45 protein-coding genes (1 of these 45 cut by a window edge) are annotated in these 57,671 nt (G+C 32.5%); 15 read left to right on the plus strand and 30 right to left on the minus strand.

Annotation, left to right across the window (positions count from 1 at the left end; all coding sequences use genetic code 11):
- Position 1: 1 nt before the first annotated feature.
- Both AWE51_RS00490 and AWE51_RS00495 read right to left on the minus strand, forming a co-directional pair.
- Entirely contained in the window at positions 2–217 is a 216-nt protein-coding gene (locus AWE51_RS00490; protein WP_066307968.1) for a hypothetical protein, read from the minus strand.
- Positions 218–497: 280 nt separating this feature from the next.
- Complete coding sequence (locus tag AWE51_RS00495; protein ID WP_066307969.1) at positions 498–785, minus strand: hypothetical protein; 288 nt, start codon at positions 783–785, stop codon at positions 498–500.
- 412 nt (positions 786–1,197) lie between these two features.
- Between AWE51_RS00495 and AWE51_RS00500 the strand changes: the two genes are divergently transcribed.
- Positions 1,198–2,130, plus strand: a complete 933-nt coding sequence (locus AWE51_RS00500) for a pepsin/retropepsin-like aspartic protease family protein (protein ID WP_066307970.1) — start codon at positions 1,198–1,200, stop codon at positions 2,128–2,130.
- A gap of 31 nt (positions 2,131–2,161) precedes the next feature.
- Here AWE51_RS00500 and der read toward each other — a convergent pair whose 3' ends face one another.
- The 4 genes from der to era form a co-directional block, all read right to left on the minus strand.
- On the minus strand, positions 2,162–3,469 hold the full coding sequence (gene der / locus AWE51_RS00505; RefSeq protein ID WP_066307971.1) for a ribosome biogenesis GTPase Der: 1,308 nt from the start codon (positions 3,467–3,469) through the stop codon (positions 2,162–2,164).
- Positions 3,470–3,716: 247 nt separating this feature from the next.
- Positions 3,717–5,240, minus strand: a complete 1,524-nt coding sequence (locus AWE51_RS00510) for a choice-of-anchor I family protein (RefSeq protein WP_066307974.1) — start codon at positions 5,238–5,240, stop codon at positions 3,717–3,719.
- Positions 5,241–5,430: 190 nt separating this feature from the next.
- Positions 5,431–8,457, minus strand: a complete 3,027-nt coding sequence (locus tag AWE51_RS00515) for a collagen-binding domain-containing protein (protein WP_066307978.1) — start codon at positions 8,455–8,457, stop codon at positions 5,431–5,433.
- A 327-nt stretch (positions 8,458–8,784) separates the two neighbouring features.
- Positions 8,785–9,666 carry a GTPase Era gene (gene era, locus AWE51_RS00520; protein WP_066307980.1) on the minus strand — a complete coding sequence of 294 codons (882 nt, stop codon included), beginning with the start codon at positions 9,664–9,666 and terminating at the stop codon, positions 8,785–8,787.
- Positions 9,667–9,889: 223 nt separating this feature from the next.
- On the opposite strand from era, the gene AWE51_RS00525 reads away from it, so the two are divergent.
- Positions 9,890–11,893 carry an OmpA family protein gene (locus AWE51_RS00525; RefSeq protein WP_066307981.1) on the plus strand — a complete coding sequence of 668 codons (2,004 nt, stop codon included), beginning with the start codon at positions 9,890–9,892 and terminating at the stop codon, positions 11,891–11,893.
- A 41-nt stretch (positions 11,894–11,934) separates the two neighbouring features.
- Here AWE51_RS00525 and AWE51_RS00530 read toward each other — a convergent pair whose 3' ends face one another.
- The 3 genes from AWE51_RS00530 to AWE51_RS00540 form a co-directional block, all read right to left on the minus strand.
- Positions 11,935–13,272 (minus strand): alanine/glycine:cation symporter family protein, encoded by a 1,338-nt coding sequence (locus AWE51_RS00530; RefSeq protein ID WP_066307982.1) that lies wholly within the window; start codon positions 13,270–13,272, stop codon positions 11,935–11,937.
- 33 nt (positions 13,273–13,305) lie between these two features.
- Positions 13,306–13,782 carry an RNA methyltransferase gene (locus tag AWE51_RS00535; RefSeq protein WP_066307985.1) on the minus strand — a complete coding sequence of 159 codons (477 nt, stop codon included), beginning with the start codon at positions 13,780–13,782 and terminating at the stop codon, positions 13,306–13,308.
- 76 nt (positions 13,783–13,858) lie between these two features.
- Positions 13,859–14,695 carry an N-acetylmuramidase domain-containing protein gene (locus tag AWE51_RS00540; RefSeq protein WP_066307986.1) on the minus strand — a complete coding sequence of 279 codons (837 nt, stop codon included), beginning with the start codon at positions 14,693–14,695 and terminating at the stop codon, positions 13,859–13,861.
- A 285-nt stretch (positions 14,696–14,980) separates the two neighbouring features.
- Here AWE51_RS00540 and AWE51_RS00545 point away from each other — a divergent pair, with 285 nt between their 5' ends.
- The 3 genes from AWE51_RS00545 to AWE51_RS00555 all read left to right on the plus strand — a co-directional run bounded on the left by AWE51_RS00545 (position 14,981) and on the right by AWE51_RS00555 (position 19,543).
- On the plus strand, positions 14,981–15,553 hold the full coding sequence (locus AWE51_RS00545; protein WP_066307989.1) for a hypothetical protein: 573 nt from the start codon (positions 14,981–14,983) through the stop codon (positions 15,551–15,553).
- Between the two features lie 175 nt (positions 15,554–15,728).
- Entirely contained in the window at positions 15,729–18,785 is a 3,057-nt protein-coding gene (locus tag AWE51_RS00550) for a ligand-binding sensor domain-containing protein (RefSeq protein ID WP_066307991.1), read from the plus strand.
- An 8-nt stretch (positions 18,786–18,793) separates the two neighbouring features.
- On the plus strand, positions 18,794–19,543 hold the full coding sequence (locus tag AWE51_RS00555) for a LytR/AlgR family response regulator transcription factor (RefSeq protein WP_066307993.1): 750 nt from the start codon (positions 18,794–18,796) through the stop codon (positions 19,541–19,543).
- Positions 19,544–19,710: 167 nt separating this feature from the next.
- Here AWE51_RS00555 and AWE51_RS00560 read toward each other — a convergent pair whose 3' ends face one another.
- The 6 genes from AWE51_RS00560 to AWE51_RS00585 form a co-directional block, all read right to left on the minus strand.
- The gene (locus tag AWE51_RS00560; RefSeq protein ID WP_066307996.1) at positions 19,711–20,619 is read right to left on the minus strand and encodes a GyrI-like domain-containing protein; all 909 of its coding nucleotides are present in this window, start codon (positions 20,617–20,619) and stop codon (positions 19,711–19,713) included.
- Positions 20,620–20,728: 109 nt separating this feature from the next.
- A complete protein-coding gene (locus tag AWE51_RS00565; RefSeq protein ID WP_066307999.1) occupies positions 20,729–21,100 on the minus strand; it encodes an FG-GAP repeat domain-containing protein in 372 nt (123 codons plus the stop codon).
- Positions 21,093–24,473: a VCBS repeat-containing protein gene (locus AWE51_RS00570; RefSeq protein WP_066308005.1), complete on the minus strand. Its 3,381-nt coding sequence runs from the start codon at positions 24,471–24,473 to the stop codon at positions 21,093–21,095. The genes AWE51_RS00565 and AWE51_RS00570 overlap by 8 nt, the downstream gene beginning before the upstream one ends.
- 47 nt (positions 24,474–24,520) lie before the next feature.
- On the minus strand, positions 24,521–26,077 hold the full coding sequence (locus AWE51_RS00575; protein ID WP_066308007.1) for a RagB/SusD family nutrient uptake outer membrane protein: 1,557 nt from the start codon (positions 26,075–26,077) through the stop codon (positions 24,521–24,523).
- Between the two features lie 63 nt (positions 26,078–26,140).
- A complete protein-coding gene (locus tag AWE51_RS00580; protein ID WP_066308008.1) occupies positions 26,141–29,428 on the minus strand; it encodes a SusC/RagA family TonB-linked outer membrane protein in 3,288 nt (1,095 codons plus the stop codon).
- Between the two features lie 136 nt (positions 29,429–29,564).
- Positions 29,565–30,731, minus strand: a complete 1,167-nt coding sequence (locus AWE51_RS00585) for a FecR family protein (RefSeq protein WP_066308011.1) — start codon at positions 30,729–30,731, stop codon at positions 29,565–29,567.
- A 99-nt stretch (positions 30,732–30,830) separates the two neighbouring features.
- Between AWE51_RS00585 and AWE51_RS00590 the strand changes: the two genes are divergently transcribed.
- The gene (locus tag AWE51_RS00590) at positions 30,831–31,427 is read left to right on the plus strand and encodes an RNA polymerase sigma factor (protein ID WP_066308013.1); all 597 of its coding nucleotides are present in this window, start codon (positions 30,831–30,833) and stop codon (positions 31,425–31,427) included.
- 123 nt (positions 31,428–31,550) lie between these two features.
- Here AWE51_RS00590 and AWE51_RS00595 read toward each other — a convergent pair whose 3' ends face one another.
- The 13 genes from AWE51_RS00595 to AWE51_RS00650 all read right to left on the minus strand — a co-directional run bounded on the left by AWE51_RS00595 (position 31,551) and on the right by AWE51_RS00650 (position 45,124).
- The gene (locus AWE51_RS00595) at positions 31,551–32,735 is read right to left on the minus strand and encodes a cytochrome-c peroxidase (protein ID WP_066308015.1); all 1,185 of its coding nucleotides are present in this window, start codon (positions 32,733–32,735) and stop codon (positions 31,551–31,553) included.
- A gap of 490 nt (positions 32,736–33,225) precedes the next feature.
- Positions 33,226–33,624 (minus strand): DUF2452 domain-containing protein, encoded by a 399-nt coding sequence (locus AWE51_RS00600; RefSeq protein ID WP_066308018.1) that lies wholly within the window; start codon positions 33,622–33,624, stop codon positions 33,226–33,228.
- The gene (locus tag AWE51_RS00605) at positions 33,621–33,899 is read right to left on the minus strand and encodes a TIGR03643 family protein (protein ID WP_066308021.1); all 279 of its coding nucleotides are present in this window, start codon (positions 33,897–33,899) and stop codon (positions 33,621–33,623) included. The genes AWE51_RS00600 and AWE51_RS00605 overlap by 4 nt, the downstream gene beginning before the upstream one ends.
- A gap of 1 nt (position 33,900) precedes the next feature.
- Positions 33,901–35,391, minus strand: coding sequence for a cryptochrome/deoxyribodipyrimidine photo-lyase family protein (locus AWE51_RS00610; protein WP_066308023.1), 1,491 nt, complete (start codon positions 35,389–35,391; stop codon positions 33,901–33,903).
- Positions 35,381–36,913, minus strand: coding sequence for a cryptochrome/photolyase family protein (locus tag AWE51_RS00615; protein ID WP_066308025.1), 1,533 nt, complete (start codon positions 36,911–36,913; stop codon positions 35,381–35,383). The genes AWE51_RS00610 and AWE51_RS00615 overlap by 11 nt, the downstream gene beginning before the upstream one ends.
- A 3-nt stretch (positions 36,914–36,916) precedes the next feature.
- The gene (locus AWE51_RS00620) at positions 36,917–38,218 is read right to left on the minus strand and encodes a DASH family cryptochrome (protein ID WP_066308032.1); all 1,302 of its coding nucleotides are present in this window, start codon (positions 38,216–38,218) and stop codon (positions 36,917–36,919) included.
- A complete protein-coding gene (locus AWE51_RS25985; RefSeq protein WP_082832258.1) occupies positions 38,219–38,353 on the minus strand; it encodes a DUF2256 domain-containing protein in 135 nt (44 codons plus the stop codon).
- 93 nt (positions 38,354–38,446) lie between these two features.
- Positions 38,447–39,091 (minus strand): ligase-associated DNA damage response endonuclease PdeM, encoded by a 645-nt coding sequence (gene pdeM / locus AWE51_RS00625; RefSeq protein ID WP_066308033.1) that lies wholly within the window; start codon positions 39,089–39,091, stop codon positions 38,447–38,449.
- Between the two features lie 19 nt (positions 39,092–39,110).
- Entirely contained in the window at positions 39,111–41,576 is a 2,466-nt protein-coding gene (locus AWE51_RS00630; protein ID WP_066308036.1) for a ligase-associated DNA damage response DEXH box helicase, read from the minus strand.
- 4 nt (positions 41,577–41,580) lie between these two features.
- Complete coding sequence (locus AWE51_RS00635) at positions 41,581–43,197, minus strand: ATP-dependent DNA ligase (RefSeq protein ID WP_066308038.1); 1,617 nt, start codon at positions 43,195–43,197, stop codon at positions 41,581–41,583.
- Positions 43,194–44,219 (minus strand): ligase-associated DNA damage response exonuclease, encoded by a 1,026-nt coding sequence (locus AWE51_RS00640; protein WP_066308039.1) that lies wholly within the window; start codon positions 44,217–44,219, stop codon positions 43,194–43,196. The genes AWE51_RS00635 and AWE51_RS00640 overlap by 4 nt, the downstream gene beginning before the upstream one ends.
- 506 nt (positions 44,220–44,725) lie before the next feature.
- On the minus strand, positions 44,726–44,890 hold the full coding sequence (locus tag AWE51_RS26310; RefSeq protein ID WP_118505497.1) for a Lacal_2735 family protein: 165 nt from the start codon (positions 44,888–44,890) through the stop codon (positions 44,726–44,728).
- A 12-nt stretch (positions 44,891–44,902) separates the two neighbouring features.
- A complete protein-coding gene (locus AWE51_RS00650; protein WP_066308046.1) occupies positions 44,903–45,124 on the minus strand; it encodes a hypothetical protein in 222 nt (73 codons plus the stop codon).
- Between the two features lie 297 nt (positions 45,125–45,421).
- On the opposite strand from AWE51_RS00650, the gene AWE51_RS00655 reads away from it, so the two are divergent.
- From AWE51_RS00655 to AWE51_RS00695, 9 genes are all read left to right on the plus strand, one after another.
- The gene (locus AWE51_RS00655; protein WP_066308048.1) at positions 45,422–45,829 is read left to right on the plus strand and encodes a response regulator; all 408 of its coding nucleotides are present in this window, start codon (positions 45,422–45,424) and stop codon (positions 45,827–45,829) included.
- Positions 45,830–45,839: 10 nt separating this feature from the next.
- Complete coding sequence (locus tag AWE51_RS00660; RefSeq protein WP_066308050.1) at positions 45,840–46,379, plus strand: heme NO-binding domain-containing protein; 540 nt, start codon at positions 45,840–45,842, stop codon at positions 46,377–46,379.
- Complete coding sequence (locus tag AWE51_RS00665; RefSeq protein WP_066308055.1) at positions 46,379–47,971, plus strand: PAS domain-containing sensor histidine kinase; 1,593 nt, start codon at positions 46,379–46,381, stop codon at positions 47,969–47,971. The genes AWE51_RS00660 and AWE51_RS00665 overlap by 1 nt, the downstream gene beginning before the upstream one ends.
- A 5-nt stretch (positions 47,972–47,976) precedes the next feature.
- Positions 47,977–49,110 (plus strand): FIST signal transduction protein, encoded by a 1,134-nt coding sequence (locus tag AWE51_RS00670; protein WP_066308059.1) that lies wholly within the window; start codon positions 47,977–47,979, stop codon positions 49,108–49,110.
- Positions 49,111–49,177: 67 nt separating this feature from the next.
- Positions 49,178–50,170: a sensor histidine kinase gene (locus tag AWE51_RS00675; RefSeq protein ID WP_232517315.1), complete on the plus strand. Its 993-nt coding sequence runs from the start codon at positions 49,178–49,180 to the stop codon at positions 50,168–50,170.
- 2 nt (positions 50,171–50,172) lie between these two features.
- The gene (locus tag AWE51_RS00680) at positions 50,173–50,493 is read left to right on the plus strand and encodes an Hpt domain-containing protein (protein WP_066308065.1); all 321 of its coding nucleotides are present in this window, start codon (positions 50,173–50,175) and stop codon (positions 50,491–50,493) included.
- Between the two features lie 24 nt (positions 50,494–50,517).
- Positions 50,518–51,234 (plus strand): LytR/AlgR family response regulator transcription factor, encoded by a 717-nt coding sequence (locus AWE51_RS00685; protein WP_066308069.1) that lies wholly within the window; start codon positions 50,518–50,520, stop codon positions 51,232–51,234.
- A gap of 295 nt (positions 51,235–51,529) precedes the next feature.
- Entirely contained in the window at positions 51,530–52,147 is a 618-nt protein-coding gene (locus AWE51_RS00690) for a matrixin family metalloprotease (RefSeq protein ID WP_066308071.1), read from the plus strand.
- 226 nt (positions 52,148–52,373) lie between these two features.
- Positions 52,374–56,387 carry a DUF6923 family protein gene (locus tag AWE51_RS00695; RefSeq protein ID WP_066308073.1) on the plus strand — a complete coding sequence of 1,338 codons (4,014 nt, stop codon included), beginning with the start codon at positions 52,374–52,376 and terminating at the stop codon, positions 56,385–56,387.
- A gap of 141 nt (positions 56,388–56,528) precedes the next feature.
- On the opposite strand, the gene AWE51_RS00700 is transcribed toward AWE51_RS00695, so the two are convergent.
- Positions 56,529–56,771, minus strand: a complete 243-nt coding sequence (locus AWE51_RS00700) for a VF530 family protein (protein WP_066308077.1) — start codon at positions 56,769–56,771, stop codon at positions 56,529–56,531.
- Positions 56,772–56,808: 37 nt separating this feature from the next.
- A protein-coding gene (locus AWE51_RS00705; RefSeq protein WP_066308079.1) for a tetratricopeptide repeat protein crosses the window boundary here: on the minus strand, positions 56,809–57,671 show its end. 1,225 nt of this gene lie beyond the right edge of the window; the window shows 863 of its 2,088 coding nt (coding positions 1,226–2,088); its start codon lies off the right edge, out of view; the stop codon is at positions 56,809–56,811.

A 57,671-nucleotide genomic window follows, 5' to 3' on the forward strand; every position in this document is an offset into this window, starting at 1 on the left:
CTTAAAAAGATGCCGCTTGCAAAAACGTATCAATTTTGTCATAAGCAGATGATCTTAAGCTGTTTTTACTTACTGCTACTACAGAACAAGAAGAGCTTATTCTACCTCCAAAAATTGCTTTGTAAAGGTCTAACTGGTCTTCATCAGAAGTATTAAATGCTTTGTTTAATACTTCTTTTTCTTTTGAGTTTGAAGCGATTTTAGATTTTTTGTTCATTGTTGAAAAAATTTAATTAATTATTAAAATGTCATCAGTCAGGACATGACAATTGCCCTTCATTTTATAGTTAAATGAAAAACTTAAATTTTCATATACTCTCAACTAACAAAGATGTTCCTGGGCATACTTATCCGCTATATTTTTAAGAAATGACTTCTCCAAAATATCGCGTACTATAAACAATGAACCTTGGTATTGTAATAATTACAATACTAGTGTCATCCTCCTGAACGATCTTTAGTATTCCAAAAACAAATTTCTTTCAGATAATTATGAACTAAATTTTCAAATAGTATTCATTAAAAAAATTAGTTCCTGACCTATTACCTATTTTGGAATTGGTCAGTATAGAGGGGTAGGTAATTTTAGCAAATTTGGTTAAAGAAAATTGAAATTCTTTATATAAGATAAAACCCAAATTTGCAGAGAATCTTAATAACAACTTAATATTCCTAATAGTTGCTATATCTTTTTTAATAGGTAGAATTTTTTGAATAGCCCATTTATAATAAGTAAGCCTGTAGTCACTTATTACTAAAATCAATGCTATAATTATTTTTCTCATGAAGCCTAGGTTTTAAGCAAGTAAAACAATCAATAACGAGATTATCTGATTTCCAGTAATTTAAACACTATTTTTCTAGTTGGAAAAAAAGTAGTATCTAAAATCACCACTACTAACTTACAATAAAAATATTATTTCACCTAAAGAGATTAGATTAATTAAAAGTTAAGTCCCCTCGAATAAAGCACTATTAATCACCATGATTTGTTTCATCTAATAAACACCGATAAGGAAGCACTAATTCAACATTATTTGAAGAAAATCCTACTTAGCTACCCATAACTTTAAGAATTAAATAATTATACATTATTAAATAATAACAGCTTAATTATATAATTAAGTAGGTTAATTAATATATTTAGACCCCATCTTTGTTTGTAAATTTTTAACCACTCGTACCTTAAAAAGAATTATGGGATTCCAAAATAAAACTGTAGTATTTTTATGTCTTCCACTATTTATTTTCACTCTTTACAGTTGTAAAAAATCGGAAAAAAAAATTGTAGAGAAGATAAGTTCAAAAGAAATAGTAATTCCTTTTGAATTGACCGAGTATAATAACATCAAAATAAAAACAGTTCTTAACGGTGCGGATACATTATACCTAAAATTTGATTCAGGAACCACTGGACTTTTACTTACACATGACGCTATAAAGGAAAAAACCAATTTATTAAATGACAAGAAAGAAAACGTACCTACTAAAAACTATGTAAAGCTTAAGTCTCTTGCGTCTTTAGAAGTAGGGAAATTAAAATGGAATGATTTAGAGATATATCCTGTGCGACATTCTGGACAAGGGACAGATGGCAGGTTTGGATGGGATTTATTTAAAGACAAAATAGTCTCGTTAAACTATGATAAAAAACTATTGATTGTACATGAAAAATTACCTGATCTTACAAATTACACTACATCTGAACTAGAACAGGTTAAAACCGTTTTATGTCTTAACGGAACTATTGAAATCCAAAATCAGAATTTTAAAGGTCGTTTTTTATTCGATACAGGTTATCAGAAATCTTTGCTATTAGATAGTATCACAGTAAAAGAACAACTGTTCAAGGCAGATCTCCGTGTCATTAAAACAAATCAATTAAGAAATGGTGCTGGCGATATATTTATAACCAAAGTAGTTGAAATACCTACACTAAATTTTGCAGGACAAACCATAAACAAACTACCGACACAGCTTTTAAATAGAGAAAATCCTGCGGGTTTTAAAACTCATATCTTAGGAAATGAATTACTTAAAAGATTCAATACCGTTTTTGATTTTAAGAACAAAACCATTTACCTTAAAAGAAATAGCCTATTTAACACTCCTTACAGTGACGCTTACTAAAAAACAATAGTATCTCTCAAGAGCTGAAAAACTACTTCTTCCTAAAATACACAGAAACTGGCACCCCGTTAAAGTCAAATTCTTTTCGAAGTTGATTTTCTATATACCTTTTATAAGGATCTCTTATATACTGTGGCAAGTTACAAAAAAATGCAAATTGAGGTTGTGGTGTAGGTAATTGCGTAATGTATTTTATTTTTACATACTTGCCTTTATACGCAGGAGGCGGATTTCTTTCAATTATTGGTAATAAAATCTCATTAAGCTCACTGGTTTTGATTTTTTTGGATCTGTTTTTATAAACTTCTACAGCAGTCTCCATTGCTTTAAACAAACGTTGCTTGGTTAGCGCAGAAATAAATACAATTGGCACATCTGTAAAAGGCTCTATTTGCTTACGAATATATTTTTCAAAATCTTTTAATGTGTTACTCTCCTTATTTTCTATAAGATCCCACTTATTAACTAAGATTACTATTCCTTTTCTGTTTCGTTCTGCTAACCAAAAGATGTTTTGCACCTGTCCATCAAACCCTCGAGTTGCATCTAATACTAACAAACAAACATCAGAGTGCTCTATTGCTCGAACGGATCGCATTACTGAATAAAATTCTAAATCTTCTTTTACTTTGGATTTTCTTCGTATCCCAGCAGTATCTACCAAATTAAATTCAAAACCAAAACGATTATATTTTGTATCGATCGAATCTCTGGTTGTTCCAGCAATATCAGTTACTATATATCTATCTTCACCAATTAATGCGTTTATAAAAGACGATTTTCCTGCATTTGGTCTTCCTACCACTGCAAATCGTGGCAACTCATCATCATCTTCTTCTTCTTGCTCTGGTAATGCTTTTACTAGTGCATCTAAAAGTTCACCTGTACCGCTTCCGTTTATACTGGCAATGGTGTAGTACTCGCCAAGTCCCAAATTATAAAACTCGACTGCATCAGCTTCTCTTTTTCCGTTATCTACTTTATTGATTGCTAAAAAAACAGGTTTATCCACTTTACGTAGTAGATTAGCAACATCTTCATCCATTCCTGTTACACCTGACTCTACATCTACCATAAAAATAATAGCATCTGCTTCATCAATTGCCAATTCTACTTGTTTATCAATCTCTGCTTCAAAAATATCGTCACTACCTACAACATAACCTCCGGTATCTATTAAAGAAAATTCTACGCCATTCCAATCACTTTTACCGTAATGTCTATCACGAGTAACACCGCTAACCGCATCAACGATAGCTTCTCTTCTCTGAATTAAACGATTAAAGAAAGTTGATTTCCCTACATTAGGTCTCCCTACAATTGCCACAATACTGCTCATTGAACTCTATTCTTAATTTTGTGCAAAATTAGACTTTTTATTTTAGAACTCATCTTGTGTTCTAAATATCTTTACATGATTAAAATAGAAGGAAAAAAACTGACATAAAAAACAAAAAGTCCAAAGGCCCTAAACAAGGCCTATGGAACTTTTCATAATTGATAGTCAGTCAGTGAAATAATTACTTACTTCAAATATAGCAAGTATTATAGCTAACTAGGTTACTGTAAAACAACAAAGTTTTTGATCATTTTACCTCGTAAATAGCTACTGTATTAGAGACTTCATGAGTTACTATAATTAAATCATTACCTGTTGGGCTATCTGATGCTTTTACTGATATCATACCTTCTGGACTAATATCATTAGCGTCTCTAAGCCACTCTATAAATACAGGGCTTGAAGGGTTAGAAATATCATATACCAAAATACCTCCTGTTCTTTCAAGACCAACAAATAACAATGTTTTATTTCCTATTCTTAACGTTTCTACTGCTTCTGGTTCTGCTCCTTTATCATCTGATCTTTTATCTGCTGCTCCACCTTCGTTTGTATTAAAAGCACCAGAATCAATTCCGAAAATAGTTTTCCCTATCTCATCACCACTATCATAAACCAAAGTACCCGAAGTAGACCATATACTAAAAGATCTTGCCCCATAAGAATATATAACATCATGATCTCCATCGCCATCAATATCCCCATTAGCAGTTGTAGTTTTTAATCTTCCAAGATTCTCGTCCAATTGCAAAGTAGTTGCGTTTGGAAACGCGGTTGGATCCAAAGTAAGATCTTTAACTCTAACTTCTTCAGAAAAACCATCGTAATCACGTGCATCGCCTTCATTAGCAGTTATTAAATATCCTTCTCCTCTAATTTTAGTATATGTTATTGCGTCTGGTTGGTAAAAACCTAAAACAGGCCAGTTTTGAAAATTCCCAACAATACCATCTTTATCACTAGCATCGAATTGATTGCTAAGTAATGTGTGATCTTTTACGCCAAGCCCAACAATATTACTGATTGATTTAGTCTTAAGATCAACGATAGCAATACCATTATTTTCTTGTAAAACTACATATGCCGTTTTTGAATCTTTTGAAACGGCAATATATTCGGGCTCTACATCCTGCGCAAATGAAGCTCCTTGCCCAAATACTCTAAAATCGTTTCCAATGTTTTGACCATTAAATGCTGTAAAACTAACATTTGAAACTTCACCCGTCCCGACCTGAATGATAGTTATCGAACCTTCTGGGTCATTGGTGTAGGCATCATTTGGTTCTCCTTCATTAGCAGCAATAATATATTTCCCATTTGGGCTAAAAGTCACCATATCTGGTAAAGCTCCCGATTCGTATACGCTTAATAATGTTTGAGAATCTGAATCAAACGTAGTAATTGTACCATTAGCTTGCTTATCGATACTGTTTTCAAGGGCTACAGCTACAACCCCATTGCTAACAGCAACACTATTTGGAATACCTGATAAAGCAATATCTACTCCTTGGACAGGAGTATTAGGGTTAGATAAGTCCCAAACAGAGAGTTCTGAATCATTTGGATTTACAACAAATAGTTTATTAGTTTCAGGATCAAATGCAGAAATTTCTGCAAACCCTTCATCTCCGCTTCCATTTATGAATCCTCCTATTTTAGTAAATGTAAGCGTATCATTTCCACCTCCACCGGTATAGTCATCAAGTTCGCAAGAACTAAAAATCCCCAAAAGAGCTGTTGCACAAAAAATTGTTTTGTTAAAAATTTTCATTAGTTGTTTTATTTGTGTGATTAAACACACAAATTTGAGTATCTAATATATCCTCAATGTTATCCTAAGGATAAATAATTTATCTATCCCCTAGAAGTTTCAAAAGTATACTATAAAGAAATTCCCTCTAGTTTTTACAATTAATTGTAAAAACTAGAGGGAATTTTACGTATTAAAAAAAATAAATTTCTTAGTTCTTTTTATTATCGACTACGATTTTTTCTACTTTAGACCAACCATCTCCAACTATTCTCATCATATATATACCTTCTGACAATTGTGGTAATGTTGAAAAATTTATATCAACGGTTTCATCTCCTTGATCAACAAATCTATTAATCACAGTACTCTTATTTCCTCCTGTAAGGTCATGTAAAGAAATAGTAACCTTCTGTTTTTTCTCTAGTTTAAGGTCTAACGACATTTTAGTTCTTGAATTAACAAGAGTAGGATATACCGCTGCTATTCTATTTGTACCATCTCCTCCTCCATCACAAGTTTCAACTAGTATCATCACACTATCTGTATCAAAATTATCACAACCATCTTTAAAAACTTTTACAGTATATTCTACGTTTCTACGAGTAGAAACTCTTATAGTTTGATCTCTTATCACACCATCTATTGTTGGTGCACTCCATACATATGAATCTCCACCGTTAGCCGTTAATTCTACAAATTCGCCTATACATACAGTAACATCGTCACCTGCATTTGCTACTATAGAACAATTCATATCTACATCAACAGTTACTACTACTGTATCCATATCCTCACATCCATTCTTTTGAACCGTAACTGCATACTCAGTCGTTACTTCTGGGGTAACTTCGATTGACATTGTTGTTTCTCCTGTAGACCAAAGATATGTATCTCCTCCACTAGCCGTTAGAGTAGTTGTTTCTCCTTTAGTAATTGTAATATCTGAACCAGCATCTGAAGTTACAGAATTTACATTTACGAGTATTGTATCTGCAGCTTCACAGTCTCCTTGCTTTACAACAACAGTATATTCTGAAGTTTCTTTTGGGTTTACTATGATAGATTGAGTAGTCTCTCCTGTAGACCAAGAGTACTCATCAGCCTCGGTAGCTACTAAAACTACTTCTTCTCCTTCACAAACAGAGATATCGTCACCCAAACTAACTGTTGCAGACTTAACAGTTACTATAGCTTCATCTGTTGCTGTACACCCTCCCTTGGTAATTGTAACAGAATAGGTTGTAGTTTCTATAGGGCTCACCGTAATACTTGCCGTAGTTTCTCCTGTAGACCATAGAACTGATCCTTCTCCAACTGCTGTTAGAGTAGCGCTCCCACCCAAACAAACTTCTTGATCCTCTACGGTAACTTCTGGGGATGTTACAAACACATCAACCATATCGGTTGCTACACATCCATCAATAGTAACTTCAATTTTATACCATGCAATACTTTCGGTAGGGCTTACTGTAATACTTTGTGTAGTTTCTCCCGTAGACCATAAATAAGTATCTGCTTTAGTAGAGGTTAATGTAACCTCATCTCCTAGGCAAATAATAATGTTTTCTCCTATACTAACCTCTGGGGATTTAACAGTCACTACAGCTTCATCTATTGCTGTGCAACCACCTTTGGTAATAGTTACAGAATAAGTTGTAGTTTCTGTAGGGCTCACCGTAATACTTGGCGTAGTTTCTCCTGTAGACCATAGCATTGACCCTTCTCCAACTGCCGTTAAAGTTGCGCTATCTCCTAAACAAATTTCTTGATCCTCTACAGTAACTTCTGGTGATGTAACAAATACATCAACCATATCGGTTGCTACACATCCATCGATAGTAACTTCAATTTTATACCATGCTATGCTTTCTGTAGGGCTTACTGTGATACTTTGTGTAGTTTCTCCCGTAGACCATAAATAAGCATCTGCTTCTGTAGAAGTTAATGTAACTTCATCTCCTAGGCAAATAATAATGTTTTCTCCTATACTAACCTCTGGGGATTTTACGGTTACTACCGCTTCATCTGTTGCTGAACAACCATCTTTAGTAATAGTAACAGAATAGGTTGTAGTTTCTGTTGGGTCAACTGTTATACTCGGTGTAGTTTCTCCTGTAGACCACACTACTGTTCCTTCTCCAACTGCTACTAGAGTTGTACTATCACCTAAACAAATTTCTTGATCACTTACTACTACATTACAATTATCTGTAGGGTTATCTATACAAGGCTCAAAAACATGATGATGTAACTCTCCACCATTATGGTAATAGTTCAAAGCAATAACCTGCCCATTAACATTACCTGAAGAATTTTTAGTTACACTTGATTGCGGAGCAAATAATGTACCTACAAGTGTACCTCCTCCTTTAAGAGTAATTGACGGTGCATTATAAAAGTTCCATAAAATGAAACGACCTTGTTGATCTCCTATACCTGCTATATTAAATATATTCCATTCAAAATCGACAGAAACATCAACATTAATAATAAGTGGTGTATCTATATTTGGTGCATTTTCAAATGTTAAATAAGGTAATGACAAAAGCTCATTTCCTGTAATATTAATTACATTAACTTGATTTTCTGCAAGTCGAATCTTATTATCAGCATCAATTTCTAAATTCGCATCGAATTCGCTAAATTGTTTAGATCTAGCTAGAAACCCTGTAAATGCCGCTTCAAAATCAATTAAATTATTATGATTTACACTATTTGCAGGTTGTTTATTATGAACCTGAACTCTAGGAATCATATCATATGTGCCTGGAGTTACTCTCGTATTTGTAGTAACTCTATTATTATCTAGGTCATATACAAACGATCCTTGTAGATCTCCTACTTTTGCAAACCCTTGATTAAGCTGAATCCCTTGACCATGATCATAAATTATTTTTCCATTAACTACTAATGAAGATGCTTCGCTATCTCCATTAAAGTAATTAGTTCCGGCTGTTTGACCGGCAACAGTTATAATTCCATCTAAAGTCAAATCCCCTCCTATTGCAACGGGACCATCGGTATCTCCCGAGCCCAGGTGTGCTTCATTTCGAACAAAGGCATTGTAACCTAATGCATTTGCTGTTGGATTAGAACAAGTGTTAGATGGGTTTGCTTCTGAAATATTGGTTTTATCATTTGATCTAGCAAAACCAGTATTGACCAGAAAAATTATCATCGCGGTAGCAAAAAGCGCAGATGAAAGGTTAGTTTTGAGTGTTGTGTTTTTCGACATAATGTCATTTGTTTTAAAGAGATTAAAAAAAATATTTAAGGTGAGTATACTTTAGGTGTTAAGCATAAAAAATAAAATGAATACGACATGAGTTAAATTAAGCCCTCATATCAGATCATGTAATTTTATTTTAAAAATCCTTTTAAAAATTAAGAATGTGTGAAGAAGTATAGGTGTTTCATATTTTGGGTTTATGTTGATTTGGAATGCTAAAGTATGGAATAGCCGTAAAAATCAATTAAAAAAAAACACAAAAACGTTTAAGTGTATTTTTTAACCCGTGTTATACCGTGTTTTTAAAATTCCTACATTTAAAACCCTACAAAATTAGCTGTTATAACCAAAACGTTTTAATTGCCGTTGATTACTACGCCAATTTTTATTAATCTTTACAAAAAGTTCAATATGAATTTTCTTACCGAAAAATTTCTCTAATTCTTTACGCGCTTCGACACCTACTTTTTTTAACGCAGCCCCTTTGTGCCCTATTATTATTCCTTTTTGAGAATCTCTCTCCACCATAATTACCGAACGAATCCTTATAATATCTTCGTCTTCGATAAACTCTTCAGTCTCTACCTCTACTGCATAAGGGATCTCTTTCTTATAATTAAGTAATATTTTCTCTCTAATGGCTTCATTAACAAAAAACCGTTCTGGCTTATCAGTCAACTGGTCTTTTGGGTAAAATGCCGGAGAGTCTGGTAACAGTTCTACTAATCGATCAAAAACTTCTCTAACATTAAATTTCTCTAGAGCTGATATTGGATAGATTTCTGCATTTGGTACTTTTTGTGCCCAAAATTGAACTTGCTCTTCTAGTTTTGTCTGATCAGATAAATCAATTTTATTTATTAATAAAAGTACAGGGATTTTAGCACTTGTTATTTTAGCAAAAAAAGCTTCGTCTTTTAAGTCTTTCTCTCCTATTTCTATAATATATACCAGAACATCTGCATCTTCAAAAGCTGACTTCACAAAATCCATCATTGATTCTTGAAGGTCATAAGCCGGTTTGATAATCCCTGGCGTATCTGATAAAACAACCTGAAAATCGTCTCCATTTACTATCCCTAATATACGATGTCTAGTAGTTTGCGCTTTAGAAGTAATAATCGATAGTTTCTCGCCAATAAAGGCATTCATCAAAGTAGACTTACCTACATTTGGATTTCCAATGATATTTACAAAACCTGCTTTATGGTTCATATACTTAATTTTGCCACAAAGGTATATCAATATTAAACAACAAAATAATTCTATTTAGGATATCTTATTTACCCCCGTATCTTATTAACATTTACAAGCAAAAAACAGTTAGTAAGTAATTCTTAGTATTTTAACTATTTATTTAGATTTTTCATAAATTTAATTCCAGTATGTGTTCAAAACCCCTGTGAAGACAATATTTTTAAAAAAATACTGGGCCCTTTTGAAAAATTGTAACTTATTTTTTTTATTCAATAACTTACTATTATTATGTCTTTTACTTTTTTCACCTAAAGATGTTAATGGTCAGGATTATAGTAAGCAGTTAACCAAAGCAAACGAAAACTTTGAAGCATTTGCATATATTGATGCAAGAGCTATTTATCTGGATGTTGCTCAAAGGGGATTTTCTGCCCCCGATTTATATCAAAAATTAGCCGATTCGTTTTATTTTACGGGAGACTTAGAGGCTTCTGTGGAGTGGTATGAAAAACTAATACAAACTTATCCTGAGAATTTAAACCCTGAATATTTGTTTAAGTATGCCCAAAGTCTTAAAAGTGTCGAAAGATATGCCGAATCAGATAAAGTAATGGATCAGTTTTATTTACTTACCGGAACAGATAAAAGAGCCAAATCATTTATTAACAAGAGAGATTATTTAGACTTTATAGAATTACAGTCGGGTAAATTTGATATTTTTCCTTTAAGTATAAACTCTGAAAATTCTGAGTATGCACCTAGTTTTAATAATCAAAATCAAATCGTATTTGCTTCTTCTAGAACCAAAAAAACAAATAACTCCAAAATTCATGGATGGAACAGAATGCCTTTTTTAGATCTGTTTTCTTCTAACATTAAGAAAGATACAATTAGCCTTGATGAACCTATCAAATTAAAAGGTAAGATCAATACAAAATTTCATGAATCGTCAACTAGTTTTAGCAAAGATGGCAAAACTGTATATTTTTCAAGAAACAACTTTACCAATAATAAAATAGGAACTAGTAAAAAAGGGGTTGTTTTATTAAAACTTTATAGTGCTAATTTTATTGATGGAAAATGGACCAATATCCAAGAGCTGCCTTTTTGCAGTGATAATTATTCTGTATCCCACCCTTCTTTAAGTTTAGATGGCAAAAAGCTTTATTTTGCAAGTGATATGCCAGGCACCATAGGTAAATCAGACCTCTTTGTTGTTGATGTTTTAGGTAATGGAAAATTTGGGAAACCAAAAAATCTTGGAGAAAATATCAATACCGAAGGAAGAGAAACATTTCCATATATAAGCAATACAGGAAATTTATACTTCTCAAGTGATGGACATGTTGGACTAGGAGGTTTAGACGTTTTTGTAACTGTACCTGAAGAGGTTGGTTTTTCTGAAGCATTTAATGTTGGTAAACCTATAAATAGTCCTAAAGACGATTTTACATTTGTACTTAATGAGGACACTAGAATTGGCTACTTTGCGAGTAATCGAAAAGGAGGAAAAGGAAATGATGATATTTATAGCTTTAAACAGACCAAAGAGCTGATCACTTCGTGCAAACAATACATAGAAGGCACAGTATACAACAAAATTACAAATCAAAGTCTACCCAATGCACGCTTGGAATTACTAGATGTTAATCAAAATTTGATTACAGAAATCATTTCTAACAGCTTAGGTAACTATAGATTCGAGGTAGAATGTAATACTGAATATACAGTAAAAGTCACTTTAGATCAATTCATCCCAGAAGAATTAACAATCGCTGCCAATGACACTTTTGAATTTACACATGATGTATCGTTCCCATTAGCTGCATTAGGCAGTGTCAAAAGTTTATTGACATTAGTTCCTGTAAACATTGGTGATGATTTATCCAAAACATTACAACTCAACCCTATTCATTTTGGTTTAGATGATTCATCCATTACTAAAAATGCAGAGGTAGAATTACAAAAGATTATTTCGGCTATGAACTTATATCCAGAATTAAAAATTGAGGTAAGATCACATACAGATAGCAGGTCAAGTTATTGGTATAATAAAAGGTTAAGTGTAAAACGAATGCGTGCAACCGTTAAATACATCATACAAGAAGGAAATATTAATTGGCGAAGAATCCGCGGTAAAGCATATGGTGAAAGACGACTAATTAATCATTGCGTTGATGATGTTCCCTGTACTGAGGAAGAACACCAAGAAAATAGAAGGAGTGAATTTATTGTACGTAAATAAACAAAATGGCATTCATTTCACAATACATCTACCAACTGTAGTTATACTTTTTTGAAATACTCTTTGGCAAACGCATTTACTTTTGGAGCTAAAATTAACCCTGAAACTACGGTGGGAATTGCCATTAGTGCAAAAGCACTATCAATAAGGTTAATTGCAAAATCAATTTTGACTACAGCAGCTATTACAATAAAAATTATATAAACATAATTGTAATACTTCCCATATTTAGGTTTTGTTAAAAACCCTAAGCAAACTGTTCCGTAATAGGAATGAGAAAATAGTGTAGAAAAAGCAAACACCAAAACCATGATAACCACAACAATATCTCCTAAACCATAAGGCAAAACACTATTAAAAGCTTCTAGGGTTAATGAAATCCCATTTCCATCAGTATATTGCCAAACACCTGTCGACAAAATGGCTAAAGCTGTTAATGTACATACCAATAACGTATCAATTGCCGGACCTATCATCGCTACTAACCCTTCACGAATAGGTTCATTAGTTTTTGCGGTTCCATGCATCATTGGAGCCGTTCCTATACCTGCTTCATTAGAAAAAGCTGCTCTCTTTATTCCTGTTTTTACCAAATATCCTAATGCTCCCCCCTCAGCAGCTTCGCCAGAAAAGGCATCTGAGAAAATCAACATAAACATTTGCGGCACTACATCAATTTGTATAATCAAAATTGTAAATACTGTTATAAAATAAAGAATTACCATAGAAGGCACCAATTTACTTGCTACCAATCCTATTCTTTTAATGCCACCTAAAATTACCATAGATGCAATTACAGCTAGTACAAGACCAATATATAATTTACTACCATCTCCCCAATTCATAACATCTACCAACGTTTGTGTTAGTTGATTAGCAGTAAATGCCGGTAAAGTCCCTACTAAGCCAGCAAGAGCAAAAAAAACTGCAAGAGGTTTCCATTTTTCACCCAAACCATTCATTATAACATACATTGGACCGCTAAGCAATTTTCCATCTTCATCTTTTGATCGATACATTACTGATAAGGAACAGGTATAAAACTTAGTAGCCATACCTATTAAAGCGCTTATCCACATCCAAAAGATAGCTCCTGGCCCTCCTGTAACAATGGCTATAGCTACTCCGCTAATATTACCCATTCCGACTGTAGCTGCGATCGCAGAAGACAAAGCCTGAAAATGGCTAAGTTGCCCTGGCGCTTCTTCATTATCATATTTACCTCCAAGTACTTGAATAGCATGTCTGAAATAAAAAAACGGAGTAAACCTAGAATAAATCAGAAAAAAAAGTCCACCTCCAATAAGCAGTATTAACAGTGGCCAATCCCAAATCCAAGGACTAAAAAAAGCTATAAAACCTTCTATTTTTTCAAACATATATCGATGTAATACTTTATTCTAAATATTAAACTATGAATTTAAGCCCTTGATAAATCTTGGTTTATCAATACCTCTATCATACATAATTATACTTCCTGCAACAGCAACATTTAAACTTAACTCTGATTTAAATTTTACGACAAATTGAGATTTCTCTATAGCCATTTTAGATAGACCATGATCTTCAGCTCCTAAAAGATACACGCAACGTTTTGGATGATTAAATGTTTCTAATGAGACAGCCCTATCTGTAAGTTCTACCCCTACAAGCATTGCTCCTTTTGGTAAGTGATGATAAAAATCTTCAAAAGTATCATAATGAAAGTAAGGCATTGCTTTTACCGCATTATGTGTATCGCTTGCTTGTTTAGCATATCTATTACCAATAGTAAAAATAAAACTTGCCCCCATATTCTGGGCAGAACGCCATAAAACACCAAGGTTTTCCGGAGTTTTCCCATTTTGAATACCAATACCAAAAAATTCGTTTTCAAAGTTATTTATCATGGATATAAAAATAACTCTTATTACATTATCGATGGAGTTTCCTTTTAAAAATTATCCAACTATATTCAAACTAAAATCAACTATACTTTTGGTACGCTTTTTCTAATTTAGTATCATATTTATTTTTTTTGTATCCTGGCCCATTATATCCTTCAGCAAATTTGGCCCAATTTTTCTCTTTAATCCAATCCAGTAACTTTTTACCCTTAAAGGAGGTGTTTTCTACAAATTTCCCAAAAGCTTTAAGGTGTTCACGTTCGTGTTCATACATTTCTGAAACAAAATGATCAATCGATGCATATCCAAGGTTTTTATAATGAAAGCCCATAATCTGAAATGCTCCCCAGGAAGCAGCGTTATATGCGGCTTCATGAAATGCCGGTAAATCTGATATTCCCGCAGCTTTTTCTAAACGATCATACTCACCTGCTCCACCTCTATAATGTGATCTGGTCCATTTCTTATACAAAACATCTTTGGTTCGGTTAGAAACATATTTCTCTGGATTTATACCTTTAGACTTAAGTTCTCTCCAAAATATATGGCCTTCAAACAATATGACAGGACGACCGTATACCAAAAAACCTTTACCTCGACTTTCTATTTCATTAACAGCCTTTACCATAGCTATTTCCAATCCAAATTGATTTGCAAAATCTTTCACATCTTTTTCGGATAAAAACTTATCATTAAAAGCTACTAAGTTTTTTTCAGCTTCTATGAGTTTCATCCAAGATTTTAAACCAACGATACCATCTACCACTAAGTTGTTTTTACTTTGAAAATCTTTGACTGCAGCATCGGTATCTCGTCCAAAAAAATTAGATACATAAACCGTATACCCTAGTTTAGTCAAAATTTCTTCTAAATAATGAACTTCTTCTCCTCTTGATCGATATCTTATTGTTTTCATTTTTGTGTGTTTTTAAGGGTTTTTAATTTAAACATAAAAACTCATCCTTTAGTATTGTTTACTGTTTTTTTTACACCACCCTGAATTGGTGATAATTCCCCCACTCTATAGAATGTTCTTTGAGCATTCAAAGGGGGTTACATACTATAAATCAAGGTTATTCTAAAAATTTAAATACTCTTTTACGAATTCTAATTAGATCATAACGAATTCTAAAACCACCACCTTTAGGAAGTATTAGGGTCTTACATTTACATTAAATAGCTAACCTCAAAATACGCTGTTATGAAAAATGTAGCCATAATCATTATTCTATTTCAAAGTTTTCAGTATCTGTATGCCCAAAATACATTTACGAAAAGCGACAAGTATTTAGTTACCACTGAAATCACAGATCAGGAGGGACAAGAATACCCTTCTTACATTGTTAATTTGGTAAGTGCAAAAGATAGCTCCGAAAAAATATCTACACTTACTATTGACGACACAGAACTTTTTGAGGACATCTTTATCACTACCTTAGAGAATCCTGGTTTAGAAGGAATCTCTGAGGTAATTAAGATGGAAATTGAGTATTTAGCATGTTGCGCACATGTAGAATCCTATTATTTTATGATTGGAGAAGATAACAACATAATCGAATTACCAGAAATCAATAATGTGTATTGTGAAAATTCAGATACCGATTCCCAGTATATATTTCCTACTCAGGAATATGGAATCATCGGAAATATTTTACAAACACAGACTTTTTATAAAAACACATCAGATGTAAGGTATGTAAACCTTAAACAAAGTTATGCATGGAATGATGGGATCGTTGACGATCCTACCACAACTGCTATAACAGGGTATTAAAACACCTTAACAACAAACTCAATCTGATAAACAAAAAGGGGGAAACTTTTGTTTATTATACCGACAATCCTATTTAAGGTATTGTCGGTTTTGTTTGTTATTAAGGTTAAGGGTTTAGTTATCTACAACTAAAAATCAGTTTGATTATATTTGTTCTTAACCTCATTAATCTTTTATGAATTTAAACCGCCAAATTTATATTTTCTCTTTCTTGCTATGTTGCACCATTTACTCAATAAATGCGCAAAACAATAGACTTTGGGCTTTTACTCTTGAAGATGGTTTACCACAATCTCAGGTATACGATATGGTTCAAGATGAAATGGGTTACTTATGGTTAGGAACACAAGGAGGAGGCTTGTGTCGATTTAATGGTGAAGAATTCAAAATCTGGAATGAAAGTGATGGATTACAGTCAAATTATATTCATGCTCTTAATTTTGTAAACGATAGTTTGTTTATCGGAACAAAAAGAGGGCTTTCTATAAAAACAAAAAATAAATTCATAAACCTTGAAGGTCCTCGGATTAATAAAATATATCGTTTTGAAAATAAAACTTACTTAGCCACTAATGTCGGTATATATCAATACACAAAAGAACTTGGTTTAAGTAAGGTTAAATTAAATCCTAAAATCAATACCAGTATTATTAATGACATTGCTTTTGATGGCAAATTGTTTTGGGTAGCCACAAGTAAAGGGTTATGGAAATTAAATGCAATTAAGAAAAGTGCCAGTATCAAAGAAAGACATAGTGCTCATCATTTTACCGCAGCCGTTTTTTATAGAAATAAAATTTTTGCAGCTGCCCGTGAAGAAGGTATTCTTGTTTTAAATACCAATGCAAGATCTTATGGGAACAAGTGGCTTTCGCAACCTTTGAGAGTAAATAATATTTCTATTCACAATTTAAATGAACTTTGGTTTTCAACAGATAATGAAGGTATAACAATTATCGATGGGGACACTCGGTTACATAAGAAAAAAATTAATCGAAAGAATGGTTTAACGGTTTCGCACGTAAGAAAAAGTATCGTAGATCAGCAATCAAATATTTGGATCGCTACTTCTGGAGGTGGTTTTTATAAATATTTTCAGAATAACTTTATGCACTATGACCAGAATACTGGGCTAAAAGGTAATCGAGTATATGCAATACACACTGCTAGAGATGGCATATGGGCTTCAAATTCTGAAACTGGACTTATTAAAATAGATTCGACAGGAATACATCATATCCCTCAGGATGATCGTTTAGCCGAAGTAAAAATAAGAACAATAACCAGTGATAATTCTGGAAATATCTGGGCAGGTACTGAAGGTAAAGGCATACTTTTTAAACAACGTAAGCAAATTGATACCATTATTGTTGACAGTACTATTATAAAAAGACAAAAAAAAGATTCTATTATTCTAAAATTTGATACTATTCCTAAAACAGTATATACAAATCATATTTTAGATAGTGATGATGGACTTCCTTCAGACTGGATTAGAACAATATTAGTTGACAAAAGTCTTATTTGGGCTGCGTCGTATTCTAGCGGTATTATTCGTTTTAAATATGATCCAGCACGAAAGCGACTCTTATCATCAAAAAAATTTAATCGCAAAAGCGGAATAAAAGATTTGCAAATTAGACATATGACTAAAGGTCCCAAAGGTAAAATTTGGTACGCAACTCAAAATGGTCATTTGGGATATATAAAAAATAATAGAGTAAAACATCTTGGAAATATTTTAAATCAAAAAACTGCTATAAGTACAATACTGTTTCATGACGATAAAATCTTTATTGGAACCGCAGGAAGAGGAATTTGGTGGTCTGACCTGGATAAAATAGTAATAAAAAAACTAAAAGGAAGAAAAAAACCATATTCGGATAATATTTACCAAATGATCTTTGACGACCAGGGTAATTTATGGGCAGGTAGCGAACGAGGTGTCGATAAAATTGAGCTTAATCAATTTAATGATATTGTTGACATATATCATTACGGAAGAAATGATGGCTTTCTAGGCATTGAAACCCACCTTAATGCAGTTACCAAAGATCAGGAGGGGAATTTATGGTTTGGTGCTATTTACGGGTTAACAGAATATAAACCCACTGTCACTACTAAAACGACCATAAAACCTAAACTATTCTTTGAAGATGTAGAAGTTGCTTACAGAAGCGTTGATTCTATCAATCTTAATTCATGGGCAAATAGCGACCATGTTTTGCGATTAAAACCAAATCAAACAGAACTATCCTTTAGTTATAAAACTATAGATTTAGATCACCCTAATGATATCCAATATCGTTTTAGACTTAATAACTCCGAATGGAGTCCTTGGTCATCAGAAAGCAAACAAAATCTTGCTGGTTTAGCCTATGGATCGCATTATTTTTCTGCGCAATCTAGAAATTATAGATGGGAAGAAAGTGATCTAACTACATTTCGTTTCTTTATAGATAGCCCTATATACGAAAAAGCATGGTTTCAATTAGCCGTACTTGCAGCTATACTATTACTTGTAGGTGGTTATGCTTTATCTTATATTCGTAGGGTAAAACAAAAAAATAAAGTAGAGCAAGAACGCTTACAAATGCAAAATCATTTGTTGTCACTAGAACAGAAAGCTTTAAGACTACAAATGAATCCTCACTTTATTTTTAATGTTTTAAACGGAATAAAAGCTATGGGGACTAGCAATCCTCTTAAGATGAATAATACCATTAATACCTTTGCTACTTTATTAAGAGAAACTTTATATAATTCAAGAAAAGATTATATTACTTTGGATCAAGAAATACAAACACTTAAACATTATATAGAAATCGAAAAGCTAATGGCTAGCAAACCCTTTACCTATGAGATTTCTATTGACACAGATTTTGATCCAGAAGAAATTCTGATTCCTCCAATGTTAATTCAGCCTTTTGTAGAAAATGCTGTAAGACATGGTATTTTAAAAGGAAGTAGAGATGGCGAATTAAAAGTCCTCTTTCACACTACAGAAGATTTCTTACATTGTACTGTAAAAGATAACGGACAAGGGATTTTTCAATCACAAAAGGCCAAAACGAATACAGATCATCAATCAATGGCATTGACAGTTACTCGTGAAAGACTAGAATCTATTTCAGGAGAAGATTCTTTACAAATAGAAGAGATTATGAATAATGGCAAAACTGTTGCCGGCACCCAAATTGCATTTAAAATTCCTTTAGAAACCGACTATTAGAAAAAACTATGCTTACAGCAATCATTGTAGAAGACATGCCCGATGCACTTCAACTTTTAAAAAGTGACTTACAGGCTAACCATCCAGAAATAAAAATTGTTGATACTGCGCAGAGCGTTGTTGAAGCAGCAAAATCTTTACGTAATACAGAACCTGATATTCTTTTTTTAGATATTATGTTAGGTGATGGAACTGGTTTTGATGTATTAGAAATATTTCCAGAACTAAAATCAAAAATTATTTTTGTTACCGCTAGTGATGAGTATGCAATCCGAGCTTTTAAATTTGCCGCTATAGACTATGTTTTAAAACCATATTCTAATGAAGAATTAGCGCAAGCTATTGCTAAAGCAAAAAAACAAATACAACCAAACAAAGAACGCTTAAACATTTTAAAAGATACTTTATCTGCTCCAGAGCAAAAACCTGATAAAATATCACTTCATACACTAGATAAAATTATTATTGTGAGTCTTGATGATATCATTAGGTGTGAATCAGATAGTAATAATACTATCTTTTATCTTCAGGATGGACAAAAAATATTTGTAACAAAAACATTAAAGTACTTTGCAGATATGCTCAAAAACTATCAGTTTTTAAGAGTTCATCAAAGTCATTTAGTCAATTTACAATGCATTAGTGCTTTTATCAAAACCGATGGAGGGTATCTTATGTTAAAAAACGGAGAAAACATACCTGTATCTGTAAGAAAGAAAAATGAAGTAATGGAGATTTTAGACCAACTTCATAGGTAATACAATAAGACAATTAGAAAAAGAGGAACAGAGAAATCAATACCGCTTTAGTTTAAACTTAACACTAAGTATTTGGTTTTATAGTTCCAAAATAACAATAAACTTTTTCTAAATTTAACATTGTATGACTCTATTTTGCCTTTATTTCATAACTCCATAAAAAACCATCATTCAATTTCCATATAAACTTCTGCCGTCCATTTAACATCCTTTACATCAGTATGAGGATTATTGTGATAAACCTCTACAATAGTTTTCAGAGGTTTAATTTGTTTATCTAAAGTATATTGACATAAAGCATACCATGCCCTATCTATATAACTATAGTTACCTTGAAAGGTAGCTTTCAAAGATTTTTTAGCGACTACTTTTTTATATTTTATCTCACTATGTACAGGAAAATCATCAAGTTTTTCAATAGGGAAACAGAAATTAAAATTCAATTTTCCTGTATTTTTATTCCAGTCTAATATTTCGATAAATGGATTTGATTTTAATGTTAAATTATGGTTTTTCAAAAAAGTATTAATATAAGTGCTGTTATTAATCATATTGACTGCCTTTGCATTTTGGTTACAAGAAATATTCACGTATGCCACAAAGGATTCTGGACTTTTTTGTTCGCCATCTATTACAACTTTAAACTGATCCAAATGCGATAATAAGGTCGCATTAAAACCTGTAAATTCCTGATGGATTAATGTTTGGATGGGTGAAATACCAAGTAATTTTTTAATACGAGTTCGTATAGGTTTGTCCAAATCATTTACTCCTATAAAGACTTTGGTGATGGAATCATTGATTTTGTGCATTTTCCAATCAAATTCTAATTTATAAGATTCAAAATCATAGGTATGGATTAAATTTTCGAATGGTTTCTTTTTACTAAATACAGTTTTCGTATTCCCTTTATTAAGACTAGCGTTCCATCCCAGAACATTATGATAAACAGTACCTGGCGATGTTTCTGCCTGTATAACAACCTCAAAGTCATATGTTTTTATGAATAAGTACCAAGCAAAAAATACTAGTAACGAAATAAGGCATCCAAATGCTATTCTTTTTATATGCATCATAATGTTATTTTGTTTTTAGGGATTCATTTTTCATTGCCATATTCAATTCATAAATTTCTACAGGAGCATTATGTACCATGATCAAAATATATATATTTTTGCACCCATCTCAATTGACATCAATCATAGTGACTCCTGTATTCCAATGAGAGTTTCCTCCTATACCTGCATTATCCGTTATGTCTTCAAACTGGAAACCTTCTTTATTTAAATATAGTTTATTCTGAACTTGATTACCTGTAAAAAAAAGATCGGGTAGGTCATCATTATTAATATCGCCAATAGCTATTCCGCCGCCATTATAATAGTAAAGGTAATCGAGAATAGTAAGTTTTTGAGTTGGTTGTAAGGTATTCTGGAACGTTATATTACTTTTTTTACTAGGCACTAAATGAAATAATTTGTTCTGCTTTTGTTGACACCCTATACTAAGTATCACAATGACCACTACATACAACCATTTGGATAACATATTATTCATGTTGTTGTACCTCATATATTAATGGAATCTCATCGTTAATACCTATTATAAGGCGTGTATCTTTCTTTGGAGAATTGAATGTTTTTATGGAATTGATGACTCCATCGATAAAAAAACCAGAATCTGCATAGTTGACCCAATTAAAATTAGCTTTACCATCTCCTAACAAAACACCGCCAAAACTGGCGTCTAATTGCGAAAATTGAGGTTTTAACGAATAATTATTACCTCCAAAAATGATATCAAGGTTTCCATCATTATTAAGGTCTAATAATGCAATATCATTTATACATGAAAATTGTGCTTGCGGTGGTAACTTCTTTATCACAAAACTACTGTCTCCATTATTAATAGCAACCACACTCTCAGAAATGCCAACAGATTTTTTGATAGTTCTCTCTATCTTTTTTGCAGGAAACAGTTCGTGTATTGTCTTTTTTGCGTAAGCTGCAAATCTTAGATTTTTCTTTTTTAAAATGGGTACTTGATTTGTCAGTTCTCTTTTTAAATGTACAGGTACATCTTTTCCGTTCACTGATGTTGTAAAAATCTGTTCAATAGCTCCATTGTTATCAAAATCATTAATATACATTTTTAGGACATTGGTACTATCTGGTTTATATATAGAATTTGTACCACTATTTCCTAAAACGATATCGATATCCCCATCATTATCAATATCTTTGGTTGTACAAGTTTTCCACCATCCCGTCAATGCAGTTAGATTAGTGCGTAATCGTGTTAATTTTGCATCTTTTGTTAGATAGATATGGACTCCACCCCAATCCTCTGTTACGACAAGGTCTTTTATACCATCTGTATTCATATCGGCCCAAGTAGCATCGGTAATCATCCCTAATTGTTTTAGATCAACGGCCTTCTCTTTTAATTGGTTTGTGAAATTTCCTTTTCCATCATTTTCCAATAAAAAATGAGAAGGATTCATTCCATAAACTCCAGGAACACTTCTGCTTCCTACAAAAACATCTATATCACCGTCTGAATCATAATCATAAGGCGCTATTATCGAAGTATTATAAAAATTACTGGGAATTTTAAGGGTACTTTTTGTAAAATCTCCTTTACCATTATTAAGGTATAATCTCAAATCAAAATTACTTTTCATACCATCGATTTGATTGCCTCCAGAACCAACAAGAAGATCTACATGACCATCTCCATTGGCATCCAGAAAAGCAGCAGCAGTATCTTCAAAATCAGAATCTTTAGAGAGGTCTATAGGTCTTTTTTTAAGAAACCCTTTTTCTTTTTGCAGATATATTTGTCCGGATTGGCCTTTGGAACCCCCAATAAAAAAATCTTCGACTCCATCATTATCTACATCACTAACACTAATAACTGGACCTTCTTTTGAAAGCATTTTATAGATCAACCCTTCATAATTAAAATCAATATAATGGTTCTCTTCATGTTTTAGTAAGCTTGCATTTTTTACTTCTGTCAGAAAGGTATTATTTTCATTAATTAATTTATTTGATGATGTAATTCCTGCTTCTTTTTGATCGAGAGTTACTAGTTGATTGGTAACTATATTTTTCATGACCTGTCTGCTGTTATCGGGCCATGTGATTATTAATGAATCTATTTTTTTATGTTGTCCAGTACCAATCGTCATTACATAATCCACAGAAGATTGAAAACCTCTAGAAGGTTGTACTTGTTGATGTATAATTTCATCTTGTATATACATGTTGACAATACTTCCTATACCAAAGGTATTTCTATCTTTTCCTAATAACTTTAACCGAATATGAGTATTTGTTGTTTGATGATTCGTTTCATTTCTATACACGAATACAGGTTGGTTCACGTTATTTACGACCAAGTCAAGATCACCATCATTGTCTAAATCTCCGTATGAGGAACCATTAGAGAAGCTATTTTCCTCAAAACCCCATGGCTTTACAACATTCGAAAAGGTTAAATCCTTATTATTTTTGAATGCGAAATTAGGAATTGGCGTACTCGGCATTCTTTTAACAATCGTATCCATGCCTATTTTTTTACCTGTTCGTATCATTTTTTTTAGAATATCATCTGCAAAAAAATCCATGAAATCTTGATTTGTAAGATCATGAGAAATACCATTAGATACAAAAACATCTTTGAATCCATCATTATCCATATCAAATAAAACTGCACCCCAGCTCCAATCCGTCATTGCTATTCCTGAATAGAATGCTATTTCAGAAAAACTTTGATTTCCATTATTAAGCTGCAAGGTGTTTTGCATGTATTGTTTATGGAAATTTTTACGCTGTTTAAGTTCGAATATATCATATCCCTCAAATTCTATAGTTTCTTTAAGGCGTTGATTTGCCTCTGGCAGCATATCTGTAACAAAAATATCAGGATGCCCATCATTATTAATATCAGCTAAATCGGTTCCCATCGAGGATAAACTAATATGAGGAGTCCAGGCTTTTATTTCTTCAGAAAATGTTCCGTTTTTGTTATTTATATAGAGATAATCTTGCTCATAAAAATCATTAGAAACATAAATATCGGGCCATAAGTCATTATTAATATCCCCTATAGTAATTCCTAATCCAAAACCTATAAGACTGCCATAAATACCAGCACTTTCGCTTACATCTACAAATAAATCATTATCATTACGCAGTAATCTATCTCCTCCTCCTTTTAGTATGTCTTTTACATTCCAATCCTTACTTCTAAGCTCTCTCTTATTAGAATAACTCAAACTGTTTACAGGAACAAAACTGTTATTTAATAGATACACATCTAAATCACCATCTTTATCATAATCAACAAAGGCAGCATGAGTAGTAAACCCGGTATCGGCTAGATTATAAGCCTCTGCTTTTTCGGTAAAAGTGAGGTCTTTATTATTAATATAGAGCTCGTTTTTCTGGTTATCACCATCGACGTTACCTGCATTACAAATATAGATATCCAACCATCCATCGGCGTTAATATCTACCATAACAACTCCTGTAGACCATGTATTTTTGCCAGACATTCCAGAGGACTCAGTAATATCTTTAAACTCAAAACCCTTTTGATTTAAGTATATTTTGTTACTGCCTTGGTTTGCTGTTAGTACAATATCTGAAAAACCATCATTATTGATATCTCCTATAGCAACTCCGCCTCCATTATAGAAATTCCGGTAATTAAATATATTTAAATCTTGTGTATTTGTAATTGAATTTTCAAATGAGATATTTGTTTTTTCTGAAGATAGCTTAGTAAAAAGAGGAGGGGCTTTAAACTTCTGAAAATTCTTATCTACATCGCAAGATGCACTGCCAATTAGTAGTAATATTAATACCGTAAGTCTATTTTTAAAAACCAAATTTTTAAATCTTAAGTTATAGTAACATATCATATATGATATGCCTGATCTTATTTTCAAAGATCAGACATATCGTTAAATTAATATCCTGGATTTTGATTTAAACTTGGGTTTGCTAGTAACGCCGTTGGCGGTATTGGGTATAAAACTCTTTCAGAAGTAGTTGCTGGTTTTTCTTGCCATGCATCTAAAAACTTACCAAACCTGATTAGATCATTTCTTCTCCAACCTTCCCAATACAATTCTCTTCCTCTTTCTTGCAATAGATTATCAGCAGTTATTGCTGTAAAAGGTGAAGGAGTTTCAAACCTTACGGCTCTCACATCATTAATGATCGTTAAAGCAGTCTGCCCCATTGGATCAGTTCCACCTCTAAAAAGTGCTTCTGCTTTATTCATTAGTACATCTCCATATCTCAATAACACCATACTGTTGTTTGGGTTATCCGCATTATCAATCCCCCCTGTGAAATCAGGAATATATTTTAACACTCTAATTCCTTCTACTTCTCCATTTACTTTAAGAGTAACTTCTCTTGTAAAATTAACAGGAGTCACCCCATCTCGTGCAAACACCATATTTCCTTCGTCATCAAACTGTTGACCAATTAAAAACCCTGCACTCACCCCTGAACTATTTGTATAAGGGTTTGTAGCGCTATTATAGGGGCCTCCTAAACGACTATCACCTTCTTCAAAGGTGTCATAAAAATCTGAAAGTGTAGCATAACCACTCCATCCATTTGGTTTTTGATTCCAATGTAAAGAACAATTCCATTTTGCTTTAAATTGAGGTATTTGCGATCCCGGCACAGAAAAAATCAACTCAGTACTTTGCACATCATTTAGTTCGGCAAACGTATTAAAATAACCCTCTACCCCAGGAGATAATGAATATACTCCTGAATTTATGATATCATTAGCATAGGTTACTACTTGATTCATATCCTCTGAACCAAACGTAAATGTTCCCGAACTTCTATCGTCTGCCTCATACACTGCTTTATTAAGGTAAAGTTTACATAATAAAGCTCTTGCCGTATTCTTATTTGCCAAATTTGGATTGGAAGTGTCTGGCAAATCTGATAATGCAGATTCTAAGTCATCGATAAGAAACTGAACAGACTCAGCTCCATCACGAACCAACGGATCTACTTCTAAACCTTCTGTAGCTCCCCTAAATGTTGTAATCCCCCAAAAATCTAAAATATGAAACATATAATATGCTCTTACCACCTTGGCTTCTGCTATTATTTGTGATGTTGCACCATTACCCTCGATTGCCTGTGTAGCTCTAAAAACCCCTTCATGCAAATCGCTCCATACAGTTCTAATAAATAAGTGATCAGGAGCCCAAGAGTGTAAATGCATTTGTTGAAAAACTCCGTTATCAAACCAGTCTCCTCCTCTGGTTGGTCCCATGAGTACATCAGAAGAATGCTCTGATAATCCAAAAATTGTACGCTCATTAGCAAACTCTCTAAGTTGACCATAAGCAGATGCTAACAAATCACTAGATTCTCCTACTCCTTCGGGTTCTATACCACCAAGGTTCTCAAACTCTAAATCGGTACAAGATGCTACCAAAAGAAAGCCTATAAAACCTATCATTAATTTTAATTTATTTTTTATTTTCATTTCTGTGAATTTTAATAATTATTTTTCAAGACACCTATTCTAAAACTAACTCTGATGTCCTAATTAAAAAGAAACTGAAAGTCCAACCACCAAATTACGAGCTCTTGGATATGCAGAATAATCAATCCCAAAAGAAGGTACGCCATTGATATTTTTGTCAACATTTACTTCTGGATCTTGACCAGAATAGCCTGTAATAGTAAATAGATTTTGACCTGTTGCACTTATTCTTAAGCTCTGGACAAACTTAATTTTATCTGTATTGAATGTATAGCCGATAGATAAGTTTTGCAACCTTATGAATGATCCATCCTCTAAAAACCGAGTAGAAACCCCATTACCATTGGTGTCAGCCTCGTTTGTACCTATCACATCTTGTGTTACATTATGACCACCCACAAGTGCTGATCTATAAAATTGTGCATTGGCATTATTGTTATAAATGTATGCTCCAACAGAACCGGAGAAAAATACATTCATATCAAAATTTTTATATGTTATATCATTAGAAAAACCAAAAGTATAATCTGGCAGAGGTGATTTACCTATTAATTTTGCCTCACTTTCTATACTAAAACCATTTTCATCAAAACCACCAAACTCAGGTATAAAATATGCGTATAATGGTTGACCTTGAGTAATAACCTGTGCAAATGCTCCAGTTAAGCCAGGACCACTAATAGCACCCGTTTGTATAGTTCTATCTATTTTAGTTACTTCATTTTTATTGAAACCAACATTGAAAGAAGATGTCCAATTTGTCTTTTCTGTATCGATAATAGATACTTCTACGCCCATTTCAAAACCTTGATTAACTACCTCTGCATCCAGATTATCAAAAAAGAAAGGTGCAGGTGCAGGAACGGCACTATCTAATTGAAGTAATAAATCTGTAGTTGTTTTTTTATACACATCAAATGAGCCTCTTACTCTACTATTCATAAATGCAAAATCAATACCAGCGTTTAATTGAGTCGTGGTTTCCCATTTTAAATTCGGATTAGAAAATCTCGGAGCGGATAAATTATTATTACTATCATATCTTTGTATAGTAAGGGCTGCTCCTCCTGGAAATTCCTGATTACCTGTAATACCATATCCTACTCTAAGTTTTAAATCATCGATTGAATCAGGAATAAAGTCTTCATCAGATATTCGCCAGGCAAAGGCTACCGATGGGAAATAACCATATCGATTGTTTTCTCCAAATTTACTTGAGCCATCAGCTCGCAAAGTACCTGTAAAGATATACTTATCGTCAAACGAATAAGTCAACCTTCCAAAGAAAGATTGAAGTTCATCTTTAGATGCAAAACTTCCTGCTTCTCCAGCCCTACCGATAGCGGTGGTAGCAGATTCTAAATTATTTAGCATCACATTAATATCTGTTGTTTGAAAGTTTTCTACTGTGAATACTGAAGTTCTTAACGCAAAATCTTGAAACGAATACCCTACTAAAGCGTTTAGTCTACTTTTTTCGCTTATTTCTTTTGTATAGTTAAGGGTATGTTCTGCGAGTAGATTAGATTGAAAAACATCGGCAACAGTTACGATACCCCCTCTTGAAGAGATTGCGGCAATAAGATTACTTGAGATTGCACTTTTACGCTCAGAACTAGAACGATCAATAGCAAAATTAAACTTATAACTAAAATTATCATTAAATCGATAGTTAGCAGAGATATTACCTAAAAGTCTAAACGTATCCGTTTTGTCACTAGAAAATGCCAAAATAGCTGCAGGGTTAAGTTCAGAAACTCCTGGTTGATTAAAACTGCCATCAGGGTTAAAAATTGGTTGTGTTGGATTTGCCCTATTTGCCGCACCTAATAAATCACCTGGCACACCAGCATCATTAGAAATTTGTGGATTATCATCAAGAATATTTGTGCCGGCTACAAAAGCATTTATCTTTAATCTATCATCAAACAATTTATACGTAGTATTAATAGTACCGGAATACACTTTGGTACCACTTCCTCTTACAATACCTTCTTGATCTTGTACTCCAAAAGACAAAGCATACACCGAAGAACCATCCTCATTACCACCACCATAACTAAAATGATGATTGTTAGAATACGCTGATCTATATACTACATCTTGCCAATCTGTATTTCCTCCTAAATCGGTGCCTCCTTCTGCTACAAATTCCTGAGCTGATAGTAATGGCAATCTATTTGTAATAGTACTTACAGCTACCGAAGTGTTATAAACTAACGAACTTTTACCTGACTTACCATTTTTTGTTGTAATTAAAATCACACCATTTGCTCCTCTGGACCCATAAATTGCTGTTGCAGAAGCATCTTTTAGAATATCGATACTTGTGATATCGTTTGGGTTAAGAAAACTAAGAGGGTTCTTAGGAGTAGTATTACCATTACCAGCATCATTACCTCCAACATTAGCACCTGATGGGGCTATTGGCGAACCACTTAAAGGAACTCCATTAAGCACATATAAAGGCCCATTACCACTTCTAACAGAAGATGTTCCTCTTATTCTTACATTTACATTTCCTCCTGGTTCTCCTCCATCTGTAGAAATTTGAACACCCGCGGTTTTGCCTTGAATCAATTGCTCTGGAGATGAAATTTGTCCTCTATTGAAAACTTCTGATTTTATAGTGGATACTGCACCAGTAACATCTCTTTTTCTGGAAGAGCCATATCCCACAAGAACAATTTCATCTAATCCTGCTGCATCCTCTTTTAAAACTATGTTTAAGGTAGTTTGATCATTAACTACTACTTCTTGAGTGGTAAAACCAAGAAAAGAGATGACTAAGGTTGGTGTATCTCCTTTTAAGGTAATAGAAAAATTACCATCAAAATCTGTTTGCACCCCATTGTCGGTATCTTTCTCAAGAATATTAGCCCCCGGTAAAGGCTGTCCTTTGTCATCAGAGACAATACCACTTACTTCTATTTGTTGATCTTCATCATTATTTATTTCTGATCTATCCCCAGAATTCTCTGTTGTTGTAACTTTACGTAGTAGAATTTTGCGATTATCAATTTCATAAAGAGTATTTGTGTTATCAAAAAGAATACTCAATACGTTTTTAATATTCGCATTTTTTACATTTATTGAAACCTTGCGATTTAGGTCAACCGCATTTGTCTTAAAAATAAATTTGAATTCTGAATTCGCTTCTATTTCATCAATAACCCGAGAAACACTTGTATCATCAAGATTCAAAGTCATTTTTGCTTTTTGAGAATATGAAGTATTTGCCTGCAGTGCAATTATTGAAATCAGAATAAAAAGAAGGGATAATTTCATTTTTAAATCTAGTTTAAACTTCCACTTGGCATTATCTGCCCTGGAATTTCTGAGTTTTTTCATACTTTTGTGTGTTTAATTGTAATTAGTTATTTTTAATTAATTGCTACAACTCATCGGGGAATGTTGCCGCATTTCCCGATTTTTTTAATTCATATAAGACCTTAGCATTTAATAATTGTAGGTGTGTTTGGTGATCTTAATTAATTAGAATTTTATTATTTATAATTTCAAATTCTATGTCAAAAAATTTATTAAAATAATTCAAAACTTCTTCAATTGTTTCATTATCGACTTCGATACTTGCATTAAAATTTTCGTTTGCAAGTTCTTCATTGTTAATAATAATGGAAACATTATATACCCGTTCTAATTTTTTTGCAATTTCCCTAAAAGGGGCATTTCTAAAAACAACATTGCCTGTCATCCAAGATGTATACAGAGATGTATTAACTTTTGATGTAGAAATAGAATTTTCTTTTTTGTTAAAAACTCCGTTAAAACCAGGTTTTAGAATAACCGATTTTTCCTTGTTTCCTTTATATGATTGCTTATCCAATTCTACAGAACCTTCTACGAGCACCACTTCTATCTGAGAATCTTCTTTGTACGTAGATACATTAAATTTTGTACCCAATACTTCTACATTAAGTTCTTGAGCATCTATAATAAAAGGGTGTAATTTGTCTTCTGCAACGTCAAAAAAGGCTTCACCGTTTAAAAACACCTGTCTACTTTGCCCTTTAATAAACTGAACTGGATATTTTATGGAACTACCAGAATTTAAGAATATACTTGTTCCATCTGATAATACAATATCAAATCTCTTACCGTACGGCACTGTTAAGGTATTATATGTAAGTTTTTCTGTATGTGTGGCATCATTATAAACTAATTTACCTCTATTCTGAGACCCTACCAAATTTCCTTTAGCATCTACAACTGTCGAGGTACCATCTTCAGAAATCACTTGAATATTACCATTCTCAAGCTCTAGTGTAATAAGTTCTACCTTAGGCTCTACAACTATATTATTTGTACTCTTAGCAAAAAAATCATTTTGAAAATAATAACCTATTCCTATAAAAATAATCGCTACGGCAGCATACTTGAGCATCGATCTATACTTAATGCGATAAAGAAAATTCTTTTCCTTCTGTATTTCATTAAGTAGTTGTTCTCTTATTTTACTTGAATCTGGATCATTCATAGCAACTATTATTGCGAAATGTGTTTTTACAAAATCTCTAAAAATCAACTCATTTTCTGGATCTTGGATCCAAATATCTAGTTTATCTAACTCTTCTGAGTTAGCTGATTTGTTAAGAAACTTAATAAGAATAATATCTATTTCTGGAGTATCCATTCAAATTCATTTAATTAATAGTAATACAAGACCGATTATCACAACCCTAATATTTTATTAATTTTTTTTTTACATTCGTAATGTTTTTAACAAGAAATTATGAATTCATCAAGCTATAAAAAAGACTTTAGTGATAATGCGATTTTAGTAGATAGCCTAAAAAAAGGGGAAGAAAAAGCCTATATATTCTTGTTAGATACTTACCATAGAAAACTGTATGCCTATGCATTAACATTAATAGATGATCCTGTTATAGCCGAAGATATTGTTCAAAATGTTTTTTTAAATACTTGGCAATACCGAAAAAAACTTAACGCTAAATACGTAATCAAGAGTTTTTTGTATAAATCTGTATATAATCAATTTATAAACACATACACTAAAAATAAGGCCACTATGCTTTTGCAAATGAAATATTATGAAGTTATGTATGAGGAAGTTGAAAAAACAGATGAGAAATCACTCGAAAGAATAATAACTTTAGTTTCTAAAGAAATAGAAAAGCTACCTCCAAAGTGCAAAGAGGTATTTTCATTAAGTAAAAAAGAAGGATTAACAAATGCAGAAATTTCGGAATACCTTAATATTTCTATTAAAACGGTAGAAGCTCAAATAACCAAAGCCTTTACAACGCTAAGAAAAAAATTAGGGAATAAAATAAAGGTATCACTGTTCTTATTATTTTCTTTCAAATAATTTCAATTAATAGCCAGTAAAAGATAAAAAAAGGACCACTTTCCCATAAGTGGTCCATTAAAATGATTAGTACTAACCTATTATAGTACAGCAATCACAAATTGTATTCCTAATTGATAATTCTTAATCGATAAACGGATTACTCCATTTGGTATCGGTATATACATTTGTACCAGATAATGTTTTTATAAATGCTTCTAAAGCTTCGATATTCTCAGCACTTAAATTAAGGTTTTGGCCGTTCCCTGCTGGTCCACCTTTTAGACGATTATCGAGATTTGCGTTTCCTGTAGCATCAATATCATTATAATGTTCTAATACAGCCGTAAGAGAAGTTAGACTTGCATCATGCATTAATGCTCCATTAAGAACACCTTGGTCATTAAATATATCTCTAAGTGTAGGTGCTCTGGTAATTGTTATATCTATAGCGGTGGCATTACCAAAAACACCAATAACGCCATTATTTAAACTGTTTGGATCAATATCAAATTCTGGTGCTGCATGACAAGTAATGCAGCCTGCACCATTTTGATTTGGTGGTCTAAAAAATAAATCTTTTCCTGTATTTTCAAGATCAGTGAAATTAGGAAACTGTTGATTATCGTTTTGGACAGTAGCTCTACCCGAATCATATTTAGAATCAAAAGATTGTATACTTCTTATGAACTGAGCTAAACTTTCTTGTAATCTTGTTTCTGTAATTGTAGTATTACCATATACAGACTGAAATAATTCTTGATAATAATTTAAACCTTCTAGTTTTGTTAAAAGGTCTTGAAATGTTGGAGCTCCATTTTCGCCGCTAAATCCCATCTCTGCATGATCTTGAATAGGCTGGGTAGTTTGTTCTTCTAATGTATTAGCGCGTTCATCCCAAAAAAAACGTGATTCTCGTGCAAATCTAGCATTAATCAATCGCATACTATGTCTACCTGTAACACCATTCACACCTGTGCTTACATCGTTTTGATCACTAAAAGCAAAAGCTTGTTGATGACAACTAGCACAAGCTATTGTATTATCTGTAGATAAATTTTTATCATAAAAAAGTACACGTCCTAAAGTTGCTTTTGCATCTGTAATATCATTCTCTAAAGTGTTATCCTGCGTAATATAGTTAGGAATGCCTTGATCTGCATAATTTAATAAATTATCTAAATCTATATTTTGACCAAAAATATCTTGCAATACCGATGCATCAGTAGACGTTCCAGGGTTTTCGTTAGAAACATCAGTATAGTCATCTCCAGAACAGGAAGTTATTATCACAGATATTGCTAAAAATAAAATTCTTTTTAAGTTCATCGTAAGGGATTAGATTTGGGTTTCTAAAGTCTTATTACGAACAAATATAATTTAAGATTTCTTTAACATCTAATTTTTATGTTAAAAATATTTAATTATTTTATACAACTCTTTGTTAACTAGATGAATAAAAGGAATACCAGTAATTTATAAAGGGTATTTATGCACTTAACCATTTAATGGTTTTGATTTTTTAACGATAAAATAGGTATTTAAACGTATAACAAACACTTAAAAAAGATGGGTTTTAAAGTCTATTATAGCGTATTTTAACATTTTACTTGGAATAAGAAACTATTTCTTTTTCTTAGAAGAAATTTTAAAATCTCTTCGTGCTTTGATTTTATTATACAAAACTACAATCACTACAACTAAACCGAGAACTAATAAACCTCCTCGACCCGTTAGATATTCAAACATTTCCATTGTTATTTTTTCGAACAAATATATCTAATTTCTAAAAAAAAGAACTCTCCATTAGGAACATCTACTAAACTGCTTCCCACATCTTATCTGCATTTAACCTAAAACTTCCTAAATGATCAAAATTACATTCGGTAGGCGAGATTATTGATAAAAAGGGACGTTCTTCTCGATTTTTATACAGATGGTAAATTTCGCCAACTACTGGTTCAAAATTAAACTTAGCATTATATACTAAATTATTATACTCATATGTAGCTATTAAATCATCGTATTGAGCTTTTAACTCATCATATTTTGCCTTTACTTGTTTATTAACTTTATATATATTCGAGTTTTTCCATGCTACGGTATCTGGAGTTGTAATAACGGGTGCACCAGTGTCTGTTGCATATGGTTTTAGCGCTGCATCATATCGTCCTTCTTTTTCATTATATACTACCTGATCTGGTTTTTTCTTTTTCATCGTTTTGAGATTTTATTATGCGTAATTTGTCGCTGCATTGTACATTTAAAACGTCCTTCTTCAAAAATACGTTTCTTTAAATGTTTTGTCTTTCTTCCTTGTACTCTTTTTCTCCACATTTTAAAACTTGAAGGTTTCATCTCTCGACGCATCAAATTAATAACTTCTTGCTCTTTTAAACCAAATTGAAACAAAATAGCATCAAAAGGGGTTCTATCTTCCCAGGCCATTTCTATAATTCGATCAATATTTCGTATTGATAATTTTTCTTTCATTTTATTCTAATTTTTTACGATTTGGAAGCGTATGTGTTTTTAAAATTCGATAACTTTCTTTTTTAACAAGCGCATCATCTTTCATCTTCCAAAGTGCATCGCTTGCTTTTTTACGTGTGACTTGCATATCAACTATAGGAAAAGGATAATCCTCTCCAAGAACGACATTATTAAATTTTTGATCTAGTGTTGTCATTTTATAAGGCTCGTGTATAAATGGTACTGGAACATTTTGTAATTCTGGAACCCATTTCTTTATAAATACACCTTCTGGATCATGAAGCATACTATTTTTAATTGGATTATAAATTCTAAGCATATTTATACCCGTTTCTCCTGCTTGCATTTGTAATTGTGGAAAATGTATCCCTGGTTCAAAATCTAAAAATAGACTTGATAAATATGCACTAGCAGCTTGCCAAGGTTGCCAAAGGTTATGTGTAAAAAAAGAAACTACCATAGCGCGCATTCTAAAATTAATATATCCTGTTTCTTTTAGGCAACGCATACAAGCGTCTACCAATGGGTATCCAGTTTTTCCGTCTTTCCATGCATCTTGATATCCCAAAGAAATTTTCTTTTTAAGAATATGATAGCCTTTATTGATGCTTTCAAATTCCATAATCTCTTCCATTTCGAATTTTTGCACGAAATGTACTTGCCAATTTAATCTAGAGGTAAAAGCGTCTATTTGCTTTTTATTATCTGAGTTTGCCCTAAACGCTATAGCATATTGCCACACTTGTCTAACAGATAAATTCCCCCATGCCAAATATGGAGATAATCGACTACAGCCTTTCCTTGCTAATTCTGGTTTTGAAATATGAAAACTATAATTTTTATACCTTCCTTGATAGAAAAAAGAATGTAAATACTTTTCTGCTATTATACTACCTCCTTCTTGAAAATTTGTATTCTTTTCTGTTTCTAAAGACTCTAAAGTAAAAACCTTCTCAACCTCAGAAATGGTCGTCAATGAAACAAAGTCGTTACTATCCGGATTAAATTTAAATTGAGTTCCATTCATATAAGACTCACAATCTTCTCGCCATGAATCTCTATTTTTTAATCCTCTAAATATCCCATTATTGCTATTTTCTTTCCATGAGATCAAATTATTTTTACAAAAGACTTTAAATGCTCTATCTCTATCATATGTGATTTTAATCCCGGTTTCTTGATGAGAAAAAACAGTATCTATTTTCCAAAATTGTTGTAATGTGCTAAACGTCTTTATTACTTCTGATGATACTGCTAGTACTTTTGTATTAAATATTGCAAGTTGCTTATTAATATCTTTTAGTGATTGTTTTATAAAATTCCAATGTCGCTCACTATAATGATCGTCCTCTTTAAGTGAGTTTTCAAAGACATATACTAAAAGCACTGGGTTTTTAGATTGTAAAGCATTAAAAACAGCTTCATTATCATGAAGCCTAAGGTCTCTTTTTAACCAAACAATATTGATATGTTCTTTAGGATTAATATGCATCAGGATTTGATATTATTGCGTTTGCTCTATTTTTCAGTGCGGTTAACTTGTCTTTATCCATTTTATTAAGTAAACTCATCATCATTTTCATACGCTGATTATTTTTAAAATGATCTCGTTTATCATCTAAAAAATTCCAATACAATGCATTAAAAGGACACGCATCGTCTTCGACTTTTTTGGTGACATTATAGCTACAACTTTTACAGTAATTACTCATTTTATTAATATAACTACCACTAGACACATAGGGTTTGGTCGCTACAATACCACCATCTGCAAACTGGCTCATACCTCTGGTATTTGTGATCTCTACCCATTCAATTGCATCTATATAGATCCCTAAATACCAATGATCAACTGCAGATGGATCTGTTTGGGTAAGTAATGCATAATTACCCGTTATCATTAATCTCTGTATATGATGAGCATAAGCATTATCCAAGCTTTGTTTGATAGCATGACTAAGACAATTCATTTTTGTATCTCCGGTCCAATAAAAATTAGGCAATGCATTATAGTTTTCTAAAAGGTTGAGATTTTGATATTCAGGCATTTTCATCCAATAAATACCACGCATGTATTCTCGCCATCCTAAAATTTGCCTTACAAATCCCTCTACCTGAGATATATCGATAGCATTTTGATGTACTCTCCAATACTCAACCACAGTATTAATAACCTCTGTTGGATGTAACATTTTACTATTCATTGCAAAGGATAACCGACTATGAAATAGAAATTTTTCATCTGGATGCATCGCATCTTGATAGTCTCCGAAATAAACCAATAAATTTTCACAAAAATAATGTAGCAGATTAAGACAATCTTCTCTACAAATTGGCCAATCAAAGTTTTTAGGATCAATAGTACCTATCGTGGCCACGTCATTACTTTTAATATACTCTAAAACAGTTTCAACATTTTTATGAAATCTTTTTTCTTGTGGAATGATGGGTTTTCCTGTCCATTTTTTTCGATTACTTTGGTCAAAATTCCATTTTCCACCTTCTGGTTCTGTTTTACTTAGCATCATAATGTCATATCGTTTGCGCATATAGCGATAGAAATATTCCATCATGAATTGCTTTTTTCCTTTAAAGAAAACTTCAAGATCTGTTCTAGAAGTTAAAAAATGTTCGGTATCGTACACCTTAAATTTTATAGTAAGAGTAGTACAGAAACTTTTTAATTGTTCATCCAAACGATACTCATCTGGGAATTGATATTCAAATTTGGTAACCTTTTTATCCTTTATTATTTTTTTAAGATTTAAAACTAAATCCTGTTCGTTATCTTTATGATCCAAAGCATAGTACACGACATTTTTTCCTTGATCTTTTAAATGTTGCGCAAAATTTTGCATACTTATGAAGAATGCAACTACTTTTTGAATATGATGTTTAACATAGTCTGTTTCCTGACGCATCTCTGCCATAAAATAGCATACATTAGTATCTGTTTCATCATACCATGAATGATTATAGTTTAACTGATCACCAAGAATAAGTCTTAATATCATGGTTTAAAATATTGTAGGTTGAAGCCATAGTTGTTGAAATTTTTGCTTAGGATCATATCGTTGCGCTTGGAGTCTATTATTAAATTTGCGATCTCTTGGATCATTACCAACTCCAGAAACATAAAGCCAATTACCATAGTTACTATGCACATCATAATCGATAAGCATAGCTTCAAAATAAGCTGCTCCAATTCTCCAGTCTAATTCTTGATTTTTCGCAAAAAAAGAAGCTACATTTTGTCGACCTCGATTACTCATCCATCCAGTGTATTTAAGCTCAATCATGTTTGCATTTACAAAAGGCTCATTCGTTTCTCCGTAGATCCATTTTTTTACTAATTCTTGATCTTTGTTCCATAGATATTCTTTGTTTTGAATCCCTGTTAACTTAAAGATAGCATTGCCATGTTTTAAAGAAATATATTTAAAGAAATCTCTCCAAATGAGTTCAAAAATCAACCAATATGTAGATTCATTGGCACCTATCTCTTGTTCGTATCGTTTAATTTCAAAATATATAGTTCTTGGAGAGATACTACCATTTGCAAGCCAAGCAGAAAGTTTAGAACTGTAATTTTCACCCATTAATCCATTACGCGTTTTTTTGTAATATGATAGTTTTTTTGTTTCCCAAAAGTATTCTTGAATACGCTGAAGAGCTTGGGATTCTCCCCCAGTAAATGGAAAAGCTGATCTGGAATCTGTAGTAAATTCGTTAAAACCTAAAGATGCTAATGTTGGTATTATTGAATTATTTTCGATCTTATTTCCTAATGAAACTTTTGCGACAGTGCACTCTTTTCTCACTGGTACAAATTTTTCGCACTTCTTACGGAAATTAGTAAATACGTCTGGTATATCTTTAAGTTGGAAAGGAATATCATCGGGATGAAATAGAAATTGATCATAACTCTCTTTCCATTGCATAGCATATCGTTTGGTCCCTTTTTTTACAGCATTAGTAACTTTAACCTCTTCTTCTGTCCATTCTTTTTGCATATAGAGATTTGTAATATTTCTATCTTCTAAGAATTGAGGAAAAACATCTTCTGGGTATTGCTTATAAATAAACAAAGGGATATTTAGTTTTTCTAAATTATCCTGTAATTCGGTAATTGATTCTATCAAAAATTTCGCTCGATATTGTTCAGTTTTTTTAAAACCAAAAGAACTCACTTCAAAGTGTCTTGGGTCAAAAAAATAAATACCTATGATGTTCTCATTTTCTGTTATTGCCGATAATAATGAAGCATTATCATTTACGCGCAAATCGTTTCTAAACCAAACTAATCCTGTACCACTCATCTACTTATTCTTATTTCTTCTACAACGTTCACTACAATAACGAACCTCACCCCATACTTTCTCCCATTTTTTACGCCAAGCAAAGGGCCTATTACAGACTACACATGTTTTAATTGGAAGGTTTGATTTTTTCATTAATCAATTTGTTTAACGAATTTACGAAATCATTAAACAAATAAAAAAATATAAAAGAGCTTTAACAGAATATATACACTATTTACATAGCTTCTAATTGAATAAAAGTGGTATAACCTCCTCAGGAGTAATTGCAAAAACCTGATCTTCTTTTTGCGGTTTAATGGTGTGCTTACCTGTAAAAGTTCCAAAGGCAGGTAATATTAATTGATCTTTCTTCTTAAAAAAGCAAGGAACTGTGAGCGTTTGCTTTCCCATCCCTTTTAATTGCACTCCAGGGTGTATATGTCCCGAGAAATTAAAAAAACCCGATCTACTTTCGGGATGATGTGTAAGAAGTACTTCATCTATTAACCATTCATTTGTAACATGAATATCTAATTCTTCAAACTTTAACGGAGAAATCACATCATGATTTCCTGCCACCAATACTACTTTTGCATCTATTTTGCCAATCCATTGCTCAAATAATATCCATTCTGTATTTAGATAACTATGAAACAAATCGCCTAAAAAACAGAGTGTTTTTGGGTTAAAATATTCTAGTACAGCATCTAATTGTATAAAATTATCATCAATTGCACCGTGCGGAACTGCACTGCCATGTTTTCTAAAGTGTGTAACTTTTCCTAGATGCACATCTGCAACTAATACCATATCTTTTTCTCGCCAATATATGACCCCACTCGGATGAAGTATAAATGTTTGATTATTTATATGTATTGTTTGGGTTTTCATAGTTGTTACTCTAAGAAAATCAAGATTTTTCTAATTGTGCTGTCATTTTTTTGATACGATCTGCTAACTTTTCTGATGAGAGTTTTTCTCGAAGTCGATCTGTAATAATCGGAAAAGAAAAAGGTGTCGGTTTTTTACAAGGTCTCCATGTTATATTTTGTGAATTTATACGCTCTAAAGCTAATTGCAATCTTCCTTCTTCTAATTGATGTTCAAATGTTTCTGTAAATGCTTGTTGAAATAATAGATTATCAGGTTCATAGTCTTTAAAAACATTAAAAAGTAATTGAGAACTAGATTGTAGGTGCTTACTCTTTATTAACTTATCAGGATAGCCTGTAAACACCAGTCCAGCAATAACGGCTATATCTCTAAATTTTCTTCTTGCCATTTCGGTTGCGTTTAAGCTTTTCTGTAAATCATTTTTTAAAAACCGGGTCGTAAACAAATCATTATCTAAAACCTGTTGTATATCTATTTCTTGATCAGATAGTAGTTCAAAACCATAATCATTATAGGCAATAGAAAATGTAATAGGATCTAGTAAGCTTATGCGATACGCTATTAAACTTGCCATAGCCTCATGAACAAATCTACCTTCAAAAGGATAAAAGATAGCGTGATATCCTTCTCTTGTTTTAAAGGTTTCTATCAAAAATTCATTAGACGAAGGGACAACACTTTCCCGTTCTTGTCTTTCAAAAATATGTGATAGCGCCTTAAGTTCTTTGGATTTCTTTACTGTTGTAGTCCCTGCTAAATAAAGTTCATCTCTTAACAGCTCACTCATTTCAGAAGAAAAACTCATGCGACCCCCCATCCAACTAGGAATTTTAGAGGTTTTTTGTTTAGATTTCTTAACTAAAACCTGCATATTTTTGATTCTAAAAAGAGCAAGGTTTCTACCTGCAAAAGTAAATACATCTCCTGGCTTTAATTTAGATACAAACCATTCTTCAATAGAACCTAAATAACCTCCTGTTACATATTTTACAGATAATACTGCATCGCTTACAATTGTACCTATTTGTAATCGATGCCGCATTGCAACTGCTCTACTATTTACTTTAAATCTGCCATCACTTTCGATTTCTACTTTTTTATATTCATCATACGTTTGTAGACTTTGACTTCCAAAAGTGATAAAATTTAAAATCCATCGAAATTGTTCTTTTGTAATGGATTGAAAACAGAATGTTCTTTTAATTTCTGGAAAAATCTGATCCGGATAAAACCCATTAGACACAGCAAGACTTATTAAATACTGTACCAATACATCAAAACTGTTTAAGTACGGTATTCTATCTTCTATACTTTGTTTTTTTACAGCTTTTTGTAATGCAGAAGCTTCAATTAATTCCATCGCATGTGTTGGCAGGAAATAAATCACACTTTGTTTTCCTGGTTGGTGACCACTGCGACCTGCACGTTGTAAAAATCGAGCTACACCCTTGGGTCCACCGATTTGAATTATCGTTTCTACCGGAGCAAAATCTACACCTAAATCAAGGCTAGAGGTACACACTACAGCTTTAAGTGTTCCTTCTCTAATAGCATGTTCGACCCAAAGACGAGTCTCCTTGTTTATACTTCCATGGTGCATTGCTATTTCTCCAGCAAGTTCAGGGTGTTTTTCTAATAATTTCTGAAACCAAATTTCACATTGTGCTCTGGTATTTGTAAATAACAATGTGGTTTTACTTTGTTCTATAATCGGAATTACTTCTTCTAACAAATGCAAACCCAAATGCCCTCTCCAGGGAAAAGTTTCCATTTGAGAAGGTATTATAGATTGCACTTTTATCTTTTTATTGATATTTGCCTTTATCAGTATCGAGTTTTTCCCTGCATTAGATTCATGACCAAGGAGAACCTCTTTAGCTTGTTCTAAATTTCCTATTGTCGCAGATATACCCCAAATTCTAAGTTCTGGAGCTATATTTTTAAGTCTCGACAGTCCAAGTTCCATTTGTACTCCTCGCTTACTTCCCAAAAGCTCATGCCATTCATCAATAATGACTGCAGTCAAATCCTTAAATGTCTTATCATACCCTTTAGACGCCAATAACAATTGTAAGCTTTCTGGAGTTGTAATTAACAAATCCGGCATAGATCTTTTTTGAGCCGCACGTTCTTTCTGTGAAGTATCACCTGTTCGAATACCAACAGTAAAAGGCACTCCTATTTCATTGACAAAACGTTCTGCGGCTTGTTTAATCTCTACAGAAAGTGCTCGAAGAGGAGTTATCCATAATGCTTTTACTCCTTTACGATGTTTCGTTTTATAATTTGGATTTTTCTTGATGTAATCCAAAACTATAGGAATCCATAGTGCATATGTTTTACCACTGCCCGTTGGAGCATTAAGCAGTCCATTTTTGCCTTGATAAAAAGCATTCCAGGTTTGCTTCTGAAAAGGAAATGGTTTCCAGGATCGTGCTGTAAACCACTCCTCGGCAATTTTATCAAGTTCTTTTTTATTCATACAATTATTTCGAAGAAGGAATCATCGCTTTAAGATCTTCAAGCGTATTTGCTTCTTCTATTTTTTTATCTTGTCTCCATCTCAAAATACGTGGAAATCTCGTGGCAATACCGCTTTTATGCCTTTTGGAAAATGCAATTCCTTCAAACGCTATTTCAAACACTAATTCTGGGGTAACACTTCTAACGGGACCAAACCTCTCTAAAGTATTTTTCTTAATCCAACTATCAACTTGTTTAAATTCTGCATCTGTTAAGCCTGAATATGCTTTTGCAAAAGTTACTAATTCTGTATTTTCCCGATTCCAGAGTGCAAATGTATAATCTGTAAAAAGATTAGATCTTCGTCCATGTCCTCTCATTGCATAAGTAAGTACCGCATCTATTGTTAAAGGATCTACTTTCCATTTCCACCAATCCCCTTTTTTTCTCCCTACTTTATATATTGCATCATTACGTTTAAGCATTAAACCTTCACTACAAATTTCTCGAGATTTTGCTCTTTCTTCTGCTACATCTTTCCACGTTTCTAAGCTAATTCTTTCTGATAATTGCAATGTATTTTTATTTGATCCTGTGTTGTGATTGTTATATTGTAAGAATAATTTCTCTAAGATTTTTCTTCTTTCTAAATATGTTGATGTCCTTATATCTTTTTCTTCCCATTCAAGTATATCATACACTTTTAGAATTACAGGAGTCTTAGCTAGTAAGGTTTTAGATATGGTTTTCCTTCCGATACGGGTTTGTAAATCGTTAAACGTTCCGATTGCACCTTCAGGAAACGGTAGTATTTCACCATCAAGAACGGTTCCGTTGGGTATTTCTTCGACAAATTGACGAAATTCGGGATACTTATCGGTTACCAATTCCTCACCTCTACTCCAAACAAACAATTCTTTATTTCGAATAATAACCTGAGCTCTAATCCCATCCCACTTATACTCTATACTCCATTCTTTAACATTTCCAAGACCAGAAACCTCTTCTTCTATAGCATAAGCTAAATAAAACGGATAAGGTTTAGATAAAAAATCTTCGGGTCTTTCTCTTAGAATAAGATCTTCAAAAGTAATGGTATCTGGATCCCAATTACCCATAAGCTTATATGCTAAAATATCCTCATCTATTTCTGTTGCTTTTGATAAGGCTCTTGTCATTAGTTTTTGACTAACTCCAATTCTAAACCCTCCTGTAATGAGCTTGGTAAACACAAAACGTTCATAATAATTAAGCTTTGACCAATTCTCTAAAACATAAGATTTCTTTTCTTGATCATCTTTCTTTTTAAGTGTTATAAACTCTTTCAAAAATTGACTTAATGGTTTTTGAGTACTTTCATTAGATGCAGGAACGACTAGAGCAATCGTCTCTGCTAAATCTCCCACAATATGATAGGATTCTTCAAAAAGCCATAAAGGTATATTTGCAAGTTCTGCTGCCCATGATCGTAAAACTGTAGTATTTATAGGACGAGGGGGGCGACGATGAGATAGTATCGCGATAGTCCAAACCTTGTCTACATTTTCTGCTTTTTTAAAATATGACGCTAAGGCCTCTACCTTAAGATTTGTCTTATTGGTACTATCTAATGTTTTTATTAATTCGGCAAATAATTTCATGATTTACCCCCATCTGCTTTATCAACCTCACTATCGGTAAGTTCTCCTTCATACTGAGTTTTCTCTGTTCTTGCATCATATCCTTGTTCTCTCAAGTATCTTGAAAAAATATCTGTATATCCATGAGTACATATGATTTTATGTGCTTCTGTAGCTTTTATAGCAGTAAGTAACCCTTGCCAATCGCAATGATCAGACAGTACAAAACCTTTATCAATAGCTCTACGACGACGCGCACCTCTAAAAGTCATCCAACCACTTGCGGAGGCGGTTACATATGGGACCATTTTTCGAATCCAAGTACTACCATGAGCACTCGGTGGAGCTAATACGATATGTCCTAGTAAATCGGTCTTCTTGGTTTCTTTTGTTATTAATGTTGTATCTGGAAGATCAATCATAGGTCTTATAACTTCTGTCATGTTTTCTATAGCACCATGTGTATATATTTTTCCTATTGAAGAATCGAGATGTTTTAACAGGCGTTGTGCTTTTCCTAAAGAATATCCAAAAAGTACAGATGTTTTTCCTTCTGATTTATTTGTATCCCACCATGTATTGATATTATTAAATACTAGTTCTTGAGGCTCCCATTTAAAAGGAGGTAACCCAAAAGTGCATTCTGTAATAAAAGTGTGACATTTTACAGGTTCAAAAACTTGTGATATCCCATCGTCTTCGATTTTATAATCTCCTGTAAATACCCATACTTCTCCTTTATGCTCTACACGAATTTGTGAACTGCCAATAATATGACCTGCGGGATGCAAAGAGAATTTTACATTATTAATTGTAAACGTTTCATCATACGATTTGCCACTCACATTAATCTCGCCTAATCGATGTTTAATAATTGGGATATTGGTATGATGTGTTATATATTGTTTATGCCCCCAACGACTATGATCTGCATGGCTATGACTAATAATTGCTTTATTTACAGGCCGCCATGGGTCTATATACACATCTGCCGCTTCACAATAAATTCCGTTTTCGTTAAACACAAGTAGCGGAGTTAGCATTTTTCTCCTAAAGATATTAGAAATATTGTAAAAATGATACTCAAATCACATTTTACAAATGCTAACAAATGATTATTGCAAACACAAATGAATAAAGCTCCATGTAAACATAATAGACAGCAAAACTGTACGTAACCAGTTTTTACGTATTAAAGTACTTAACATTTGGTGGTCAGTATCGCCAAATGAAATTTTACTGTGCATTGGGACAAACTGCAAAAAAGTAGATAACCAAATAATAGAAATTATGATAAGACTTCCTATTTCATAACTACCAAGTTTATGAAAACTCTGAACGATGGCCAAACTTAATTGGCCTATCATTAAAGGCATAACAATATATGTTATCCTTAAAACATATTTCTTATGCCACTGTCGCAACCCTTCTGCTTTGTAATAACTAAAGCTCGGGTAGATTAAGATTTGAACGTGCCAAATAAGGATTAAAAGTCCAAAGTCAAATAATAGTCTTATAGTGCCAATATCCATACCGTCAAATATTAGTACTAATTTCCCTGAAGCATTTCTATTTTAAAATAAATTGCTTCTGCATTTTTTTTATTACTTTCTACATGGTTATTATTAGATAACCGATGCGATTGACTATTTAGTTTTTCATATTTACTCTGTAGTATTCCTACTGCTGATTTTTGTTTAAATAATCCAAACATAGTCCTGTAGTTTTACTCCGTTGGAAGTCCTTTTAAACGTTTTTCTATTTTACGTTTTTTTGCAGTAAGACGTTTCATAAGATCCATTATCTCAGGGTCTTTAGATTCTTTAAAAATCTCATTTAGACTTAAGATTAGTGATTTGGCTTCTCTTGAAGCTTCTACTCTATCACTTGTACTCATATTACTCATCGTTCTGCTTTCGAATTCCAGAGCTTTCTCGATTAGTGTCATTTATATTTTTTTGCCAAAGCTACGTAATGTTTAAGAACTATAAAAAGGGTTTAAACAACATTAACTACTTTTAGCCCTGATTTTTACGATTTCTTGTAAAAAACATACAATTAATGCATTATTTGTTCTAAATCTTCTGAATTTGACAAAAAATAATAGTGTAAAATCTACTTAACTATATAAAACTACCATTCGTCGATACTAAAAATGCTTTTCGCCGAAATAGATAACAATAAGGTTTTTAAAAGTAACATCTTTATCACATCCAAAACATTATGTGTAACTTAAATTAAAAACATGAGTCTAAATTTTTTATTAATCGAAGATGATGAAATAGAGCGCTTAAAATTTGCAAGAGTTTTGCAAAAAAATGGGTATACCCATAATCTCATAGAAAAAGAAAATGGTGAAGAAGCTTTAAAATTTCTAGAGAGTAAAGAGCAATTACCTGATATAATTTTTTTAGATTTGAATATGCCGAAAATGAACGGCCTGGAATTCTTAAAACTTTTGAAATCCAATTCATCGTTAAAATATACCCCTGTAGTCATACTCAGTACATCTAATAATCATAACGATTTAAAAGAAAGTTATGAAATTGGAATCGCTGGCTATATCGTAAAACCTCTAAAATACGACGACTATGCACACAAAATAAAGTGTCTTGTTGAGTATTGGAGTGTGAATGAATTTATTAAGACTTAAATTAATATAGATGAAGGGAATTGTATTTACAGAATTTTTAGAACTGGTTGAAGATAAGTTTGGTCTAGCTGTAGTAGATAAAATTGTAGAAGAATCTGCACTTGCCTCCGGAGGTATATATACAGCCGTAGGGACTTATGATTTCTCAGAGATGCTTAGCCTACTCACACATTTAAGTGCACATACTAAAATAAGTATCGACGATCTCTTACTTACCTATGCTGAACATTTTTTTGGAGTACTTGCCAGCAGTTATCCCGGATTAATTGATAAGTACGAAGATCCTATCGAGCTACTTTCATCTATCGAAAATCATATTCATATAGAAGTCAGAAAAATATATCCCGATGCAGAACTACCTACTTTCGAAATTCTAGAAAAAACTTCGACATCATTGGTTATGATCTATACATCCAGCAGAGCTATGTACAATTTTGGTTTGGGATTAATGAATATGACATTTGCCCATTACAATAGCACTGCAACTATCCTATTAGAAAAAATAAAAGAAGACGGCACAGAAGTTAAATTTAGTATCACTAAAAATTAATGAGTGAAGAATTAGACATACTAAAAAGAGCCCTAAAAAGAGAAAAAGCCGCAAGAAAACAAGCAGAACAAATTCTTGAAGGAAAATCCAGAGAGCTCTATGATCTTACTCAAGAACTTAAACAGCTTAATGAGCAGTTAGAGGATGGATTAACTAAAAAAACATCAGAACTTCAAGGTGTTTTTGACAATCTTGTAGACGCTTATGTTCTTATGGATATTTCTGGAAATGTTGTCAAAATGAATAATTCTGCCAAAAATTTATTTGGCTATGATATTGATCAAGAAAAGCTAAACATAGTCACTTTGATTTATAAAGAAGACTATCAATATGCCATGACTTCGTTTCAGGAATTAGTAACAAAAGGTTCTTTTTCTGACTATCAAGCAAGAGTATACACCAAAGACAAGGGTGTAAGAACAGTACATATCAATGCAAGTCTTATTCGTAACAAAAATAATCAACCTGTTGCTGCACAAGGTATTGTTAGAGATATTACTTATGAATTAGAACAAAACAGAGTTTTTGATGAGCAAAAAAAACAACTATCCGTAATTGTTGAGAACTCATCTTTAGGCATTGCATTAACCCAATTCGGAAAAATATTACAAACTAATAAAGCTTTTCAAAATTTCTTGGGTTACACCAAAGAAGAGTTAATTCAAAAAGAAGTAAAAGACATATCTTTAAAAGAAGAGTACGCCTTGTCTTCTGAAAACATGGAAAAGATGAATAATGGAAAAATTGATCATTTTTCAGTTAATAAAAGATATGTAAGAAGCGATGGATCTAATGTCTGGGCAAAAACAAATGTCGCAGCAGTTAGAAATCCAGATAAAACTATAAAATATCAAGTTGCATTAATAGAAGATATTACTGATCAATTAGAATCAGAAAAACAGAGAGATTTACTAGTGAAAAATCTAGAAAAAATGAATCTAGAACTAAGCGAATATGCTCATGTAGTATCTCATGATTTAAAATCTCCTCTAAGAAGCATTTATGCACTTGTAAATTGGATAAAAGAAGACTACAGTAGTGCTTTTGATAAAACTGGTCTTGGCCACCTATCTATGATAGAAAGGACACTAGAGAAAATGGAAACTCTTATCAATGATATCTTAAGCTATTCTAGAGCCGGTAATAAAGAAAACCTTGAAAGCCAACAAATAGATCTTAATACACTGATCTCTGATATCAAAAACGTTGTATTAATACCCGATAATACAGAGGTATATTGTAAACAAAAATTACCCGTGATTAATGGGGATAAAACCAGAATTCAACAAGTTTTTCAAAACCTAATTGGTAATGCCGTTATGTATATGGATAAGGAAAAAGGTCAAATAGAAATTGATTATTCTGATCAAAATACTCATTACCAATTCAAAATTAAAGATAACGGCCCCGGGATAAAAGAACAATATCATACCAAAATATTTAAAATGTTCGAATCCGTTGGCAATCACAAAAACTCTACAGGTATCGGATTAGCAATTGTAAAGAAAATAGTAGAGCTCTATGAAGGAAAAATATGGTTAGAAAGTAGCCCAGAAAAAGGAACAACATTTTATTTTACTCTAAAAAAATAGATGATATGAGATTTCAACAATTTGAAAAGAAAAAAAATCAAAATTGGACTAAAAGAGTTAGCACCGAGACACCTCTAAAAAAGCCTTTAGTTCTGGTTTTTGGTAATCGATATGCGCTAGAGGATGAAAATATTTATGAAGAAGTAAAACAGTTGTTTCCTGATGGAGAAATCGTTTTTGGATCTACAGCAGGTGAAATTATTGGAGATAAAGTACTTGAAGACTCTATTACCCTAACAGCGATTGAATTTAAAAAAAGCAAGTACGCTATATTTAGAGAAAATAGCATTGATAATAGTAAAGATGCTGTTGCCCTGGGAGAAAAACTTATTCAAAAAGTTCCAAAAGAAGGGCTGAAACATGTATTTATTGTCTCAGAAGGCAGTTTTGTAAATGGATCAGCGCTAATTCAGGGATTAGAAACCGAGATTGATAATGCAGCCATAACTGGTGGTTTGTGCGGTGATGATTCAAGGTTTGAAAAAACCATTTCTGCATATAATGAAAATCCCAAAGAAGGAGAGGTCATATTGATTGCTTTTTATGGTGATTCTCTTGAAATAAGTTTTGCGCAATACGGCGGTTGGACTCCTTTTGGACCAGAACGTATCATTACAAAATCAGATAATAATATATTGTATGAATTGGATAACCTGCCCGCACTGGATTTATATAAAAAATATTTAGGAGAAAAGGCTTCAGAACTCCCGCAATCGGCTTTATTATATCCACTTAGTGTTAAATCGAAAGATAAAAAAGAATCTATAGTACGAACCATTTTAACAATCGACGAGGAAACTAATGCCATGATTCTTGCAGGAGATGTTCCTGAAGGGTCAACTGTACAATTAATGATGGCCAACATTGATCATATCGTAGATGGTGCATTACAAGCAGCAGAACTAGGCATGAAAAATCGAACAAATAAACCAGAATTAGCTATTTTGATAAGTTGTATTGGTAGAAAATTAGTAATGGATCAACGAGTAGAAGAAGAGATTGAAGAAGTTATAGAATCTATTGGACAACAAACTATTGTAAGCGGTTTTTATTCTTATGGAGAATTAGCTCCTTTTGAGGGTAATATAAATTGCGAACTACATAATCAAACCATGACATTAACATTATTTAGTGAATAATATGCATTCGTTATTAGCTCGACAAATAAGGAAGTTCTTAGATCAAGATAGTAAATCCTCTGAAGAAATGAATACATTCTTCATGGCGATCAATAAATCTTATCAAAATTATGAAGATCAATTTAGCATGTTACAAAGAGCAATGTCTATTAGCTCTCAAGAATTATTTGATGCTAACCAGAGACTTCAGCAAGAGGCAGAACAACAAAAAAAGGTTATTGCCAGCTTAACCGATGCTACTAAAATGCTACAATCCATTACTTTCAAAAACGAAAAAGGTAATCAACAAGGAAAAGAACTAACAGGAATAGAACTTGCTAACTTAATTGAAAAACAAGCTTTTCAAATTTCTGAAATAGAAAGACAACGAGAAGTATTACTTAAAGACTTAGAAAAAAGTAATAGAGATTTAAATGATTATGCTCATGTAGTTTCTCATGACTTAAAATCGCCTTTAAGAACAATTAACACATTAATTAACTGGATAAAAGAAGATAACCAAGGTACACTTGAAACAGCTACAAAAGATAATCTAGATTTAATTGATCAAAATATCGAAAAAATGGATAATCTTATTAATGGTATTCTAGAATATTCTATAGTAGACGATAAATCAAGAACATTAGAATATAATATTGACTTGAATGATCTTATTAAAGAGATTATTCATTTAACCCAAATCCCAGATCATATACATATTAGTGCTAAAAACACACTACCCGTCATTTATGCCGATCCATCTAGGATAAAACAACTGTTCCAGAACTTAATTACAAATGCTATTAAAGCTATGGATAAAGAAAGAGGAGAAATATATATTCTCTTTCAAGAAACAGATAACTTCTGGCAGTTTGCTGTTCAAGACAATGGAAAAGGAATTTCGAAAAAATATCACAATAAGATATTCGAAATTTTTCAAACACTAGACGATAAAAAGATATCCACAGGTATCGGATTATCTATTGTAAAAAAAATAGTAGAGTTTTATGATGGTAAAATATGGATCGAATCTAAAGAAGGAGTTGGTACTACTTTTAATTTTACACTAAAAAAAGAATAATTATGACAGAAGCCCCTAATCTAGCATACATTAAAGAACTTGCTTCAGGTTCAGAAGAGTTCGAAAACAAAATTATTACAATTTTAAAACGAGAGTTTTACGAAGAAAAAACGCAATTTAGTGATAATTATAGCTTAAAGGCATTTATCAAAGCATCAGAGAATGTGCATAAACTAAAACATAAAATAGGTATGCTGGGTTTTGACGATGGATATCAAACTACAGCTGATTTTGAAAATGGATTAAAGAAAAATAATCTCTCTCTATATCCAAAATTTATACTAATTTTAGATACCATAGAAGATTTTCTTAAGACATTATAAAAAAATAACCTATCATTTACCATTATGAATTGCATTATTATAGACGATGAAGAAACAGCTAGATTGATTATTCAACAACTTTGCTCACAGGTTGAGCAACTTAATGTTATTGAAGAGTTTCCGAATGCAATTCAAGCTATAAAGTTTTTAAATCAACATCATATTGATTTAATATTTTTAGATATTCATATGCCGGATTTTACAGGTTTTGATTTTATTCAAACCTTAAAGAATCCTCCAAAAATAATACTAACGACATCAGACAAAAACTTTGCGTTAGAGGCTTTTGAGTATGAATGCGTTGTAGATTATTTATTAAAACCAATTGCATTACCCAGGTTTCTAAAGGCCATTCAGAAAGCAGAAAGTACCAAAACTCCTGAAGTCAAAGACAAGACAGAAGATTCATCGTCTGGCATATCATCAGGAGAAAATGACCTCTATATCAATATCGATCGTCGACTTATAAAAATAGATATTCCAACTATTAATGTGATAGAAGCCAAAGGTGATTATATTTTAATTAAAACTCAGGAAAGTAATTATACCGTACATTCAACACTCAAGAAAATTGAAGAAAAACTTCCTGAAGATACGTTCTTAAAAATACACAGATCCTATGTGATTAATATCAAACGAATTATTGATATAGAGGACAATAGCGTTTTGATTGACAAGGATGTTATCCCAGTGAGCAGATCAAATCGTCCAGAATTAATGAAAAGATTAAACATGCTTTAATCGGCAATCTTTCATTACACTTTTTCTTAACCTTTAAATCTTCATTTTTAAAGAGAAGACCGTATTCAACCTAGGTTCTTATCTCTTTAAAAATGAGGTGAACTCATCTTTCATCACATATACATCACAACCAAATTCCCTAAAAACAAGCAAATTACAACACATTTCATTTGATCGAACCGTAATTGCATCTCGACGATCAAAGCCTTGTCACGATCGAAAATTTCAAATATTACAAATACTCCGGAGTATTTTTGAGTGTCAAAAAAAGTAAACACTTTATACCCCAAATATTATGAAACGTCTATGTCAACTTACACTAGTATTATTGCTATTTTTCTTTACTTCTTGCTATGTATCTGATGATTTTATAGAAACAGAAATCGAACAAGTTTTTATTGATAATCCAAAAAATGTAATGACAATTGATATAATTTATGTTTTACCTTCTGAAAACCAAAACGCTAATACTTATAGGGTAAATCCTGCTGATTACCTCAACAAACTTAATGGATCTTACTTTAACCGATACGATATTGGATTTAAATTAGGTGAAGTAAGAACTTTAATTAATGATGAGTTATACGATTTAACAGATAATGTAGGTTCAGAGACTTCTACTTTTTTTAAAGAAACGCAAGAATCTTTTAGAACTGACAGAATGAACATCTATATTATTAAACGTTCAAACACAATCGCAGTAGCAGGAATTGGAAAAAACAGAAGAGTTTTGATTACCGACGAATTTTTAAATAAATGTACAAGTGCACACGAAATTGGTCATGCGCTCGGCTTATATCATACCGAAGAGAAAGGAAATATAATGTGCAAAAATAAATCTACTCCAAGAAAAGAATTTACTACTCAACAATTAGAAATTATGATAAGAAATATTAATAGTAACACCATTTAAGAATAAGTGACTGTAATATTTGTAATACGTTTGTTATGGGTCTGTATAAGCTAGTACAGACCCTTTTTTTATTGAACTATTAGCTCAAACGCCTTAACAAGTAAATCCATATAAAGTCTTAATAAATCCATTCATCTACAATAACCTACCTATTAACGAATTACCTCTTTTAAAAGTAGAGGTATATCTTAAATTTACTTAACGGAAACCGAAAATCTATGTTGTTATGAAGAAAATAATTACCCTAATAACCATCTTAATTACCTTAAACCTTAGTGGTCAACAAAACTTTGTTGGATCTGAAGGTGATTTCTATCAAGTAATATCAGGAGTTTTAAAAGCATATGACCCTGTTACAGGTGGATATTCTGAAGGTTTACACACCTACTCTTCATACAACGCCGGAGGATACAATGGTGCCGATAATTACCTGTATGCCATTAAGAAAAGTGATAAACACCTACTTAGAATAGGGAAAGATATGATTGTGGATTTAGGCGCAGTGGTGCCATCAGGAACGACAGTTTTTGGAGGCGGTTATGCAGCAGATGTAGATGCAGAAGGTAACCTTTGGGTATATCAAAACAATACAAAAAATGCTTTTCATAAAATTACGAACTTAAAAGATTATGATGGATCTTCTTCTCCTGTATTTGAGGTTATCCCAACAGATGTTTCTTCTCCAAGTACCTGCGCAGATATTGCGTTTATAGATAACGCCATTTATGGAGGTAGTAGAGGTAAGTTATATAAATGGGACCTTTCTACTGGTACTCCTGTATTTTCAAGTAAAACAGTAACCAACTTACCTAAAAGTACATTTGGTGCCGCATACTCAGACGCAAATAAACGTTTATATTTATCAGATAATAATGGAGGTTTATATTTGATTAATGATTATAACAGTGCTACACCAACAGCTACTCTTCTTAATTTAACAGAAACTACAAATTCTAATGACGGTTTTAAATGCGCAGACAGTGCATCTCCCCTAGATCGAGATCAAGATGGTATATTAGATTCTATGGACGCCGATTGTGATGGTGATGGAATATTAAACATTGTAGAATGTAACGGTATCGATCCTTTTGGCGATGATGATGGCGATGACTTGTTTAACTACCTTGATAATGATTTTAGTGGTAATGGTGATAACGTTGTACAAGATGCTTTTGATAGAGATGGTGATGGTAATCCAGATTTCTTAGATATCGATTCTGATAACGATGGTATTTATGATATTGTTGAAGCTGGACAAGGAGATAAAGACACGAATAATGACGGAATTTGTAATGGTTTAGACACTGATTTTCAAGATACCGATTACGATGGTATTGCCGATGCATTTGATCAAGATCAAACAGGAAATGCCCTAGTGTTATTAGACACTGATAATGATGGCATATTTGATTGCTATGATACTGATTCTGATAATGACGGAATTGTTGATATTATTGAAGGGCAATTAAGTACGGCATACATAGGGTTATCTAATGTTGATGAAGATAATGATGGTTTAGATGATGCATTTGATCCTGATTATAACGGAACAACAAATGGAACCATAAATACTGATGGTACTGATAACTACGACCATTTAGATACTGATTCTGATAATGATGGTATTTCTGATACTATCGAAGCTTATGACAGTGATGGCGATGGCGTATCAGAAACTACAAATTCAGGAAATGATGCAGATCAGGATGGATTAGATGATAACTTTGATCAAAGAAAAACTAGTTTTGATCCTGAAAATGGAGGTCAAACTCCAGACAGTTTCCCTATGCCAGAAATATGTGATAGATATAACTATCTAGGTGATTTCTCATCAGACGGTACACCATTATACTTAGATGAACGAGAAACTATTTCTCAAGAAACTCTTGATTCAATAAATAATGCATTACCAGAAGGGTATCCTGTACCAGATTTTAATCCGCATTATATTTCATCAGGATATGATACCGATATAATAGTACAAGAACAAACCGATATTTGGGTAACTTTTGTAGGTGAAGGTGCTGGTTACAAAAATACACTTGGATTTTATACCTATGATGTTAATAATCCGTCACCAACAATGCCTGCTCCAGAAGATATCACTATTGTTTTTCCAAATGTATCTGCTGTTGGAAGTGGTGGAGGTTTACAAATTGGTGATAAAGTAAATATTGGTAGTTTCCCTGCAAATACTGGTATAGGATGGGTATTATTAGCAAATGCATGGTCTGATGGTTGTGTAGGAACAGGTAACTGGCAATTATACTCCAATCCAGATTACAACCCAGAAAGCGATGCTTCTTTACGATATCATAATGTTTTATTATCTGATCCAAATAATGAAAAAATTCTTTTAGGATTCGAGGATATTAGAAGAGATTATGCTTCTTGCGACCAAGATTTTAACGATGCCCTATTCTATATCACGGCAAATCCTTATAACGCAATCAAAACAGATAATTGCGCTAGTATTGATAGCGCTACAGATGTTACATCTGCTAACGATGGTGGTTTAGAAAGTAATGGAGATTTAGCTAGCTTAATTGCAAAACGAAACTTTAACAGAACAAAAACAAATTCAATATTTAATACTAAGAAATCACAAAAACGTTTTCAGCCTGGTAAGAAATCATACAAATCAGCAAATGGTATTGATTTAAGTGTATATTTTCCTAAAACAGGATTACTAGGAACAGAATCAACATATGTATCAAGTCCTGAAGATCTATTAGGAATAACCAATGCCGAAGCGGTATTCTCTGTTGATTATTATAACGGAGATGAAAGAGTAGCTGCTGCACTAGCTACTGCAACTAAAGGCAGTATTTACGATCACTCTAAAACAATTTGTGATCGATTAAACGGATCTAAATTATTAGACGTTCGTACAGTAAATATCAGAAATCAAACTATAGTAAGTACTAAAATTGAAAGAGCTACTGGCGAAATAGAGTATGCCTTGACATTTTCTATCAAGAAAACACAATTCGAAAACGAAATCTATAGCTTATGGAATATCGGTAACTATCCTGAAGGTGATTATTCAAATTTCCAAGTATGGGGAGGGTCTGTATCTCAAGTAGCAAACTTAGCAAATCATATTATTGATACGTTTACTGCAGATAAGCCACTAAGAAGCCATAAAGTAAATCATAGAGTACCTACTGTATTTGTACAACAAGGATCTTATGCTCATGGTAAATTAACATTAAACATCGTTAATAAATTTGGAGCAACCCAAATGAACTTTAATGGAAATATTAGAAAAACAGAACTTTCTGATGAAGAAAATATGATCAAAGAAATTGCCTTATCAGGTTCATATAATGAGCAAGTAACTATAGATGCAGGGTACTTATTTGATATCGGATTTTCTATCACAGCAGACGACGCAGCACAATCAGACGCTTTATACTTAGCTGATGGACCATGGGGAATAGATTTCCAAAAAGAAGGTGTAGTTATCGAAAGTTTTGAAGTACAAGAGCAAGATACTGAGCAAGAAGAAAACATGTATAGTATAGAACGTAATACTATAGTAGAAGGAGAAGTAAAAGAAACTTTAAACTTATTTAGAAATATATTAGCTGGTGAGCTTACATTAGATGTAACGCAATATGATGCAATACAGTTTGAAATGCAAAACAGTAAAGATGTTGAAGTTATTCTTGTCACAGAAGGTTTAACAGACTGGAACAACAGACTTAGATACAAAGTAATGGCTGGAGAAACAAAAACACATACGATCTCATTTTCTGATTTCACAAACGGTAACAAAGCTAATGATACTATCGGAAGAATTAAAAGCGTAGTGTTTTCGGTACAAGGCAATTACCAAAGCTTTGAACCATTCTATCTAGAAGTTTCTGACATGGCGTTCACAAAAGCTAATGTAACAGATGTAGAGACAGATGATGATGATGTTGAAGAAGACGATATAGAAGAAGATGATATCATCGCAGAAGTAGAAACGATAGACGAGGTTAAGAACTTTACCCTAAAAAATTATCCTAACCCTTTTAGCACTCAAACAACAATACAAGTGCCTGGAACACATAAAATGTTAAGCATTACAGTAATCGATCTTCTTGGCAGAACGGTAAGAAAAGAAATTACAAATGTAAATAACAACACAATTAATTTTGAAAGTAAAAACCTTATTCCTGGCATCTATTACTATATCCTAAGAGGTCAGAATAAAGAACAATATAAAGGTCGTTTTCTAATACAACAATAAAAAAAGTAAAGGTTGAGTTTCATGATTTGGGTAAATAGCGAGAACAAAACAACAATTTGTTCTCGCTATTTTTTATATTAATCTTTAGCATACTTCTTTTTAAAAGAAAGATCAACCTAAGTTGATACACTATATCTCCTACTATTTCTTTTTATCTAGTTCTAAGTAAAGCTGTTCTACTTTATCTCTAGCCCATTGGGTTTTTCTTAAAAACTTAAGACTAGACTTTATAGAAGGATCAATTTTAAAACAATTGATATTCACTTTTGCTGCTAACCCTTCCCAACCATAATGATTAAATAAAGTTTCAACGATATGCGCTAATTTGACCCCATGTAAAGGATTATTGGGTTGCTGTTTTTTAGTATTATTTTGTTTATCCATTACTAAGTTTACTCCAAAATTAAAATCATTTACTGCATTACTGAGTGACCTTTTCTTTTAATGCCATAATTCTATTATTAAAAATTGGTTTTTTTAGAAAGTACCATTTCAATTTAAATCCAAATTCTACAAATTCAAAACCAGCTGCAGTTGCAGAAGCAATATTACTATACTTACCGTATATATTAGCTATAAATCGATCTGAAAATCGATGCCCGAACTTTGCTTCAGCTCTAAAGGTTGAAGAACTGGGATCTTCTTCTACAAATTGCTGACCAAATGCAGCACTGGCATTGTAAAACCATTTTTTTTGTGCATCACTAACGATTTCAATAAATACTTCTCCCAGATTAAACTCTCCTGGACTAAAATATATTGCAGGTACCTGATTCTTAAATGTTATATATTGATAGTTAAGACCCGCCTTTAAAACGGGTTTGTTTAAAATAGAATAATATAATGATGTAAATAATAAATTTCTGGTATTGCTATCGGTTTGAGAAGTATAGATATATTGTGTATACCAACCCAAATTGAAATTAGTACCAAGATTGTAGTTTACTATATAGTTATTCATCACAATCTCTCTATTTAATAAATCAGCATTAAAGTTTTGTAACTCTCTCTTATATCCAAAATCTAAATTTTGAAGTCTAAACGGTTTGGTTTGCAACATAACTTCTGCAATCCATTGGGTATAATCGCTTGTAGAACCACTGGCACTTGTTATACCAACATCAGATTTTAAGGAGATCCCCCGACGAATATTGTATAAAAATCCCGCTTTAAAGTTATGAGAAGTTGCTTCGTTATTTATAACTGTATTCTTAGTAGTTCTATAATTGTATAAAAATGTCGTTTTAAATCTTGTTGAAAAAGGAATCTCTGCATTCACACCCA

The sequence above is a fragment of the Aquimarina aggregata genome (genome assembly GCF_001632745.1).
In the GTDB taxonomy this organism is placed as follows: Bacteria; Bacteroidota; Bacteroidia; order Flavobacteriales; family Flavobacteriaceae; genus Aquimarina; species Aquimarina aggregata.

Excerpts from the sequence above, each read along its gene's own strand:
- AWE51_RS00490 (WP_066307968.1), bottom strand. The coding sequence starts at position 217 with ATGAACAAAAAATCTAAAATCGCTTCAAACTCAAAAGAAAAAGAAGTA.
- AWE51_RS00495 (WP_066307969.1), bottom strand. The coding sequence starts at position 785 with ATGAGAAAAATAATTATAGCATTGATTTTAGTAATAAGTGACTACAGG.
- AWE51_RS00500 (WP_066307970.1), top strand. The coding sequence starts at position 1,198 with ATGGGATTCCAAAATAAAACTGTAGTATTTTTATGTCTTCCACTATTT.
- der (WP_066307971.1), bottom strand. The coding sequence starts at position 3,469 with ATGAGCAGTATTGTGGCAATTGTAGGGAGACCTAATGTAGGGAAATCA.
- AWE51_RS00510 (WP_066307974.1), bottom strand. The coding sequence starts at position 5,240 with ATGAAAATTTTTAACAAAACAATTTTTTGTGCAACAGCTCTTTTGGGG.
- AWE51_RS00515 (WP_066307978.1), bottom strand. The coding sequence starts at position 8,457 with ATGTCGAAAAACACAACACTCAAAACTAACCTTTCATCTGCGCTTTTT.
- era (WP_066307980.1), bottom strand. The coding sequence starts at position 9,666 with ATGAACCATAAAGCAGGTTTTGTAAATATCATTGGAAATCCAAATGTA.
- AWE51_RS00530 (WP_066307982.1), bottom strand. The coding sequence starts at position 13,272 with ATGTTTGAAAAAATAGAAGGTTTTATAGCTTTTTTTAGTCCTTGGATT.
- AWE51_RS00535 (WP_066307985.1), bottom strand. The coding sequence starts at position 13,782 with ATGATAAATAACTTTGAAAACGAATTTTTTGGTATTGGTATTCAAAAT.
- AWE51_RS00540 (WP_066307986.1), bottom strand. The coding sequence starts at position 14,695 with ATGAAAACAATAAGATATCGATCAAGAGGAGAAGAAGTTCATTATTTA.
- AWE51_RS00545 (WP_066307989.1), top strand. The coding sequence starts at position 14,981 with ATGAAAAATGTAGCCATAATCATTATTCTATTTCAAAGTTTTCAGTAT.
- AWE51_RS00550 (WP_066307991.1), top strand. The coding sequence starts at position 15,729 with ATGAATTTAAACCGCCAAATTTATATTTTCTCTTTCTTGCTATGTTGC.
- AWE51_RS00555 (WP_066307993.1), top strand. The coding sequence starts at position 18,794 with ATGCTTACAGCAATCATTGTAGAAGACATGCCCGATGCACTTCAACTT.
- AWE51_RS00560 (WP_066307996.1), bottom strand. The coding sequence starts at position 20,619 with ATGATGCATATAAAAAGAATAGCATTTGGATGCCTTATTTCGTTACTA.
- AWE51_RS00565 (WP_066307999.1), bottom strand. The coding sequence starts at position 21,100 with ATGAATAATATGTTATCCAAATGGTTGTATGTAGTGGTCATTGTGATA.
- AWE51_RS00570 (WP_066308005.1), bottom strand. The coding sequence starts at position 24,473 with ATGATATGTTACTATAACTTAAGATTTAAAAATTTGGTTTTTAAAAAT.
- AWE51_RS00575 (WP_066308007.1), bottom strand. The coding sequence starts at position 26,077 with ATGAAAATAAAAAATAAATTAAAATTAATGATAGGTTTTATAGGCTTT.
- AWE51_RS00580 (WP_066308008.1), bottom strand. The coding sequence starts at position 29,428 with ATGAAAAAACTCAGAAATTCCAGGGCAGATAATGCCAAGTGGAAGTTT.
- AWE51_RS00585 (WP_066308011.1), bottom strand. The coding sequence starts at position 30,731 with ATGGATACTCCAGAAATAGATATTATTCTTATTAAGTTTCTTAACAAA.
- AWE51_RS00590 (WP_066308013.1), top strand. The coding sequence starts at position 30,831 with ATGAATTCATCAAGCTATAAAAAAGACTTTAGTGATAATGCGATTTTA.
- AWE51_RS00595 (WP_066308015.1), bottom strand. The coding sequence starts at position 32,735 with ATGAACTTAAAAAGAATTTTATTTTTAGCAATATCTGTGATAATAACT.
- AWE51_RS00600 (WP_066308018.1), bottom strand. The coding sequence starts at position 33,624 with ATGAAAAAGAAAAAACCAGATCAGGTAGTATATAATGAAAAAGAAGGA.
- AWE51_RS00605 (WP_066308021.1), bottom strand. The coding sequence starts at position 33,899 with ATGAAAGAAAAATTATCAATACGAAATATTGATCGAATTATAGAAATG.
- AWE51_RS00610 (WP_066308023.1), bottom strand. The coding sequence starts at position 35,391 with ATGCATATTAATCCTAAAGAACATATCAATATTGTTTGGTTAAAAAGA.
- AWE51_RS00615 (WP_066308025.1), bottom strand. The coding sequence starts at position 36,913 with ATGATATTAAGACTTATTCTTGGTGATCAGTTAAACTATAATCATTCA.
- AWE51_RS00620 (WP_066308032.1), bottom strand. The coding sequence starts at position 38,218 with ATGAGTGGTACAGGATTAGTTTGGTTTAGAAACGATTTGCGCGTAAAT.
- AWE51_RS25985 (WP_082832258.1), bottom strand. The coding sequence starts at position 38,353 with ATGAAAAAATCAAACCTTCCAATTAAAACATGTGTAGTCTGTAATAGG.
- pdeM (WP_066308033.1), bottom strand. The coding sequence starts at position 39,091 with ATGAAAACCCAAACAATACATATAAATAATCAAACATTTATACTTCAT.
- AWE51_RS00630 (WP_066308036.1), bottom strand. The coding sequence starts at position 41,576 with ATGAATAAAAAAGAACTTGATAAAATTGCCGAGGAGTGGTTTACAGCA.
- AWE51_RS00635 (WP_066308038.1), bottom strand. The coding sequence starts at position 43,197 with ATGAAATTATTTGCCGAATTAATAAAAACATTAGATAGTACCAATAAG.
- AWE51_RS00640 (WP_066308039.1), bottom strand. The coding sequence starts at position 44,219 with ATGCTAACTCCGCTACTTGTGTTTAACGAAAACGGAATTTATTGTGAA.
- AWE51_RS26310 (WP_118505497.1), bottom strand. The coding sequence starts at position 44,890 with ATGTTTGGATTATTTAAACAAAAATCAGCAGTAGGAATACTACAGAGT.
- AWE51_RS00650 (WP_066308046.1), bottom strand. The coding sequence starts at position 45,124 with ATGACACTAATCGAGAAAGCTCTGGAATTCGAAAGCAGAACGATGAGT.
- AWE51_RS00655 (WP_066308048.1), top strand. The coding sequence starts at position 45,422 with ATGAGTCTAAATTTTTTATTAATCGAAGATGATGAAATAGAGCGCTTA.
- AWE51_RS00660 (WP_066308050.1), top strand. The coding sequence starts at position 45,840 with ATGAAGGGAATTGTATTTACAGAATTTTTAGAACTGGTTGAAGATAAG.
- AWE51_RS00665 (WP_066308055.1), top strand. The coding sequence starts at position 46,379 with ATGAGTGAAGAATTAGACATACTAAAAAGAGCCCTAAAAAGAGAAAAA.
- AWE51_RS00670 (WP_066308059.1), top strand. The coding sequence starts at position 47,977 with ATGAGATTTCAACAATTTGAAAAGAAAAAAAATCAAAATTGGACTAAA.
- AWE51_RS00675 (WP_232517315.1), top strand. The coding sequence starts at position 49,178 with ATGAATACATTCTTCATGGCGATCAATAAATCTTATCAAAATTATGAA.
- AWE51_RS00680 (WP_066308065.1), top strand. The coding sequence starts at position 50,173 with ATGACAGAAGCCCCTAATCTAGCATACATTAAAGAACTTGCTTCAGGT.
- AWE51_RS00685 (WP_066308069.1), top strand. The coding sequence starts at position 50,518 with ATGAATTGCATTATTATAGACGATGAAGAAACAGCTAGATTGATTATT.
- AWE51_RS00690 (WP_066308071.1), top strand. The coding sequence starts at position 51,530 with ATGAAACGTCTATGTCAACTTACACTAGTATTATTGCTATTTTTCTTT.
- AWE51_RS00695 (WP_066308073.1), top strand. The coding sequence starts at position 52,374 with ATGAAGAAAATAATTACCCTAATAACCATCTTAATTACCTTAAACCTT.
- AWE51_RS00700 (WP_066308077.1), bottom strand. The coding sequence starts at position 56,771 with ATGGATAAACAAAATAATACTAAAAAACAGCAACCCAATAATCCTTTA.